The organism is Psychroserpens sp. NJDZ02 (genome assembly GCF_004843725.1).
In the GTDB taxonomy this organism is placed as follows: Bacteria; Bacteroidota; Bacteroidia; order Flavobacteriales; family Flavobacteriaceae; genus Olleya.
Genome location: NZ_CP039451.1, coordinates 1,910,316 through 1,967,986, shown reverse-complemented (window position 1 = coordinate 1,967,986; position 57,671 = coordinate 1,910,316). Strand labels below are relative to the sequence as shown.

Below are 57,671 nucleotides of genomic sequence, written 5' to 3'. Positions count from 1 at the left end.
TCCACCAGAATTATCAATAAAAACATTGTCGGGTGCTGTTCCGTTCCAACCTGCTCCTGGATAATTATTTTCTATATTAAAAATAGCAGGTCCGGCTTCATTAGTTGTTATGGTAAAAACTTGTCCATTATCAGTAAAGGACGCAGAACCACCGGTTTCATCTTCGAATGCCTCTGTAGTTTGGGCCGAAGCTTTTAAGCTAATACAGCTTAAAAAAAGAAATACTACAAAAAATTGTAAAGATTTAAGAGGTAAAGATTGAGTAGTTTTTTGTTTCATTTTTTTTTAGATTTAAGGTTCACTAACAAATATATATTTTTATTTACAATTCAACATCAAATACAGATGTAATCTTTTGAAAAACAGGTACTTATACACGTTCCAAAAACAGGTGTTTATACGTATAGGATAAACCAATATTTATACGTAGTCAATTAACAAATAACCATACCCGTGATGATATTTAAGCAACACTAATTATTAAGACGTATTTTTCTAAAAAATTTATTTAATTTTAATTAAATTACATCTTAAACATCATAAAAAACGATATGTCCTCTGAATTGCATTTAAAAGATATAACGAAACTATTAATTGATTCAAAAACAGAGCAAGAAGAAATTAAGGCTGTTAATTTATTATCAAATTTTTACGCAAAAATTTTAGAAGTCATTTTATTTAAGGATTTTAATGCAACTGGCACAGAAGTTAACGGTGGGCTAGCGCTATCTCCAAAACATGCTAAAGACTGTTTGGAAGATTATGTAAGAACCGCTCGTTTTATTAAAGGATCATACAAAGCAATACAAAAGGCAATACAAATTTTCAAAAATAAAAAAATTGAAATTGTTTATGCAGGAACGGGACCATTAGGAACATTACTAGTCCCATTACTACCTTTATTTAGTAGTGATGATATCACCATTACATTTATAGATATTCATGAAAGTTCTATTTTAAGTTTAAAACAAATAATTAATCACTTGGGATATAAAGCGTATATCAAACAATACTTAGTGGAAGATGCAACCATCTTCAAATTTAAGGAACGAGCGCATTTACATGTGGCTATTACAGAAACAATGGATAAAGGACTTACAAAAGAACCACAAGTTTCAATAACTCAAAACTTGGTATCCCAACTTTCTGACAAAGGAATTTTAGTTCCAGAAGACATAGAAATAAGTTCTAGAAAATCATTTCATGCTAAAGAAAAAGCATTTAAGTCAAACACAAATTATATAGACTATATCAACCCAGAACAAAAAGACGTTTTATTTTCAATCAATAAAAACATGAAGTCTTTAGAAACTAAATTTAGTTTTGAATCTGATAGGAAATTTTTTAATCAAGATTTTGAAGACACTCCTGATATATGTATTTACACAAAAATAAAAGTGTTTGATGATATTTTTATAAATGACGGAGAAGCTTTAATAACCAATCCTTATTGTGTTAAGTCACTATATGCTTTAAAAAAGAACACATACAAGTTACAATACACAACAATAAATACACCTCATTGGTCTATAAATTAAACAATGCTCTATATAGGAATACTTATAGAGCATTGTTTGCAATATTAACTTCTTGAAGGAAAAACGCCTACTAAAGCAATAACAAAATTAATAGCTAAGTAGGGTTGCATGTTGTTGTGAGGTTGATTTCCTCCACTATTTTGTACATGTACAGAATTTGAATTAGCGTTTAAAACAACGTCAGGTGTCGCTTCATTAAACCCTAAATATGCCTCAAAATTTCTACCTACATTTTTCCCTGGAGTTGCAATTGAGGAGTTACTCGTGGCCTGTCCTAAAGTAGCTTCGCCAGAGCTGACCTTTATTTCTCCCTGAGCAGGATGACTGTGCGTAGGCAATTCAACGATACTTAAAGGATGATATTCCTCCCCTTGTCTTTGGCCCAAAGGTCTAGGACTAAGTCCAGGACCTGTACTACCTCCAGAACCGCCCCCAGAGTGAATTGGAGCCCTACCTCTTAAATCTGGTACTGCAAAAGAAGTGACTCCATCACCACCGTAAATGGTTCCTATAAGAGAAAATAATGCTGTGTTTTGTGAAATTGATAATAATTGTCCGTTGCAAAACGCCCATCCTCTTGGAGCAAAATTTCCTGCGAACATACTGATCGATCCTAATAATGGGTCTGCTGATGCCATAATAATAAAATTTAAAAATTAGTTTAAAATAAGTTCTAGATGTAAGAAATATGTATAATAACAATTCCAAAGCTATACCTAACAACCATTTTTAGTAAGCGTATAATCACGGAGTATTAAAACCACGTAAAAACACCCGTTTTTTGCAATACTGTTTTTTATGTGAATTAGTATGACTAGATTTATATATTAATTCAAACCAAAAAACCAAAAACTTATGAGTCAAACTAGAGAAAAATCAAAATGCGAAGGTGAAAGTGAAAATGAAGTAAAATTAGCTTGTGCAAAAACTTGGGCAAAAAAATGGCAAACAGACTTTCCAAATCATTCTAAAGCTTTTTTAATTCCTGCTATAGATTTAATACAAGCCCTTAAAGAGATGGACGTTCTGGTACCGCAAGAAGATGGTAACTATAGTCTTAAAAATATTGAATCAAGTGGTGTTCGTGCCTATATGGCAATAGATGAAGAGATTAAAGATGGTGGCGGAGAAAAGTTGTTAATTGTAGGAACTAAAGTAGACTGTAAAGGTATCCATCGGGATATTATAGAAGACGAAAAACATTCTGGTTGCGACGACTCTGATGTAGATCTGGCTGTAAATAAATTAATTGGAAGTGGTGTTTTTGATTTTACTTCGCCTTGTCCAAGTGATTGCGATATAAATAGTCCTTTATTCAATCCATAAAACTTAATGAAATTAATTAGTTCCCTTTTTGAATACTTAGGAATAGTTATACTTTTTATTAATGCTTTGTTGTTTTTTAAAAGCTATACTTCTAAAAAAAGTATGGCTTTTAAATATTTTACTTTTTATCTAGCAACTTCTTTAATTATTGTAGTCATAACATCTACACTATCGTATTTTGCAGAGGACAATCTTTACTTTTCACACTTTTATTTTATTGGACAATTTATCCTATTATCTTTATTTTATAGAGAATTATTAAATCCGTCTCAAAAAAAAATAGTCAATACTGTTTTAATCCTTGTTTTATTTATTTTATCATTACACTATGCTAATAACCCTAATCTTTTCTTTAAATTTTTTGTTTTTGAAATTTTTATAACCTCTTTTCCTATTGTCATATATTCTATAATTCACCTCTATAATTCGATAAGTAAAAAAGGAGCGTATATTTATATAAATGCGGGTATCCTAATTTATCTAACAACTAGCACTTTAATATTTATTCTAGGAGATTATCTATCTGAATATAATAACACTACGATTAAGAAGATTTGGTTAGTCAATAAGATATTATATCTAATATATTTAATATTAATTTTTATAGAATGGACGAAAACATTATCGATGGACAAGAACAAGTAATAGTAGCCTTAGTCTATGGCCTTATTTTTTTAGTGTTACTTACCATTGGACTGATTTTATTTTTTCATTATTCAAGACGAAAAATTATTCAAAAAGAGCTTGAAAAAGCGGCTTTAAAACTTGAAAATCAGCAAAAAATATTGCAAACCTCTATTGCTATACAAGAGAGAGAACGCAAACGTATTGCTCAAGATTTACACGATGCTATCAGCTCTAAGTTAAACATTGTAAGTCTAACCACTAATGTTTTACTGATAGATCAAACCATTAGCGAGAAACAGAAAACTGCTTTAGAGCAAATATTAAATATTACTACGGGAACTTTAGAAAGCGCACGTAAAATTGCACACGACTTATTACCTCCTATTTTAAATGAATTTGGTCTTAAAGCCGCCTTGCAAGAGTTATTTGAAGACTTTTCTAAACACACTAAAATAGAGATTGAAGATAACGTTGAAGCATTAACTAGACTATCAAAAAACGACCAACTACATGTCTTTAGAATCGTTCAAGAATTAATTAACAACTCGATTAGACATGGTAAAGCTAACGAGTTAGTCGTTTACATGGAACAAAATAAGACCGATTTTGTAATACGCTATCAAGACAATGGACAAGGGTTTGATGTTAAAAAAATACACGAGAAATCAGGAATAGGCCTTCAAAACATAAAAAGTAGAGTTAAGATTTTAAAAGGAACACTAAAAATAGAAAGCACACCCAATAACGGAAGTCAATTTATAATACGTTGTAGTTATGAAAGATAAAATAAAAATTGCATTAGCAGATGACGAACTTTTATTTAGACAAGGTCTAAAGGCTATTTTAGAAACTAATGAAGCTATAGATGTCCTTTTTGACGTTGAAAACGGAGAGTATTTAATACAAGAATTAAGAACTGCTAAAACCTTACCCGAAATAGTAGTGACCGACCTTAAAATGCCAGAACTTAATGGCGTTGAAGTCACTAAGCTTATTAAAAAAGAGTTTCCGGATATTAAAGTTATTGCATTGACTAGCTATTTTAGTAAACCTTTTATTTTAAATATGATTTCTATAGGCGCAGTTGCCTATTTAGCAAAAAACAGTACACCAGCGCTGATGATTAAAACCATAGAAGAAGTGGCAGCTAAAGGCTTTCATTATGACATACAAGTCATGCAATACATTCATGAAAGCATTGTAAATCCAGCAGACAAAAAAGTAAAGTCTAGTTTTGATACTAATTATTTTACTAAACGTGAAATAGAAGTCTTAGAGCTTATTTGTCAACAACAAACTACTTGTGATATTGCCGAGAACTTATTTATAAGTCCTAGAACTGTTGAAGGACACCGTAATAATCTATTACTTAAAACAGAATCCAAAAACGTTGCTGGCCTAGTTATTTATGCTTTAAAAAACAAACTAGTATCCTTAGACAAGGATACTTTTAATTAAAAAGAAGAATCCATTAAAAAAGCTGCTTAGGATGCTGCACCACTTTCTTAATTCTTCATTTTTTCTAACCCATAGGTTAGATTAAAACACCTCAACAAATCTCAAACTAACGTAAAACACCTCAACATAAATAAATGTTGAGGTGTTTTGCGTTAAGGATTGAACGGTCTGTCTGAGCTCCTCGCAGAGAGCGAGTAGTGAAAGCCTGACCTGTTTTATCTATCAAAAGCTAAAATAGGTAACGCCCAAATAGTGTTTAGTCTCTTGACATAAATATTCTAAGTACATACCAGAATAATAACATTAACGAAGCAAACAAACCTAATGCTGCCGGAATGTAATCTTCCGTTGTATACTTGTCTTTTATTTGTGACGTTTGATACAATATTGATCCCGCTGCTAATAAACACATGGCTCCAGAAAACCATAAACCTAAATCAAAACCAAAGATTGTTCCTGCAATAATCAACCCTAAGGCTATAAAAAACCCAATAGTTAATCCCGCTTTTAGGAACGAAAAATCTTTATTTGTTAGCATTACTACTGCCGTTAAGCCTGTAAATAAAGCAAGCGTTACTAATCCTGCTTGTTGCAGTATCTCTCCTCCAGATTCCATATAATAAGCAGCCATATAAATCATAGGGATAAAAATTACGGCTTGCGCCAAAATGTAAATACCATAAGCTAAATATTGCTTGTTTTTATCTGCAGTTTTCATTGCTGTACTTTCGGCGTACGTTGTTACTAACATAAAACCACCTAACAATAATAACCACTTGTAACCTTGTGTCATAGACAACATAAACTGTACAAGTGCATCACTTTGTAATAGTAAATATTCAAATAAAACAAATGCTAAAACCCCTCCAGCCACATGGCCATACGTTTTTTTGTAAAATGCAGTTCTGTCTGCATCAGAAACAAGACTTAAATGTGTGCTTGCCCCTTGATAGTTGTCATGATTATTTTCCATAAAATATTGATTGTTAATTTTAGTTATTCAAATGTAAAAAAAGAAACCGAACTTTAATTATGTTGACGCCTAATTATCTGTTAATCTCGTCTTCCTAAAATTTGCATGGCCCAGTATAATAACGATGCTAATGCACCAATAGCTGCCACTAAATACGTTCTAGCTGCCCATTTAAGCGCATCTTCAGCCCCTTTATACTCTTCTGGTGTTACCATATTTTTAGCTTTTAACCAGGCTAATGCACGGTTACTAGCATCATACTCTACCGGCAGTGTTACAAAACTAAATAGGGTTGCAAAACCCATCATTACTAAACCAGCTATGGCTACATATTGTCCTGCTGCGCCCATAGCTTGACTTGCCATTAACACCAATCCTCCCATAATAACCCATTGGGACATTTTTGAAGTGACTTGTACTATTGGCACTAATTTAGAACGCATGGTTAAATAACTATACGCTGTGGCATGTTGTACCGCATGACCAACCTCGTGAGCTGCTACTGCTGCGGCAGCTGCATTGGCATGACCATAAACGACCTCGCTTAAATTAACGGTTTTATTGGTCGGATTGTAGTGATCTGTTAATTGTCCCTTTACAGAAATAACTTCCACATCTCTAATCCCATTATCTGCTAGCATTTTTCTTGCAATTTCTGCTCCCGTCATTCCGTTACGTAAATGTACTTTAGAGTAGAATGCAAACTTACTTTTTAGCTTCCCAGCTACCAAAGAACTTATTAAGCCTATCGCTCCGATTAATATAAAATATCCTATTTGTCCTGAAAACATATTTTTTAAATTTTAAAGTTGATATCATAAATATAGCAAAAAGTAAGCCAATATAATGGCAAGCAAAATTGTCAGATTACAACTAAAAATGATAGAAGGCGTTTTCTAAATGTTCGATTTTAAATTGGTTGTTTTGTTTTACAATCGCAATAATGTCAAAACGCACCTCGACCTCTAATTCGTTTGAAGTCACATACTTATCTACAGCTTTTACTAAACGTTGGATTTGTTTTGGTTTTACAAAATCTTGAGGATTACCAAAACCCGTTGTGGATCTTGTTTTAACTTCAATTATTGCCAAAACATCTTCTTTTTGTGCGATAATATCAACTTCGGCTTTATCAAAACGGTAGTTACGCTCTATAATGTCGTAATTGTTTTCAACTAAAAAATCGACCGCTAGTTGTTCTCCTTTTTCACCAAGTTCGTTATGACTCGCCATTTATTCGTCAAAGACTAAAGTTGATTTTGACTTTTCTACTTTTAATGACATCTCACGTCCTAAAATTAATGCGCGGTTGTCTTTTTCATGACCTGCTGGCATATTAAAGGCTATCGGAAAATCATATTCTGATAAGGCATCTAAAATTAGCTGCTCTACCGAAGTCCCCCAAAGCGTGGTGTTTTTACGCATCCTACTCATACCTCCCACAACAACTCCTTTGCAGTTATCAAAATAGCCTGCGCGTTTCAAACTTTGTAGCATACGGTCTATATGGTATTTATATTCGCCTATCTCTTCAATAAACAGAATTTTTCCTGACGTATCTAAACTTTCCTTTGAGCCTAACATAGTATGTAATAAGGTTAGATTACCTCCAACCAACGGACCTTTAACCGCTCCTTCTCTATTAAAAGGAGATCCTTTTAAGGTATAACTTAAAGGTTTACCAAAAAGTGTATTTTTAAAAGTTGTAATACTGGCCTCAATATCTGATAAATTTTCAGGTAAACTCACGCCCATTATAGCATGTAACGTTTGCACACCTAGATTATGTATTTGATTGTGTAATGCTGTAATATCACTATAACCAATAACCCACTTAGGATGTTCTAAAAATTTGGTATAATCTAATTTATCCAAAATCCTAACCGTCCCATAACCTCCACGTGCAGACCAAATGGCTTTTATCTTAGGATCATCTAATGCTATCTGAAAATCTTCGCAACGTTCTTGATCTGTTCCTGCAAAATGATCGGCTTGACTGTACACGTTTTTACCAATAACAACATGAAGCTTCCAACTTTCTAATAATTTTTTAGCTCGATTTACTTCTTCTGATCTGTGTCGCAAAACACCAGAAGGCGCTACAATAGCAACAGTATCTCCTGCTTTTAAATAGGCTGGTTGTATCAATTTAGTTTCGGTTTTATCCTGTGCAAACACCGTATTATTTCCGAAGAAAAAAATAGTGCAACACAGCATCAGTAATATTCTCTTTTTTGACATACCGTAAAATTACATTTTTTTTCTCAATCCCTATCAAAAAGCGTATTTTTACGTCTTCAAAAGAAAATAAAGATGTCAAAAAGATATACAATTACTGCAGCACTACCCTACACTAATGGACCAATACACATTGGTCATTTAGCTGGCGTATATGTTCCTGCAGATATTTACGCAAGATATAAACGCTTAACAGGTAATGATGTTGCTTTTATTTGCGGAAGTGATGAGCATGGTGTGCCCATTACTATCAAAGCAAAAAAAGAAGGTGTCACTCCGCAGCAAATTGTGGATAGATATCATAAAATCATCAAAGATTCTTTTGAGGAATTCGGAATTACTTTTGACAATTATTCTCGTACTTCTGCCAAAATACATCACGATACCGCTTCTGAGTTTTTTACAACATTGAATGATAAAAATGAATTTATAGAAGAAGTCTCAGAACAACTATACGACGCGGAAGCTAATCAATTTCTAGCAGACCGTTTTATTATTGGAACTTGTCCCAAATGTGGTAATGAAGAAAGTTATGGTGATCAATGTGAAAAGTGTGGAACGTCCCATAACGCAACAGACTTAATTAATCCAAAATCTGCTATCACAGGAAATGTACCGAGTTTAAAAGAGACAAAACACTGGTTTTTACCTTTAGATAAACATGAAGCGTTTTTAAGAGAGTGGATATTAGAAGACCATAAAAAAGACTGGAAACCTAATGTATACGGACAATGTAAATCTTGGCTAGACGACGGTTTAAGACCAAGAGCAGTAACCAGAGATTTAGATTGGGGAATCCCAGTTCCGGCACCTGGAGGCGAAGGAAAAGTACTTTATGTTTGGTTTGATGCTCCTATTGGTTATATCTCATCTACCAAAGAATGGGCGGCTAGAGAAGGAAAAGATTGGGAGCCATACTGGAAAGATAAAGACACTAAATTAGTACACTTTATTGGTAAGGATAACATCGTTTTTCATTGTATAATTTTCCCTGCAATGCTAAAAGCAGAAGGAAGTTATATCCTACCGGATAATGTCCCTGCTAACGAGTTTTTAAACTTAGAAGGTAACAAGTTATCGACGTCAAAAAACTGGGCGGTTTGGCTACCTGAGTATTTAATAGATTTTCCAAATCAGCAAGATGTATTACGTTATGCTTTAACTGCAAATGCTCCAGAATCTAAAGACAACGATTTTACTTGGAAAGATTTTCAAGCAAGAAATAATAATGAATTGGTAGCTATCTTCGGAAACTTTATCAATCGCGTGGTGGTTTTAACTAATAAATATTATGACGGTGTTGTACCAGCAGCTTCTGAATTTTCTAAAATAGACGAAGACACTTTAGCAACAATTAAAGCTTACCCATCAGTTATAGAAAGCTCTTTAGAACGTTACCGTTTTAGGGAAGCAGGTCAAGAATTAATGAATTTAGCCAGACTTGGAAACAAGTATTTAGCAGATGAAGAACCTTGGAAACTAATAAAAACCGACGAAGTACGTACACAAACCATCATGTATGTTGCCCTTCAAATAGCAAGCGCTTTAGCAACATTATCAGAACCGTTTTTACCGTTTACTTCGACTAAATTAAAAACAATACTTAACACCACCGAAAACTCTTGGAGTGACATCTCTTCTAAAGATGTATTACTTCCTGAAGGACACACGATTGGTAAAGGCGAGTTATTATTTAGCAAAATAGAAGACGAGCAAATACAAATTCAACTTGACAAATTAGAAGCTAGCAAAAAAGCAAATGAAGCTGCTAATAAAGTCGTCGAGCCACAAAAGGAAGAAATTAATTTTGATGACTTTACTAAATTAGACCTTCGCGTTGGAACTATTTTAGAAGCAGAAAAAATGCCGAAAGCTAAAAAGCTTTTGGTATTAAAAGTTGACACAGGTATTGATGTAAGAACTATCGTGTCTGGTATTGCAGAACACTTTACAGCTGAAGAAGTGATAGGTAAAAAAGTAACCGTTTTGGTTAATTTAGCACCAAGAGCACTACGTGGAGTTGAAAGTCAAGGTATGATCTTAATGACTGAGAATGCTGACGGAAAATTAGTATTTGTAAATCCCGATGATGCTACGGTAGGTAATGGACTGCATATTAGTTAACACTTTATAAAATCATTTTTTACAACTTAAAGTTTTAATAAGGACAACAAAACCTATTGACTAGAGCCTCATATCAGACTCAATATCGATAGGTTTTTGTTTTTAGTACTCTTTCCACAGAAAACAATACACTAAACACAAAACACTGCAACAATATATACAAGATCCAAAAATGCACTGAATCTAAAATTTGCAGTTAATTTTTAGCAGAGTACATCGTACAAAATTCGTGTCTCGATTTGTTTTAACAACTACATTAAGAGTAAGTATATACAATAATTTTACTGTAATTAATTTTGGATTAGCTCGAGGTACTACTTTTGACTTTTCAACAAATAGGTTTTATAATTATACGCCAACCAAATCAATAATAAAAAGCTGTATTTTATACAAATCTTTAAACTACAAATGCTACCAAAGCTCGCTAAGCCATTCTAATAAGAATTAAAATCGATGTATCAATAAAACAAACTCTATACCCCTGAAATAACTATAATACAGAAAATCATATCAGTTATTCTAAAAGACAGCAAGAAACATAAAAACCTACTTAAGGTAATATCAATAAATAAAACTAAAACGTTTTAACATGACGGTTACCCTCATTTTATCACAAGTGGTAATTATATAACTGATATTTATAAAAGTATAATAATTGATTGAATTATTATCGCACCTTTGTAAAATAAATTCAAAATTTAATACATATGAAACAAGTCATAACCGTTTTATTTTTAAGTCTACTATTCAGTTGTGGTACTTCAAAGACAGTAAAACAATCTAAGAAAACAATTAAAGGAGAATGGGTGATAAACTCAATAAGTTATAGCGAAGCTGGAACTTATAAAGTATCCCTTTTTAATGATGTCTCAAAAACCTGCTTTGAGCAAAGTACTTGGAAATTTATTCCAAATAATAATTCTGGTGTATACACCATTAATGATTCCAATTGCAATACAGGGGAAAGAAACTTTAATTTCACCATTCAGGAAATAGACCCTAATACAGGATTATATAATTTCCTTTTAAAACCAACAGACGCCAAAGGTAACAGCGAAACAAATCAAGGTTTTAGACTAACATTAGCTCAACTTTCTGAAACTAACATGAAATGGGAACAAACACTAACCGTGGATGAAAAACCTTTTACAATTAACATGAACTTTATAAAATTATAAAAACTATGAAAACTATATTTAATAAAATATCAATCACAGCATTAACACTAATAATAACTATAAGTTTTACAAGTTGTAGCAGTGTAAAAAATGCCAATAACAAACAAAAAGGTGGTGTTATCGGCGCTACAGGAGGCGCTCTTCTAGGTGCTATAATTGGTAACAACATTGGAAAAGGTGGTAACGGAGAACTTGGAGCTGTCATTGGAGGTGTTGTTGGTGGAGGTGCCGGAGTCTTAATTGGAAACAAAATGGACAAGCAAGCACAACAAATTGAGGAAGAAATACCTGGAGCGGTTGTAGAGCGTGTTGACGAAGGTATTGTAATTACTTTTGACGAAAATAGTGGTGTTTATTTTGATACTGCAAAATATGGTGTCAATGCAAAGTCACAAGAATCATTAAATAAACTTGTTGGTGTTTTCAAAGAATACCCAGATACTAACATATTAGTTGTTGGTCATACAGACAGTGTTGGTAGTGAAGAAAACAACCTGGTATTATCTAAAAACAGAGCCAATGCGGTTACTAATTACTTGACCAATCAAGGACTGAGTAGTAGTCGTTTTACAACCAACTGGTTTGGAGAAACACAACCAATGTACGATAACACAACAGCTGAAGGCAGAGCAAAAAACAGACGTGTAAATGTGGCTATTTTACCAAATGAGAAAATGATTAACGATGCTAAAGCACAATCTGGAGAAAACTAGATTTAATTTCAAATTTATTCGGAAAATTACGCAGAGTTAAATATATTACGAGACCTTATTAAAATACTTAATAAGGTCTTTTTTATGCTTATAACTATAGCATTCTTATCACCAATTAAAGACACTGTCAAAACATGTTAAAATACATAATTTCCAAAACCAATCTACCCGAAAAATCAGTAAAAAACACCATTGATTTACTAAATCAAGATGCGACTATTCCGTTTATTTCAAGATATAGAAAAGAGGCAACTGGCAACTTAGATGAAGTTCAAATTGGAGACATTGTAAAATATAAAGACGAATTTGAAGCGTTAGAAAAACGAAAAAAAGCAATATTAAAAGCTCTTGAAGAGCAAGATGTTTTAACCGTAGATTTAAAAACAAAGGTTAATGCATGTAAAGATTTAACGACGCTTGAAGATTTATATTTACCATTTAAGAAAAGCAGAAAAACTAAAGCGGAAACGGCTCGTAAAAATGGATTAGAACCTTTAGCAAAAATCATCATGTCTCAAAATGCAAATGATGTCGAATCTATCGCATTTAAATACGTCAAAAACGACATTAAAACTGTTGATGATGCTTTAGAAGGTGCTAGACATATTATTGCAGAATGGATCAACGAGCGCACAGATATACGGAATAATTTACGTAATCAACTGGAGCGTCATGCTATGATTTCCACGAAAGTGGTAAAAACAAAAAAAGAGGATGAAAATGCTCAAAAATTCAGAGATTATTTTGAATGGGAAGAAGCGTTAAGTCGCATTCCATCTCATAGATTATTAGCCATTTTAAGAGCTGAAAAAGAAGGTTTTATTCGTGTTAAAATTGAAATAGATAAAATAAAGGCGTTAGAAAACATTGATAGACGTATTATTAAAAGCGAAAACGCCTGCGCAGATCAGATTGAGTTAGGCATTAGCGACGCGTACAAACGACTATTATTCCCGTCTTTAAGCAATGAAGCGTTACAAAAAGCGAAAGAGAAGGCTGATACATCTGCTATTTCTGTATTTGCAAAAAACTTAAAACAACTATTATTAGGTTCGCCTTTAGGCGAAAAACGAGTACTTGCAATTGATCCTGGTTTTAGATCAGGTTGTAAAGTGGTTTGCTTAGATGCGCAAGGGGTTTTACTGCATAACGAAAATATCTATCCGCATCCTCCAAAAAGTGATAGTATTGGTGCTATGAACAAACTATCGACTTTAACGGAAACCTACAATATTGAAGCTATCGCCATAGGAAACGGGACAGCATCCAGAGAAACGGAAGCGTTGGTTAAAAAAATTAAATTTAAAAATGACATACAAGTCTTTGTGGTTAGCGAGGCTGGAGCAAGTATTTACTCGGCTTCAAAAATTGCGAGAGACGAATTTCCTAATTACGATGTCACCGTTAGAGGAAGTGTTTCTATTGGACGACGTCTACAAGATCCTTTAGCCGAACTAGTAAAGATTGACGCTAAATCCATCGGTGTTGGACAATACCAACATGATGTGGACCAAGCCAAACTACAGAAAGAACTAGATGTCGTAGTTGAAAATTGTGTAAATAGTGTTGGTGTCAATATTAATACAGCAAGTACATCGTTATTAAGCTATGTCTCTGGAATAGGTCCAAAATTAGCCGAAAACATTTTTAATTACAGAAACGAAAACGGTGTTTTCACTAGTAGAAATGCGATAAAAAAAGTACCCCGTTTAGGCGGAAAAGCTTTTGAACAAGGCGCTGCATTTTTAAGAATTAGAGAGGCTAAAAACCCGTTAGACGACTCGGCAGTACATCCTGAAAGTTATAATATAGTCGAGAAAATGGCTAAAGATTTAAACGTCACTTTAAATGATTTGATTGGTAATCAAGAGTTGCTTAAAAAAATAGATTTAAAAAAATACTGTACGGATACTGTTGGTTTACTAACCTTAGAAGATATTATTAAAGAACTTGAAAAGCCAGGCTTAGATATTAGAGAAGAAGCTAAAGTCTTTACTTTTAATCAAAATATTAAAACAATAAACGACTTGGTTGCGGGGCAATTATTACCCGGTATAGTCAATAACATTACTAATTTTGGATGTTTTGTGGACGTCGGAATTAAAGAAAGTGGCTTAATACACGTCTCTAACTTATCCGATAGTTTTGTAAAAGATGTTAACGAACATGTGCATTTACACCAACAGGTTATTGTTAAGGTTTTAGAAGTTGATGTTCCGCGAAAGCGTATCCAATTAAAACTAAACAAATAAAAAAAAGCATCAATCTAAATAATAGGTTGATGCTTTTTTTACTGTTAATTTTATAAGATTATGATGCCATTTTAGCCTTGATTGTAACATTTAAGTTATTATCAATAATGTCTTTCCAATTTTCTATTCTTCGTGTTTCATAATCTTCTGTAAAGGCTTCATCTGTATCAAAAAAACTGATAACCACCGCCTCTTTATTTGAGGTATGAAAAGAGATTTTTAAATCCAAATGTTTTAATCTAGTCACTTTATCTATGTCTTTTTTATAGTCAGAAATGACTTCGCATGACTTGATTTCAGACAGTTCTAAATTAAACACTTGGTTTTCTTCTTCCTTAAAAGCAATATAGGATAGTACTTTTTTATCTTCGGTTAAACCGATAAATTTATTGTTCCAAACCTCTTTTAGATTGTACTTAAACCCATTAGGCTTTAATAAGCTTTCGGCTTTATGCTTTATTTTTGTAGTGTTATTTAAACCTTTAAAGATGAATATAAAAAAAGGGACGAATACGCTTAATGTTACTAGTATAGCTAGTAGTGTGAATGAAATTTTCATTGTTTTAATATTTTGATTTAATGTATAAGAAATCAACACATTATCTTTACGGAAAAGACATGTATTGCAATAGTTAATAAAAACGTATTGCGCTTATGTAAACCAATGAAAAGGGTAAATAATCTGTGTTTTAGACAATCCAACATCTATAGACGTATTAGTTTTTTGATACACCAAGAAATTTTCTTGTTGCTCTTTACTAACTGCATTTACAAAAGCGAATTGCTTAAAAAAAGTAATACTGCCTTCTGGCTGTACGTTAACTGTAAGATCAATTTGAGAATTTACAATTATACCTTGAGAATGTAAGGCTGCACTAGCTTGTACTGAATGTTGCGGAAAAGCATTTTGCACGACTGAAGCGACCTCAACTTCAGAAGTGAAGCAGGTAGACAACCCTATTAAAAGAGAAATAACTAAAAAGTTAAGTCTTGCCATGTTATACTTTAATTTAAAGTACAAAGGTATATGATAAATTGTTAAGAAGATACTAAATTTTAAAAACGCGCTTAATTTTTTTTTGACCTTACTAAACCTTAAATTTAAGAATTAAACTGTCAATTCACCTATGCTTAAAATAGCTTATCACCCTATTTACTGCCATCCATTACCTGAAGGACATCGTTTTCCGATGTTAAAATACGAATTACTTCCTGCTCAATTAATCCATGAAGGCACTTGTACTGAGGCTAATTTTTTTGAACCTAATAGAATGCTAAACGAAGCGCCAATATTAGCAGTACACGATCCTGAGTATTTTTACGACTTACTTAATATTACATTGGATACGCGTGCTGCACGTAAAATAGGCTTTCCGTTAAGTGAAGTTTTAATTGAACGTGAAATTATTATTGCAGATGGCACCATAAAAGCAAGTGAATTTGCCCTAAAACATGGTATCGCAATGAATATTGCTGGCGGAACACATCATGCGTATACTAATCGTGGCGAAGCCTTTTGCATGTTAAATGACCAAGCAATTGGGGCGCGATTTCTTCAAAAAAAAGGATTAGCAAAACGTATTTTAATAATAGATTTAGACGTACATCAAGGTAACGGGACTGCCGAAATTTTTAAAAATGCCCCAACTGTGTTCACGTTTTCTATGCATGGCAAACATAATTATCCGTTTAAAAAAGAACAAAGCGATTTGGATATTCCTTTAGAAAACAATGTTGGAGACACGGAATACCTTTCTATTTTGCATGACACATTACCCAAACTTATTACAAACTTCCAACCCGACTTTATCTATTATTTATGTGGTGTAGACGTGATTGCTTCAGATAAATTAGGCAAATTAGGACTCACGGTTACAGGCTGCCAAGCACGCGATCAATTTGTTTTAGAAACTTGTAAATCTAACAACATACCAGTTATGTGTAGTATGGGTGGCGGTTACAGTCCAGACATTAAAACCATTGTAGAAGCGCATGCCAATACGTTTAGATTGGCGCAAGAAATTTATTTTTAATGTAATGTAACCCCCGTTTATCAGACTATATACTTATGCTAAAAACATTTACAGAGTTTTCTACCAATGGAACATTAAAAATTTCTGACCAAAGTCTTTTAAAACAGTTTACAACCTCAAAACAAATTGGACTTTACACCTTTATTCTTACTGGTAGTAATACCATTACTGCAGAAGTAGATGGTGTCCCCCTGGTTTTAAAACCGCATCAAATTTTATCCTTAACCCCTATACAGAATTTTAAATTTATCGATGGGGATGATAGCGTAATCTATCAATTCAATCAAGAATTTTATTGCATAAAAGACCACGACAAAGAGGTGGGTTGTGCTGGTGTTTTATTTTTTGGAAATGATACTATTCCCGTGATTTCTTTAAATGAAAATGAACAGCATAAATTTAATGTACTTCATGATATGTTTTTAGATGAAATCGAAACAGAAGATACTATTCAGGCCGAAATGCTTAGAATGTTATTAGCACGCTTTATAATTAAAACGACACGTTTACTAAAAAACGAAACACCTACTTCAATACTTACCAAAGCTACAGACGAAACATTAAGACAGTATAACTTATTAGTAGAAACCCATTTTAAAGAAGCCCATCAAGTTAGTTTTTACGCAGAAAAATTATTTAAGTCTCCAAAAACACTATCTAATAGCTTTGCTAAATCAGGACAAAGCCCTTTAAAAATTATTCATGAACGTTTGGTATTAGAAACCAAACGCCAATTAATGTATACTGATAAAACTGCTAAGCAAATTGCTTACGATATTGGTTTTGAGGATGCTTCACACTTAAGCAGATTATTTAAAAAACAAACTAGCATTACCCTTTCTGATTTTAAAAAGGGTTTATAAGCTCTATTTAAAGGCACAATGTCTTCATAAAAATACAATTTGGGAAAAATCGACAACTACTAAGGTAATATCGTCGTTTTAAAACCCGCTTTCGCGTCGCATCTTTGCACTGTAATATAAAAACAACAGCATTATGAAAACGACCATATCTATATTCAATTTAATTGAAATCTTTACAAAAGCAAAAAGAAAGCTAACCAAATCCATCAACCCACAAGAACATTGTGAGCATAAACAATTACACGATTACTATTGTGACGCAGAAATCGACAAAGGAATTATTGACAATTCAATTATATAAAAACACAACATTAAAAACATAAAATTATGACACCTATTAAAGCACTTAAAAGAGACGAAGTAAACGCAACTAATCAAGCTATTTTTGACCAATTAGAAAAAGCAGTTGGATTTGTACCAAATTTATACGCAACCTATGCAAATAGCGAAACAGCTTTAGAGAATTACTTAAATTTTGCAAATGCAAAAACATCTTTAAAAGCAAAAGAAAAAGAAGTAGTAAATCTTGCTGTAAGCGAAGTAAACAGCTGTATTTACTGTTTATCTGCACACACGGCCATTGGTAAGATGAATGGCTTTACAGACGACCAAATTTTAGAATTAAGAGCAGGAAAAGCCTCTTTTGACACTAAATTTAATGCGTTAGCTGCTTTAGCTAAAAACATTACAGAAACTAGAGGAAAAACAGATGCAACTATCTTAAACAACTTTTTAGACGCTGGTTATAACCACGGAAATTTAATTGATGTTATTGCTTTAGTTGGTGACAAAACAATCTCTAACTACATCCATAATACAACACAAGTCCCTGTAGATTTTCCAGTAGCACAACCATTAGAAACAGTAATATCTTAATTAATTATAACCTTAAAAACAAATAACAATGAAAAAATTAATCGCAACTTTAGTATTGACATTAACACTTTTAGTATCTGTTAATGCACAAGACAAAATGATGAAACATGATGCTGTAAAAACAGTAGCATTAGAGCAAACTACAGGTGAGTTTACTCAAAAAGGAGTAACGATAAGTGAAGGTACTTATATTTTTGAAATAGCAAATAACGCTGTTGGAACAGATGTTGGCTTTGTACTAATCAAAAAAGGTGCTGATGCTTCTAATCCAGAAAATCACATTAAAACAGCTTATGTAACTAGTGTTGTTAAGGATGGAGAAACACAAACATCTAGCGCTACAACATTAGCAAAAGGAGAGTATACCTATTTTTGCCCATTAAACAAAACACCACAGTACACATTAACTGTACAGTAAAACATCAAATTTTAAGTTGATCTAAAAATTCCTGTCTGCGATTACGCCAGACAGGAATTTATGCGTTTTCAAAAAAACCACAATTGCAATGACTAGATAAACAAACTATTAAATTAAAAATTTAACCAAACACAAAAAAAATAGTCTAGCTATATTATTATCTACTAAATTAAAATCAGTAACTACCACTCCTGATGTCTCGTAAAAATCACCTATTGGATATTGTCTTTGTAATTGAATTTTTACAGAATTAACACCAAAACCAATTCCAATCTAATCATAAACGCAAGCCTAAACCTTCTATATAAGCTATATAAAGCATGTTGTTATTATAACTAAAAAGTCATTGTATCACTTTGACTTACAATTATAACAAATACCGAAGCAAACACAAAACAGGAATAATTTCTCATAATTAACAGTCTTATTTTTTAATTATACATGTATAAAAAAGGGGTTACTTTGCTAACCTTTTTCACTAAAAAACTTATAAGTAATTAGAGATTTATTAATACATAACCAAAGATGTATATAACAAATCATTTACTACAGCAATACATAACTACTAGTTTTTATAGAACCAATCAAGATTTAATTAGAGTAAAAAAAAGCCCGCTATAAATAGCAGGCTTTGTAATTGTAATCGTAATAAAATATCTTAAACTATAAACTTCGGAGTATAAAACATGACATTGCAGATGCCTAACTCAAGCCTCCTGCAACCACCTTTAGCCATCCTAACTTAATACTATTAAAGTTGGCAGTTATAAAATTCTACAATTTTAACTTCATTGTTCAAAACTGTTACCGTCTCTGTAATTAATGGTTCGGCGTAAGCAGCTCCAGCTCTAACCTCAATGGTGTAAGTTCCGTCCGCTAAACCAGAAAAGAAAAAATTTCCGTTTATATCTGTAGCTCCACTGCTGATATCTTCACCTAAACTATTAAATAAGTTTATTTTCCAGCTAGCTACAGTATCTTCTCTAGAATTAAACGATCTATCACAGTCACTTTCACTAATCGCTAAAACACTAATAACATTATTATCACAACAGCCTTCTAAATTATTAGTTAAAGCCAAGTCACCATTAGCAATAGTTATATCTCCCAATACTGAAAAACCTAATCTTCCAGTTCTACTATTCTTTATTAATTCTGCACGAACACTATAACTACCAGCAGTCAAAGACAAACCACTCACTAACCAGGTTTGAAAGACCCCCATAGAACCAAATGCCGGACTTGTATCTAAAACACTATTTGTAACATTATCTATTAATTTCAAGCTAACTTCTTGAGTCCCCGTATAAGTTAAAGAAAAATCGACGCTTGCATCTGACGACATACAAAAGGAACGCTCAAAAACATAAGGCACCTTAATTAAATTAGTAATTGGAAGTGAAAAAGGCACATCACAATTATAAGTATCCCCATCAGGACCTAAGTCGAACGGAGCAATAGCAGATGCCCCTTCCAAATCTACCCAACTATCAACACCACCATCATCCAGACTAACGACATAGCCTAAGCCCGAAAAAGAATCAAGTATAGGATCTGAACATGGAAGATTTACTCCACTAGTAATATTTGGTGGATTATTTAATATTCTCCAAAATGGGTCTTGAGCACCATAAGCGGCCTCTATAACATTACCTTCTACATCGACACCTGTAGATAAGTTTAAGACTGATACTGGTGCACAACTAATTACACCAGGTGTTAAAGCGATTTCTCTTTCATCAAACTCACACTCTTCATCATTACATGCTGTATTAAATAGAAAAACAACAGCTAGTATTACTAATTTTGACACTTTAAAAAACTCTAGTTTTAAATTAGTGTTTTTATTGATTTTATATTTTGTATTCATTTTGTTTTTTTATTAAAAATAGATTTATCTGTAAAACTTATACATTTATTCTGAACAGATTACTTTAAATTCTGTTCTACGATTAACTGTATGCTCTTCTTCTGTGCAATCTACACCATCTTTACATCGATTTAACAATTCTGATTCACCTGCTCCACGAACTAATAAACGCTCTCTTGAAATTCCTTTTGTTAGTAAGTAATCAACTGTAGATTGTGCTCGTTTCTGAGACAATACTTGATTAAAATCATCGCGACCTCTCGCATCTGTATGCGATGACATTTCTACTTTAATTGATGGATTATCTTCCATTAACTCTACAACGTAAATTAAATCTTGACTTGCTGCTGCTAAAATATCCCATCTCCCTAAGTCAAAAATAATATTATCTAACTTAATTGACTGACCACATGGATTTACACACATATGAAAGTCCACAAATAATGATTTATTTCTATCATAATCACTTGAAGAAATAGAGACTTCGTTTGAAAAATAACCATCTTTTCGCCCCCTTAAAACAAAACCAGAAGCCTGTTTTAAATAAAACATAAAATCGCCATCAACATCCGATAAAACACTTTTCTCTCCAGGTCTATTTTCATTTCTTAAAATAATTTCAACACCTTGAATACCTATAGCTGTATTACACTCTACAACATCTCCTCTTAGCACAAAGTTCAAATCACTGTACAGAATTTCTTTTTGCATACCACTACCGTCTTTATTACAATCAATAAATTCGTCTTTTAGCACTGCCGTTTCTTCTAGATCTATAGCCTCAAATTTTCCTGCTAATATATAATCGTTTTGGGGCACATTATTAAACACTACAACTCCATAAGAATTAGTTTTACCTGTTTCTACTATCTTCTCATACAAATCTTTTAAAACCACATCCGTATTTGGTAAAACTTCGTGCGAAAATCTATCTTTAGCTGTAACTGTTATATTACATTTATAATTTTTTGTTTTTTCTCTTTTTACAAACTTATAAGTTAATCCTGCAAAAACGCCAACAGAAGAAATATCACAATCACATGGCTCAGCTTTTTTAAATGCACCATCAGAATCTAAACTACTAGAGACTAACGGGTGGTAAAGTGAAGAAGCCGCTAAAGGCGTATCAACTAAATCTTGAGTATCAAAATGACGCATGTAATACGCACCTGTATTAATACCCCAATTAGCATTTAGATAATAAGTAAAACGCAATTGACCTTTAAAGCTAAATACCCCAGAATCCTTATATCCTGAGTGAAAATTTAAAGGAATTGCAGGTGATGTACTTTCTAAATAAGTTCTTCCTCCTTCAATTGACGCTAATCCAAAACGCGTATTCAATTCTGCTGTAAACTTTCTAGAAAAACTTCTATATTGAAAATTTGGTCCAATTCCATAAAACACTCTAGAAATATTATTCTCGGTAAGATTAAAATCACTTAAAAGTGTTCGATCTGTATTATAAATATCTTCCGTTGGATAAGTGCTTTCCGGAGTGTTTTTGATGTAATCAAAATCAAACCCTACTCCAAACCAATTCCAATAATAATCTAAAGACAATCCCAAATCCAAGCCTCCTTTATAATCAATAAATGGTGTATTACTGTTATAACTTGGGAAGTCATAACCTACTCTTGGTGATAATTGAAAATAATTAGAATCATCTTGTTGAGCATTTGCTGTAAACACAAATGGAAACAATCCAATTAATAGCAATTTTAGTACATTTTTCATTAGTTTTCAGTGTTTTACTATGTCACATTAGTTAATTATGACATAAGTTAATTTGTTTAAAAATTATATTATGCTGATAAATAGCCGCTAAATTTAAATATAAAAATCTGGATTAAAAACATATCGCTGAATGATTTGCTATTTTTAAATTATGACTCCTCATTTTATATAAGAAAACCCACTATAATTAGCAGGCTTTGTTATTGTAGTGAAAATTTAAAACTATAAACTTTGAAGTAGAATCAACCCAAGTATTAAACATACAAATGGTAAACTAAACAACATTATTAGGCTATGTTTCTTTGTTTTACTTTTATTAAACTTAGCATTTAAAACCTTCCTAGCTTTCCCATTATAATTTAACCAATTTTTAAAATGAATAGCCATAGCAGAAAGCACAAATAATGTCCAAGCTTTTTCACTTGAGATTGTAGACGCATTCATTTTTGTTAAAAAAGTAGCAATAAACACTCCCAACAAAAAGCACAAGGCTATTTGTAATATAGAAATATAAACTAAAGCTATTGTATTAGCTTTTTGTTTAAACTTTGTTTTAAAAGCTGTAAATACAGTAAAGAAAAACTGATCAAATGTATTATTATTATTCATAAATTATTAGAATGAGTCACCTACGTCCAACCGAGTGACTTACTTTTTAGATTAAAAATTAAAATTATTTTATTGCGCTGTTACAAATACGTTATCCAAATGTACCGTTGAGTTTAAATTATTAGTATCACTTCCTGTGTAAACAAAAGCAATGTAACCCGCTCCAGAATAAGCTGATAAGTCTATATCTCCAGAACTTGTCCAAGTAAACCAGTTATCAAAATTAGCCTCTAAACTTGACGTAAAATCTAACGCTTCCCAAGTCGCATTTAAAATACCTGCTTGTGTCCCATCAAAATTTGTGGAAATATAAACTTTTATTGCGTCATGTCCGGCATCTGGATACGCATGTTCTGTTTGAAAAGTTAACATTTCACCATCCCCTTGATCTAAATCTAGCATTGGAGAAATAAGCCACCCTATATTACTTGCATCCCCTGAAGATAATGCCGAAAATTCAGCGAATCCATTCCCTTGGTAGACTTGTTCTGTCCATGATTCGCTGCCTTCCTGAGTACTATTTAACCATCCTTCAAAATTAAAATTAGTATTATCTGACGCTGCTGTAAAATAAGCGGTTAACAAAGGCTCAGGACAAGGATCCTGATCATTAAATTGTACAGTTTCTGGTGTGTTTACATAGATTGTATAAAAGTCGTCATAGAAGTCTCTAGTCAAAACCCCATCAAGATATCCTCTTCCTTCGGGTAAGGTCACACTTTTAAAATCTGAAAAGGTACTTGTACTTAAAACAAAACTATTCCCTAAACAATTAAACATTAAACGCTCTCCATTAAAACTATCATTAATTTCTGAAGCAAAAGTCTGCCCCACGAGATTATCATCAAATCTCATATTATTTAGTCTAATGTATTGACTTTCTAATCCGTCAGAAAAATCCACAATAGAAACGTTTTTTGGCACAATAGTAGCAACCACATCAGTCCTTTTAATATATTCGGTTACTTGTGTACTTGAAATACGCTCTAACTGATCACCTTCCAATCGACCTAGCTGGATCACTCCATTACTTTCCCCTACGGCTAACCCGTTTAGTCTAACATACACTTTACGTCCAAATTCGTACTGTGTGAACATAGGGTTTTTATCCACTTGAATTATAATGGCTGCTGTCGGATTTTCCCGAGCATCCTGTATCACTAGCTGCTTATAAAAGTTACCACCCTCATCACTCGAGACCACATAGCCTTCTGTATATTTTTCAGAAACCCCTTCTGTTACCTCTTCATAGATTACGGGATCTCCATTACCTGTCCCAAAATTTCCTAAAATGGCGCTAATTGAATTAAATTGAGCGTCTTCATTTGGATACGTTGTAATTCCCGCAAGACTAGTAGGTATATCAAAATCATCATCTTGCACACAACTAAAACCCATAAACAGGCTAGTTATCAATAATGCTATTTGGTATGTTTTCATTGTTCTTAAATTTCTTTTATTTCTAAACATAATTAAAATCTTACATAAACATTTAAATAATAAGTGGTTCCATTTCCAAAAAAATAACGGTTACCAAACACAGGTCCGTTAGCATTGGTTTGTTCCGCTAATTGACTTCTATAATCGACACGCCTAGATTGTTCAAAACCACCCGTTTTATACTCTTGATTAAGCACGTTATTTATAGTAGCAAAAAAACCTAAAAAATAATCGCCTACTCTCCACGATTTACCTCCAATTATATTGACTAACATATAAGAATCAAACTTTTCTTGCTGTAATAATTGTTTAGCAATATCTGGATCTATGTTATTAATCTCACCACCAGTTAAAACATAAACAGCTCCATCCGCAGTACCTTCCTGAAACTGGGTTTCGGAATATAATTCTGGATCTGTTACAAAAGCCGCACTTCTTTTTATTGCACTTGCATCTACATACGCATTAGAGAAGTGATTAGCAGTAACTCCAACATTCCAGTATCCTGGATCACGATACTCAAAACCTAATTGTACTGCCTGTTCTGGTCCTCCAGAAATATGTAAATCCTTAAGATTAGTTGTTCCGTGACCAAAGACTGCACGTCCCACGCCAAATTCTTGGCTATAAAAAGTTAAATTAGGGTTATTATTATAGGTATACTGTCCAACAGAAACAGCGCCTTTTAGCTTTATCGTAGGTGTCACTTGCGCCTCAATACCAAACTCAGCTCCAATACGTTGTGTTTCTATCCCTGTAACCGCTTCTTGGACTAGATTATTCCCTACACCTTCACTATAATAAAATCCTGTTTCTGTCCCATTTTTAAAACTAGAATAAAACCCTGTCAACCTTGTTTTTACAATTGTAGATCTAAAAACATAACTAGCATCTAGACTTGTAATAATTTGACTATCCACATCTTCAATAAGCATATTGGACTGCCTAACATTAGCAAACGTATTTCCAATATTAGGCGCCTTGGTGAAGTATGCCCCATTAAAATCCAATATATGCCTACCAGACAGTTTATAAGTTGCGCCTGCTTTTGTTCCAAAATTTTTAAATTGAACTTTTTCTCCTTTACCAAAAGAATGACCGGTAAAATAGCCGTTTTCAAAAAACCCCTCCCGTTGATAATTTGTTATTGAAACATTACCTGCTAAATAAAAGTCTACTTTACTGTAATTAAATACAGATTGCGCAAAAGCACTAAATACATTAGCATCAATATTATAATTGTATTTATAACGCTCTCCTTCTGTAACTATTCTATTAGGGTTTCTTACATCCGATTGAGCTGTTGTTAATGTTCCATCGGTAGACTCTGTTGTTTCATCAGAGAAAAAATCCACATCTAAATAACCTGTTCCTCCCAACAAATCTGAAACTACCGCAAAATTTTCACTTTTTAAATCCCTATAATTTACTGCTGCGTTTAAACGAATGTTACCACTTAACTGGGTATCAAAAATAATATTAGCCATTAACTGCTTATCGTCTACTCTATCTTCTTGAATAGCATAAATTGAATTAAACCCTTGATTTGCTGCATTTGTATTAGCGATATAAAGATCATTCCAATTAAACTGACCATCATTTTGAAACGTTTGTTGTGCTATATAAGCTTGTTCATAATTATAAGCTGTTGGCCCTCCGTCAACATTCAAAAAATAACTTGGTAAGTTTTGGTAATACGTAGGATCGGTATTACGTGCACCTCCAATGTAACTATCCTGTCCTTGAAAATTTACTAAACGCGTCCCGCCATTATCTACTCTTGTATTTCCAGAGGTCCCGAATTGATATCCAATATTTGTATTTATTGATGCGTTTTCCGAAATACTCCAATAGTGGTTTAACATTATAATTGGTTCTTCTATTTCTCGTATTCTAGAGTTTCTTATTTCTCCATTTTGAATTCCCCAAAAAGGATTATACTGACTTCCTTTTAAATCAAAAATTTCATCCGTTAAAGCGGTTCCTTTACCTCTTCTATTTTGAGCGTAAATAGCTGTAAAATTAAGACTATGCTCGGCATTTATTTGTTTTTCTACTGAAGCCGTAAAGGAATTAGCGTCATACAATGTTCCCTCCACATAACCTCCATTTCCAAACCTTCTGGAAGCTAACACACTATAAGCCCAATTGTTTTTCATCAAACCAGAATTATAACTAAGCATCAAACGACTTTGGTAACTTCTATTGGCTGATGCCATAGACAAACGTCCACCATTACGGTATTTAGAGGCTCTCATAATAATATTATTTGTTCCAGCTAGATCTCCAAAATTATAATCGTTAGAAGACATTCCCATCGAAAAATCTTGGTTACGCTGCACATCATTAATACCACCCCAATTCCCCCATTGTGGTCGACCTGTATTTTGTTTATTTAGTTCAAGACCATTAATTAAAACTTTACCATTAGCATTATCCAAACCTCTTGGCCTAAAAAAAGTTGCACTAAAATCATATGCAGCCGCAGTTAAAAAAGCATCTTTAGAAGCTTGCAATAACCCCGAAACATTACTAGTCAATCCATCATCTTCACTATTTAATTGCTCATCTGAAATGGAAATAATATACATAGCCTTACTATCACCTAATTTGTAAGCTAAAGTCATATCTTGTATATCGATAGTTTTTCCGCTATTTACAATTATAGGGTAACGCTTAGTAGTATAATCTACTTGCTCAATTTTTAAAACCTGTTCTCCAAATGGAATATTTTCACGAAAGATGAATTGACCAAAATCATCTGTTTTAGTTGTTAAACCGGAATCCTCTATGGTTACAATCACTCCTGATATAGGTCGATTAGTTACAGCATCATTAACACTTCCTTTTACTACGGTATCCTGAGCGAAGAGCGTGAATTTTGAAAAAATCAAGAAGACGAATACTAAAAAATTTCTTGTCATATACTGAGATTAGTGTCAAAGCCCTACCATTACGTTAAATATTGATTTTTAAAGACTTAGTATTTTATATTATATTTAATAAATATATACTTTTGAAAATCAATTTGCAAATAACCACCTAAACCATAACACATTAAATAATGAACCACTTAAATTATAGACTTACATTACTATTATTAATAGTTTATATAAATCTTACTGGACAAGAAGAAAAAAATTATCGAATACACACCATAGCATTCTATAATCTAGAGAATTTATTTGACACCATTAATGATCCTACAAAATTTGACGAAGCAAGTCCAATGATGGAAATTAAGGTTAATCGTTCAAAAATCTACAAGAAAAAAGTACACAATATGGCACGTGTAATTTCTGATATTGGAAACGACATTACTAATAATAGCCCAGCATTAATAGGAGTCTGTGAAATTGAAAACATTTCTGTCCTAGAAGATGTCGTAAATGACCCTTTACTATTGAGCAAGGATTATGCTATTGTTCATTTTGATGGCCCAGACAATAGAAGTATAGATGTAGGTCTTTTGTATCAAAAATCACTATTTCAAGTGATTTCCAAAAGCACACATACCCTAAAAATATATGATAGCGACACGCATAAGCGCCAAAACACTAGAGATCAATTATTAGTTACAGGAAAGCTAGAAGAAGAAACAATACATATTATTGTTAACCATTGGCCGTCAAGACGTGGAGGAGAGGCTAAAAGCAGACCTAAACGTGTGGCAGCCGCCAAACTTAATAAACACTTAATGGATAGCTTACAATCCCTGAATCCTTACGCTAAAATAATAACTATGGGCGATTTAAATGACAATCCAACAAACGCCAGTGTAAAAGCCGTTTTAAAGGCTGAAAGAAAAAAAGAAAAAGTGGACTTTAAAGGTATTTACAACCCATTTATAGATATGTTAAAAAAACGTGGCTTAGGAACCACAGCTTATAGAGATGCCTGGAGTTTATTTGATCAGATTATGATGACTCAACCTTTTTTAAATAAAGATTATTCTAATTGGACATACTACAAAGCAGGAATTTTTAACCAAAACTATTTAGTGACAAAAAAGGGACGATTTAAAGGCTATCCTCTTCGCAGTTTTGCAGATGGCGGTTTCACCAATGGGTTTAGTGATCACTTTCCTGTGTATATGTATTTAATCAAAGAAATCGAGACTAAAAAACCTTCCAGTAAATAAAGAAATTCAAACTCTAAAAACGCAAAAAAGCGACCAATTGGTCGCTTTTTGTTTATTATAAATTAAACCATGCCTTCCACGGTAATTTTGCTAAGACTAGAACAAATGCCAAAGTATAAAAGATAGCCAACGGTTTCAATTTTCCTGCAGACGTTAATTTCTTTTTATGTTTCGAATAACCAATAGTAATAAAAGCTACCGCCAAAATCATTGCAACGGGATGTTCCACAGCATTAGAACGTAATGCTGAATTCCCCATAACTTCCTTTATAGAACTCTCTCCAAAATAATCTTGCGAAAACCACAAAACAATACCTAACAATAATTGAATATGAGAAACTATTAAAGTAAATAATGCAATACGAAAATCTAAAGGTTCATATTCTTTTTTACCAAAATACTTTATCAATGCATTTGCTGTGGCAATTATCATCATAAAAAACACTAAATAGGCCCAATACGAGTGCAACATTTTTATCATAATTCTTATTTTAATTAGTTATACCGCAAATGTAGTAATTATTAAGCATAAAAAAACCGCTTCTTTACAGAAGCGGTTTTAAAAAATTTATTTGTTAGATAGTACTAGAAATTGTAACGTAAACTTGCGTTAAACGTTCTTCCAATTCCCAAATAATAACCAAAAGCATCTTTTTGACTAATATAAGATTCATTAAACAAATTATAAATATTACCTCTAAAAGACATTTTATTAGATCCTAAATCGAAGTTATAAGTTATACCAGCATCTGCTAATGAGTATGAATCTATTCCTATAGATTGGTAAGTTCCACCAGCTATAGCCGTTGCAGCAACATCTGCAGGATCAACAAATTCGTATAAATCCGCATATATGTTATAATCAATATCTGCAGATAAGCCGTCTAATAACTTAACTCTAATCCCTACACCAAAAGATGTTTGAGGAGCATTACCTATTTTAACATCTGTTAAATCTACCGTTCCATCAGTTACTATAAAATCACCAGTATCATCATTTTGAAGCGTATAAGGTGTTACTCCATCATACTTCCAATCTCCTACAGAACCGTAACCTTTAAAACTAAAAGAAGCTGCAGTTGGTCTATACTCAAAATCAAATTCTACTCCCTTATGTCTTTGTGTAACATCAGTAAGTCTGTATGTACTAAACTCGTCATCTGCAGTATCTACAACACCATCTGCACCGGGTTGTATTGGACCATTTGTTGATAAAAATCTATTACCCCAATCTGTAGAATATACATCTACATTTATTCTCCATTCTTTACCTTTAAATCTGTATCCTCCTTCAAAACTTGTAATTTCTTCGTTATCTACATCAGGTTCTGCTAGAGTGTTCTCGTATCTAATATTTGAAAAAATATTGTCTAAAAATGGTTGACGTGAAAAGGTACCAGCATTAACAAAAAACGCATGGTTCTCATTTATTTTATAAGCAAAACCACCTTTTAAATTATAACCCCCTTTTTCTATTTTTTCGGACTTCCCTAAACCATTTCCATTACCTATAAAAAATCCTTCTCTTTGATAGGATTGAGTTGAAACGGCAGCTTGAATAAAACCAGAAAAATTATCGTTTTTATATTCGGCTTGACCAAAACTACCAACATAATTAATTACCTCTTCATAGTTGTAATTAAATCTTTGGTCATCATCTGCATAATCAAATAATGCACTCCAAGGATTTGCTTCAAAGGTTTCTGTAATCAAGTAATCACTCGGTCTATTTGTTCCAGAAGCATCATTGTACCCGTCTAATCCTAAAGTGTTTTCTAATTGATAAAAATGTTTACCGTTATAAGTTCTACCATCAACACCAACATTAAAAGACCAGTTATCACCTGCTTCATAGCTTAAATTAGATAGTACCCCATACCAGTCATGTGCATTTACCGATGATCTTCTTAAATAAGAATCACTAGAAGTCCCATATTGCCCACCATTTATTTCTGTTGCAGAACCAATATTATTCTCTACAATTTGATCAAAATCAATTAGTCCTGAAGCATTATCACGTACTCTCCCATTACCAATACCTCCGGTTCCACCACCACGTCCCCAAGATGCATAAAGTACAGTTGATAATTCTAAGTTTTCTTTAATATTAAAATCCCAGTTTAAATTAGCTACTGGTTTGTGATAATAGTTACGTCTTTCTGTAAAACGTGATCCTTCTAAATATCCTGAATTTGCATTATATTTTTCACCATATGTCTCATAATTTTCTAAATCATCAGAAAAATTTTGATCGTGCCATTGCGGCGCACCTGTTAACAAAAAGTTAAGCGTATGCTTCTCATTTGGCTTATACCCAACAGAAAATAAATAATTTTGACCTTGTCCAGCAGTACCTTCTGAGTACTTTCTGTATGCTTGCCAATGATCTATCAATACAGTGTAAGCCCATCCACTTTCTTTTAACCCTGAACTGTATGACGCTGTTGCTTTAGCATAGCTATCGTTACCACCCAAAAACCTTACAAAACCACCTTCTTGATTTTCTGTAGTTTTAGAAACAATGTTTACTGTCCCTCCTACTGAAGATATAGCTAACTTTGAAGCACCTAATCCACGTTGAATCTGTACGGCATTAGCAACATCACTCATACCAGACCAATTTGACCAGTACATATTCCCATCTTCCATCCCATTAATTGGTTGTCCATTTAATAAGTAAGCCGTATTAGTTTGATCAAAACCTCTTAAAAAGATCTGACTATCACCAAATCCTCCGGCTTGACTTGATACGTAAACCGATGGTGTATTTTTTAAAGCTTCACCAAACTCAGCGTTACCTGCTGCTTTTAACTGAATGTCTTTACCTCTAATTGTAGAAACTGCAATTGGAGTTTCTCTTCCTCCTGCTAAATCTATAACTCCTGTTCCAACAACAACAACCTCATCTAAAGAATTGTCTGATGTTAAAAGTACTTCACCAAGATTAATACTATCACTGAAAGAGATTGTTTTTTTACCATAACCTACATATGAGATTACAAGAACACCTGAACTTGCCTGTGTTTCAAAAGTAAACGTCCCATCAAAATCACTAATTGTACCATTACTTGTACCTTGCTCAACAATACTTGCACTTGGCAGTGCTGAGTTAAATTCGCCGTCAATTACTGTTCCTGTAACAGTACTTTGAGCCATTGTAAATGCAGAAAACATTAGTGTCACTGCAAAAAACATAACTTTAATTGTGTTTTTCATTGTCTTAAATAAAGATTTGTTAATTTCAAATTCCGTGCAAAAGTACGACTATTTATTATTCCAATATTAACTTAACGTTAAGAAATGTTCTAAATAAAATCACAAAATAAATAATAGAAGAATCGTTTGAAGCCTACCCATTGCGTCGTATGGTTAAGAAAGGTTTTATTGATCACTTGCTTATATATATTTAATTAAAGAAATAGAAACTAAATAAACTTTAGAAAAAAAATAAGACAAGTTTGTTGTAAAAGCATGAAAAGATGACTACTAAAATAATTACAATAGGGTGTTCCGCTGCGTTAGAAGCTGAGACTGAATTTCTCATCACTTCTTTAATAAAGCTCTCTCGAAGATAATTTTGACTAAACTACTAAACAATACCTCCTTTTTTTTAAAACTCTTTATTAATGTATTGACAGTTGTAATTATCGTCAGAAAAAAACACTAGAGAGGTCCTACAACATTTTCACCTTAATGCTTCTTTTTAACTAGTTATGACAAAAACGCTGTAATTATTAAGCATAAAAAAACCGCTTCTTGACAGAAGCGGTTTTTAATTACTTTAATATTTTAAAACTATAAGACTATTGGTATACCCAATTTCCAGCAGTTTTAATAACTAAGAAATCTTCAGTAGTATTACTACCATTATAAACCTCAATAGTAACAGTATACTTTTGACCCTCTTCAGCAGAAGGGGCTAATACATCTAAAACAACAGCTACTGCTTCCAACACCATAGAGTTGGTCCATTCATTAGGATTCCCAGCTCTTCTATCCATATTACCATAACTAATCATACTACTTGTTGCAGTTGGATAATCACCAGCTAAAGATGTAGATATTAATGTGTAATCATCAGCGGTTAAAGTGTACCTAATTGTATTATCAGGAACCCAAAGACCTTCATCAAAACCAAACTGAAGTGTTGTAGAAATTGTGGATTCATAAGCTACCCAAGCCCCCTCTACAAATGTATATAAATTACCTCTTGCACCTGAGCCACTAGAACTTGACTCATAATTATATGCTATATTTATAGCATCCTCCTCTTGAGCATATGGATATTTTGAACTTAAAAAAGTAACTAAATAATCATTTGCAGAGATTGAACTTCCAAAACTCTCAATACCCATAGAGTCAAAATCAGCATCAGTGATCGCATAAAAACCATCAGAAGGTAGAGCCCATTCTGAACCTGTGTATTCAAAATACGTTTCGTAAGCTATTTTATCTCCTACTATTTCATCTTCTAGTACATCATTACTCATAATAGCAGACCATGTGTTTGCAACACGTATACCATCTAAAGCCCCTGTTGGTCCACCAAACCCTTGGCGCACTGCAATACCAGAAACAGCTACACCTGCATTTCCTGTATTTGTTGCTTCTGGAGTCGTCGGCTCTTCAGCTGTGACAGCAGATAGTACATATAAATTAGACACACCTGTAGTTATATTGTATGAAGATACAAGAAGATACGTTGTATTTAAATCAAAACTTGTAGTACTGTAAGTTAAATCACTAGAACTAGCACCAACACCAAATAAGATATTCCCAGCACCGTCATCCTTTGCTCCTACTCTAGCTACAAAACCAAAATCAGAATCTCTAAGATGAAACATATAAGTTCCGTCTCCCACTGTACTTAAGTTTATCAAAGTACTTGCGTACACAGTTCCTGTAGCTATTTCTGCAAAATAACTTGAAACATCTTCAGATGCTCCTGAATCAATTGTCATAGAACCTGCAATATCAGACGAAGGATAATCAGTCATTGACAAACTAGAAACATCATATCCTATTGGACCTGAACCTTCTCCAGAATGCGCTTCCCAATTAGCAACACCTGTTGTTGTTAAGTCACCAGAAACAGCACCATAATCAAAATTATCATCTAAAGAAACTGTTGGTGTAACAACACCAAAAGCTCCAGTATATTGATAATATCTTGCTCTACGATAATCTCCTACTGAAGGATCAGTAACATTAGCTGCAAGAATATCTGCTAAAAAATCTTCAGGTGTTGCTCCTGCATCAAAACCTAACCCATCACTTCCAGTAAAAGTATAATCAGCTTGGTTAAAATTATAGTCTCTAACATCAAAAGCATTACCCACGTATAAATCATATCCAACTAAGACAGATGATCCTTGCCCCCAAAAAGGGTATCTATTAGATAAAAAACCTGGTATAAGTGACTGAGCATCTTCTACAGAACTAAAACTACCAAAATTTAATTCTAATTCGGCATAATCGTCACCTGTAAGTATATAAGACTCAGAACCAACAATAGGATCTGCTGTTGCATCTAAATCGTTATAAACGTCTTCAAGAGGGTTACAACCAACTAAGGTCATCCCTAAAACAGCTAAACAATAAATTATTTTTTTCATTTTAATATTTTTTTAAAAATTAACTTTTAATGCTACGCTATATGTTCGTCCTGCACCATAATAAACTAATGCTGCTGTTGAAGTACCATCTAAATCATTAGCATCTGAAATATACTCTGTATTAAAAACATTATTAACCTTACCTATTAAAGTAGCATCAAATGATCCCACTGCAAAACCATGCCTCATACCAACATCAAATAATCCAAAATCCGGCACTTCCCAAACATCAGGAAGATCAGCACTAGATCTATTTGTTACATCATAAGACGCATAGTTATCACCTGCAAAATTATAATCTAAATAAATATTAGATTTTTGTCCTAACTTATAATCTAAACCTAAAGCAAATGTTGTTTGAGCCGCATCTCCTACTTTTATGCCATCAGCAATAACATCTACAACGTCTACTTCATCTCCTGCTTGATTTCTAATAATTGATGACACATTACTTTTCCATTGCCAATCCCCTAAAGAAGCCATACCTGTTAAGGTAATATTATCGTTTGCTTTATATTTAAAGTCAAGTTCTACACCTTGATGTAGTGCATCTACCCCTTGTAAGTTATAAAATAATGGATCATCATTATTTCCTACTTGTCCACTAGTTGATTTATCTAGCCATTGTGTATAATAAACATTTATGTTAGCGCTAAATTTTTCTCCACGGAAACCATATCCTAATTCTGCACTAAATACTTTTTCGTTTACTGCATCCTCATTAGCTGCAAGTGTGTCTTCATCTAAAAACACATTAGTTAAAAATGGTGCTTTTGAAAAATACCCTACGTTAACAAACACATTGTTATTTGAATCTAAATTATAGTTACCACCACCTTTAGTTCCATAACCAATAAAGTTAACAGATTCAGATTCTCTGCTTCCAATTATGGTATTATTCATGTATTCTCTTTTCTTATAATTACTATTAGAAACATCTGTAGCAATAAATAAGTTTAATTTTTCAGTAACTTGGTATTCAGCTTGTGCAAATAATCCGTATCTCTGAACAAGACCATCATAGTCTTTATTGTACCTATCTCCAACTTTTAAAGCTTGTCCATAAGCAAAAGTATCCGTTTCATTATCTAAGAAAAATTGACCTCCTAATAAGTCATCTACTTGATACCAATGTGACCCAACATAAGAACGCGCATCTAAACCACCAGAAATTGTAAGTTCATCATTAATTACCTTCTTGTAAGTTGATAATAAACCATACCATTCATGCGAGTTTCTAGACGATGAAATAATATCAGTAGAACCATAAGCTCCAGTTGACTGATTCTCCGCAACTACTTTATCAAAATCTATAGGTTGTAAACCTGCACTTCCAATTCTGTAATCGTCAGACCCTATCTTAGAACCTTCATCTCTTCGTCCTCCTCCAGAACCGAAAGAAGCGTAAACTGCTGTTGATAATGCAGAATCATCATCTATAGTCCATAAATGATTAATAGACATTTGTGGCTTATGATAAAAGTTATAAGATTGGTGGTACACTTCACCATTTTTATAACCCCAATCTCTATTCGCCTTTTGAGGTCCTGAATCTGTATCTTGAAGCTCACCAATAGTAGAACGGTTATATCTTTGACCATGTTCTTGTTGAGAACCAAAGGCTGTAAATGATAATCTATGTGCGTCATTTAATTGTTGTGATAAATTAAGAAAATAATTGTATCCTGAAAATTCTGTCCCGTCTACATAACCATCTCCTGTAATTTTTGAAGCACTTACTGTTGCGGCAAAACCTTTATCGTTTAACCCAGTAGAATATGTCATCCCATATTTAAAATAACCATCATTAGCAATACTAGCTCCAAAGCTACCTCCTTCTTCTGCATCTGTTGTTTTGGTTAAAATATTTATTGTTCCTCCTACTGAAGCTACTGCTACTTTTGAAGCCCCTAGACCTCTTTGAACCTGCATGCTAGACGTTACATCACCTAAACCAGCCCAGTTACTCCAATAAACAGCTCCGTTTTCCATATCGTTCACGGGAACACCATTAATCATTACGGCAACATTTTCAGAATTAAACCCTCTAAGGTTTATTCTACTATCACCGTAACCCCCACCTTGTTTTGTTACGTAGACACCTGGAGTAGATTTTAAAATTTCCGGAAATTCTTGAGTCCCTAATTTTAATTCAATATCCTTTGCTCTAATTGTAGAGACCGCAACTGGTGTCTTTCTATCAACAGCGACAGAAGCAATAATCATTATTTCATCTAAACCAACTTGGTTAGACAGTAATACGACCTCTCCTAAATCTTTATTTCCACTTATTTCCACCGTTTGGTCTATGAAACCAACATAAGACAAAACAACTGTAGTTGTACTTGACTTAGTTGTTAGCGAAAACTGTCCGTCAAAATCGGAAGATGTTCCATTAGAAGTCCCTGATTCAATAATGTTAACTCCTAATAAAGGCATTTTTGTGTCAGAGTCCACCACTGTTCCAGTAATAGTACTTTGAGCCATTGTAAATGCAGAAAACATTAATGTCACTGCAAAAAACATAACTTTAATTGTGTTTTTCATTGTAAATAATTAAGATTAGTTAGTTTCAAATTTGTGCAAAAATACGACTAAATACAGATGTAATATTAACTTAATGTTAACATATGCACAAAAACGAAAGTAAAAAAAATAAATATAAAATTACAATAATATACTAAAAATAAAAATATTATGCAGAATTAGCATAAGTTACCTTAATTTTTTATATAATTCTAACAAATTTAAAGTGGAAGCATCATGATTAGTAAAGTCGGGCGCATCAAATTCTTTTAAGATTTTATTGGCTAATTGCTTACCCAATTCGACTCCAAATTGATCATAACTGTAGATATTCCAAATAACACCTTGTACAAATATTTTATGTTCGTACATGGCTATTAATTTTCCTAAACTTTCTGGAGTTAGTTTTTTTATGAAGATTGTATTTGTCGGTTTATTACCTTCAAAAACCTTAAACGGTGTTAGATCTTTTATTTTTTCTTCTGAAACCTTTTGACCACGAAATTCTGCCTCAACCTCTTCTTTTGTTTTTCCGTTTAACAAAGCTTCCGTCTGGGCAAAATAATTGGACATCAATTTATCTTGGTGATCATGATCACCATACAATGATTGTGCGAAACCTATAAAATCTGCAGGAATCAACTTAGTTCCTTGATGTATTAACTGAAAAAAAGCATGTTGCGAATTTGAACCTGGCTCTCCCCAGATTAATGTTCCTGTCTGATAATTTACGGGCACTCCATTACGATCCACACTTTTACCATTACTCTCCATTATCCCTTGTTGCAAATATGTTGCAAACTGCGTTAAATATTGGGTATAAGGTATTACTGCCTCACTTTCTGCCTTGAAAAAATTATTATACCAAACACTTAATAATGCCAAAACAACTGGAATATTTTGATCAAAATCTGCTGTTTTAAAATGGGTATCCATTTTATTGGCCCCTTCTAAAAGCGAATCGAAATTTTCGTAACCTACAGATAAACTAATAGTCAATCCTACAGCACTCCAAAGTGAAAAACGGCCACCAACCCAATTCCACATCGGAAAGATGTTATTTTCATTTATTCCAAAGTCCTTTACTTTTTCTTCATTAGTAGATACAGCGACAAAATGCTTTGCCACATCTTCCTGATTAGCATGCTTTAAAAACCAGGTTCTAATAGTATTAGCATTAGATAATGTCTCTTGTGTTGTAAATGTTTTTGAAACGATCACAAACAACGTTGTTTCAGGATTTAGTTTTTTTAAAACCTCGTTAACATGATCCCCATCAATATTACTTACAAAATGAGTTGTTAGGTGATTTTTATAAAACTGAAGCGACTCCACTACCATCGCTGGTCCTAAATCACTACCTCCAATACCTATATTTACAACATCAGTAAAGACTTTATTTGTATATCCTTTTAAATGTCCTGAAATGACTTGGTTAGAAAAATCTTCAATTTTTTGTTTCACCTCAAAAATCTCAGGCATTACATTTTTTCCATCTACTACAATAACATCTGTTGCTTTAGCACGTAAAGCCGTATGTAACACCTCTCTACCTTCTGTTTTATTGATAACTTGTCCAGAAAATTGTGCCTGAATAGCTTCTTTCAACTTAGTCTCTTCTGCTAACTCTAAAAGCAATGTAATAGTTTCTGAGGTTATTCTGTTTTTTGAATAATCAACATAAAAATCTTCCCACTTAATAGTCATTTGATTTGCTCTTTCAGTATTCTGAGCAAATAAATCTTTCATTTTTAAACCTTTTGCAATTTCAAAATGTGCTTCTAATTTTTTCCAAGCTTTTGTACTTGTTGGGTTGATTGATGGTAATGCCATTATTTAGTATATGTAATTGAGTTTTCTGTGATGGTTTGAACATCTAAAATCTGCTCCTCTTCTATCGGTAATATAAAATCAATAGCGTCTAATTGTGTTTTCAACGGTTTTATAAACTCCAAATACTTTGTTTTTAAACTATCAGAAATAGGCTCTGCTTCTGGCAATTTTTGCTTAAAAGGATCCACTTCTTTTCCATTTTTCCAAAAACGATAACACACATGAGGACCAGAAGTATTACCTGTCATCCCCACATAACCAATTATATCGCCTTGTCTTACAAAGTCTCCAACTTTGGCGTTTCTTTTTTGCATATGAAAATATTTAGTAGTGTAAATACTGTTATGCTTTACCGCTACAAAATTACCCGCAGACTTACTGTAACGAGACTGAATAACTGTTCCGTTTGCAGTGGCTCTAATTGGTGTTCCTATACCGGCTGCAAAATCCGTCCCTTTGTGAGGACGCACACGATTACCATATAAAGCAATCCGACGATTTAAATTATATCTAGATGAAATACGTTTATATTCTACTGGCGCTTTTAAAAAGGCACGACGCAGATTTTTGGCATCTTCCGTAAAATAATCTTTTAACCCATTTACAGTATCTGTCTCAAATTCGAAAGCATAAAAATCTTCTCCACTATGCTGAAAATAGGCTGCTTTTATATTATCAATCCCCGCATAGATACTATCATCAATATATTTTTCGGTGTAAACCACCTTAAAGTTATCCTTTTTTTGAAGTCGAGAAAAATCTATAGTCCAAGCGTAAATATCTGACATTTTATAAGCTAACAATACACTTTTACCTTGTTTTGCAAATGCTTCTGATATATTAGACTCGATAACACCAGACACTTCTTTTTCTACAAACTTTATTGGTTTTGAATCAGAATAAGCATGAATAGAATCTTGAAAATTTATAACAACGTAGTCTGTTTTAGACGGTTGATATATAAAACATTTTGGCTGTTGCAGAGAATCATTAGAACACAACAACGTATAAGGTTTACCTACTTGTAAACGCCTAATATCAAAACTATCTTTAGTTTGTTCTGCTATTTGATATATTTTAGAATAATCTATTTGATTGCGTTGCAAAATCTCTCCAAAACTATCTCCTTTTCTGATAGTATCCCGTTTTACAACATAATCGTCCAACTTAAAACCAAATTCATAAAGCTCCACAGGCTCTATTACCGAAACGATTTCTAATGGTTCTTTTTTTTCCTCTTTACAACTAACAATCGTTAATGTTGAAACTAGTACTATTAGACATCTTTTCCCCAATCTTGCAATTCTTGCTTGCTCCATAGGTCTGGAAAAAATATTCGTCTTTGATACTTTGGATGCATGTATTTTACCCATTCACTTCCTCCTGTTGCTTCAGCTGTTTTACCACCAATATTTAAATAGTGATTCGCTGTGTTATAATGTGCCATTACCCAAGTAATATTTACTGTGTAATCGTAATGACGCATTGCTTTGATTAAATCTTTGTCTTCTCTAACCTCTTGTGGCAAACTTTTAAAGATAGTCCACAAATTATGTGTGTTATAGAATTCTACAAATCTAATAAATTCGTCTTTGTATTTAGCTTCAAAAACTGTTAATGTATAGCTTTTTTTACCTGTTTTGTAGTCCTTTCCTGCCGCTTGCCAGTATAAATGTTCAAAAGCGTGCTCCAAAGATGTGTTGCGATCTATGGTTTCTCTAAATCGGTTATCGATAAGATTAATCAACTCGGTAGATGCAAATTCGATTTTACGGTATTGCGCCGATTGAAACCCACTTGCAGGTGTTAGTGTATTTCTAAATTCATTATACTGCTGGACATCCATACCATCTTTCATTACAGTAAAAGAAGACGTTAACACATCAAAATAACGGCTAATCCGCATGATCTTAGTTTCAAAAAAAGAAGCTGTTATTTTATCTTGTTTTGCGACCTGCTCTATTTCCCATAAAATCATTTTAAACAGCAGTTCGTTAACTTGATGATACATTAAAAAGACCATTTCGTCAGGTAACGTTGTACGTTGCACTTGCAGGTTTAAAAGCGCATCAGTCTGAATATAGTCCCAATAATCAATAGGCTTACTATGCAATAAACCTTCTAAATGCGTATTAACATTCTGGTCTAATGCGTTATATTTTTCTTCTAACTGCTTGATTAATTTTTGATCTACACTCATTATATTTAGTCTACTATAATTTTAAAACTATGTTTTAATCCTGCATAAGCAACTAAATCTGCTCTTAAAGATCCTACTGCTAAATCAGCCTTGACACGTAAAGGTATTTTATTTTTATCGTTAGACACCCAAAGCGTCAAGCTTTCTTCTTCTTTAAAAACACGTCCCGCCATTACATACGGTCTAAACATTAAAGTTTCAACCGTTCCAAAATCAGTATCCAAATTTTCTTTTCCTAAATATTTTAACTTAAAACCATAACTTTCTTCGTCAAAAAACATGTCTAGCTTAACTTCATCTCCTTCTTTAAGTGTTTTGGTATCTAACTTGTTCCTCAAATAATAAAAAGTAGACACCATATCTTGAACATTAGGCTTGGTATCCAATGTTTTTTTTGTGTCATGCTTTTTGTTATATATCAGCGCTTTCCTTTTAGCTTGATCAAACTCTATTTCAATATTTTTTTTATGACCACCTTCATCTATTTTTCTAATAAATTTATATGGTAAAATGGTATTTTTGTCAAAATAACTCTCGTAACGATCTTCTACTTTAAAAAACCATTTGATCATACCTGTTGTCCAACCTTTTCCAACCACGTGAAACACAGGCTTACCGTTTAAAGTTGTCTCCTTGACTTGAAGTGTTGCGTTACCTGCTTTCATCCAACCACTATAGCTCATTTTAAATTTAAACCATTCGCCTCCTTTAAATGCAGGGTCTTGGTCTAATGCGAAAGAAAAACTAGCAGTAAATATTGCTAAGATTATAAGAATTTGTTTTTTCATAATTAAAGTGATTATAGGGCTTAATTGATTAAGCTATAGGTTATTTATAACTTAGAATACAATTACTATTCCAAAAGTATAAAACAAAAAAATGCCATCAGTATTTTTGATGGCATTTTTTTGTTATTAAATTATAAAGCTGAATTAAAGCGTTCCTCTTTTTGCTTGTTCTCTTTCGATAGATTCAAACAATGCTTTAAAGTTACCTGCTCCAAAACCTTGCGCTCCCATACGTTGTATGATTTCAAAAAACAAGGTTGGTCTATCTTCTACTGGTTTTGTAAAAATTTGAAGCAAATAGCCTTCTTCATCAGCATCAATCATAATTGATAACTTTTGAAGCTCGTTAATATCCTCCTTCATCATTTCCATGTGCACACCTAAACGGTTTGGAATATCATCATAATACGCTTGCGGTGGTGGTGGTAAAAATTCGATACCTCTAGCTTTAAGCTGAGACACCGTTTTAATAATATCATCTGTTGCTACTGCAATATGCTGCACACCTGAACCTTCATAAAAATCTAAATACTCTTCAATTTGAGATCTTTTAGCTGCTTTTGCAGGCTCATTAATCGGGAATTTAATACGTCCATTACCATTACTCATTACTTTAGACATTAAAGCCGAGTATTCTGTATGGATTTGCTTGTCGTCAAAAGACAAGAAATTAACAAATCCCATAACATCTTCATACCATTTTACCCAAGTATTCATTTCTCCCCAACCTACATTACCAACCATGTGGTCAATATATTTTAATCCTACTGGCTCTGGATTATAGTCGCTTTTCCACTCTACAAATCCTGGCAAAAATTGTCCGTTGTAATTTTTACGCTCGACAAACATGTGTACTGTTTCTCCGTAAGTATAAATCCCAGCTCTTACTACTTCACCAAATTCGTCTTTTTCTACGACTGGCTCCATGTATGACTTAGCACCACGCTTTGTAGTCTCTTCATAAGCTTTTTTAGCATCTTCCACCCATAACGCCACAATTTTAACTCCGTCACCATGTTTTACTATATGATCGTTAATTGGCGACTTACTGTTTAAAGGTGTTGTTAATACTAAACGGATTTTGTCTTGCTTTAACACATAACTAACAGAGTCTTTTGATCCTGTTTCTAATCCTTTGTAAGCATGAGATTGAAATCCGAATGCTGTTTTATAAAAATGAGCTGCTTGTTTTGCATTACCCACATAAAACTCCACATAATCTGTTCCTAAAAGTGGCAAGAAATCTTGCGCACCTTCAAATATTTTTTCTAAACCGTAGTCTACTGATTTTACTTCTTTTTTACTCATAATACTGTATATAGAAGAAAGAATAAAGTAACAAGAACAAAGACTTTAGAGCTTAATAAATAACTCCAAATCAATTTTTAAAATTCTTGAATTTCTATTTCAATCTTAATTAATTATTGTTTTTAAATCTATTTAACACTAATGTTCTAGCCACGATTTATAGTAGTCTTCGTCTGCTATTTTAAGCGCTTCCTCAGTCACCATTAACGGCTTAAACGTATCTACCATTACTGCTAGCTCATCTGTTTTTACTTTCCCGATGCTACGCTCTGTTGCTCCTGGGTGCGGACCATGTGGTATTCCTGCGGGATGCAAGGATATGTGACCAGCATCTATATCGTTTCTAGACATAAAATCGCCATCCACGTAATACAATACCTCATCACTATCAATATTACTATGATTGTAAGGTGCTGGAATACTATCTGGATGATAATCATACAGTCTTGGCACAAAACTACAAACTACAAATGCGTCTGTTTCAAAAGTTTGATGTACTGGTGGCGGTTGATGAATGCGTCCTGTTATCGGTTCAAAATCATGAATTGAGAAGGCATATGGATAATTGTAACCATCATAACCTACAACATCAAAAGGATGTGTTGCATAAACCATTTCGAAAATATCGTCTTGCTTTTTAACTTTCATTAAAAAGTCCCCTTTCTCGTTATGTGTTTCTAACTCTTGTGGTTGTCTTAAATCACGCTCACAAAAAGGAGAATGCTCTAATAATTGTCCAAAATAATTACGGTAACGTTTAGGTGTATAAATTGGTCTTTTAGACTCGACAATAAATAAACGATTGTCTTCTGTATCAAAATCCATTTTATAAATCACACCTCTTGGCACTAATAAATAGTCACCATACTTAAAATCTAGGTTACCTAAGTGTGTGCGCAGCTTTCCGGTTCCTTTATGGATAAAGATAAGCTCATCCGCGTCTGTGTTTTTATAAAAATAGTCAGTTGTTGAATGTTTTGGCGCTGCCAAAATAATACTACAATCACTATTTATAAGTACTGTTTTACGAGACTCTAAATAATCGTTTTCTGGCTTAACCTGAAACCCTCTTAAACGGTAAGATTGTATGTGGTTTTTTTTAGCGATTTTAGGAGCAACACTGTATTGTTTTCTAATTTCCTTTACTTGTGTTGGTCTATGCTCGTGATAGGAATTTGTTGACATACCGTCAAAACCTATGGTACCAAATAACTGTTCTGCATACAAGCTACCGTCTGCTTTTCTGAACTGGGTATGTCTTTTTGGTGGTATTTTTCCTAGTTTATGATAAAATGGCATTTTTTTAGTTTTTAAATTGAAAAAAAAATAACGTCTAAGAAATATGTGACGCCCTACTAAATGCTTAACAAGGAAGGAAGACTACTCTGGATTACGTTTAATCAAGAATTTTAAATGTGATAATAAACCGCCCCAAATTGTCGTCATAATGTAACAAATATCGTAAATAATTATGGGTTTAGAAAGTGTTTTTATATTGAAAACAAACAAAACCACTGTGCTTTGCGTTAAGGGTAGTAATGGCATCCTTTTTTTTGCTGCCACCTATGGCAAAAAAAAGATATAATGGATGACCTGATTGTATTTAAGCCCTTAAAGGATTAAATACAAAACGCCCTATTAAAACCAATACCCTAAATTAAAAAACCAGTAACTATCTTTTGTTTCTGGAGAGTAACTATACTTAGCCTCTATTGGCCCTAAAAAAGACTCAAAAGAATAGCCTAAAGCATAACCCGAATATTCTGGTAAAGACAACCACTCTGTACCATCAAACAATCTATCTGCTACATTTGCATAGTTTGCAGTAGCCATTATATGGTTTTTAGGTAAGAATTGATAGTCCAAATTTATACTTCCTTTGATATAAGAATCTGCTGCTATTGTTAAAAAATCGTATCCATAAAACGGTTTAAAATTATTTATAAAGTTATTACCATAACCCCCTAAAACAAAATCTAAAAACTGATTCGCTTTTGGATTTATTTTAAAACCTGCATCTGTAACTAAATTAAAAGAAAGTTTATCGGTCGCTTTAAAAGCATAACCTAACTCTGCCTTAAATATTGAAAACGGAGAGAACTCAGCTGAATAATCTGACGAGTATACATAGTAATTAGCTTCTCCTAAAAAAGAAACCCCCTCTGTCGGGTAATATTTACTATCATAAGTATCAAATTGTAGTTTCCCGAAAAGACTAACATAATTACTGTTTTCAAAAACCGTTTCGTTTGGATTGTCTGATGACAAAATAGTTTCTGTCGTTACTTTAAGTTTTTTGTGTTCCACACCTAAGGATAACGCTAAATCGTTTCTGAATAACGTTTGCAAGTAAAACTGATTACTAAAATCGCTCAGCTCTGTATTTATTTTATTAAGACCTATGACTGACGCTTCCGATTGTGACAAAAAGGCGTCAGCTACAACACTTTGCTCAAACTCGTTATATCTAGATTTTAAACCGACACTCCAATAAATACCTTTATCTATAAAATAGTCAAAATTATACCTGACGTGATCTCCAATTATTAAATCCAGAGAAGCAACATCATTTTTTAGTAAAAATTGATTTTTAGTGATGTTGGCTAAAATGGCACTTTTGTATAAATCGTCATAATGTAATCCTAGCTTCAAAAATGTTGTTTTTTTTGTTTCATTAACAGTAGTCACTACTCGGTACGCGTCATCATCTTCTTTTTTTAACTCGTAAAAAAAACTATCAAAATTATTAGTTGCGACTACATTATTAGCCCCTTCAGCCATTTCCTCATACGTAACCATAGTATATGGCCTCATTTTTAATTTCCCTAAAACATAAGACCTTGTGTATCTATTGATTCCGTTAGTTTCGATATAATTAACCTGCAAACTATCTGGAGATCTTATAACACCCCTAACTATTGGTTTTTTTAATTGATTCTCTTTTAACTGCTGCAAAATTTTAAGTTTATCTAAAGCAGCAATCTCTCCATTTTTAATAATCTGGTTTCCATCGTCAAAAGACACCACATTAAACTTTGTAATATCTGGCTTTATATAAATATCAGTCACTTTAGACTTGCTTTTCATGTCAGTTATCGTCCTGAAATTATTAATCTGAAACAATATTTGTGGCGCAGAAGATAGGTCTGTACGATTTGCTAAACCATCCTGCACATCAACCCCAATAATAACATCCATCCCTTTAGCTTTAAGCTCATTGATGGGATAATTATTAACGACGCCGCCATCAATTAATAATTGCCCGTTAATCTCCACAGGCTGAAACAATGATGGAAAAGCACCACTAGCCCTAACAGATTGTGGTAAATTACCTTTATCCAAGACCACTTGTTGTCCTGTTTCTACATCAGTCCCAATACAGAAAAATGGTATGGGTAATTTTGAAAAATCGTCTTCATCACTAACATGTAGCATTAGCTTGGTTAATAAATTGAACACATTTTGACCTCTAGATAGTGCGGATGGCAACTTTACTTTTAAATGATCAAAAGGTAGCGTTACAGCGTAACGTTCTGATATTTCTCTCTCGTACGTTGACTTTGCAGACCTTGGTATATTATCACTTATTAGGTCATCAAAATTAACCCCTTTAAAAATAGAATCTAATTGTTTACCTGAATAACCAGAAGCATATAATGATCCGATAATTGCACCCATACTAGTTCCAGCAACATAATCCACTCTAATACCTAAACTATCTATAACTTTTAAAACACCAATATGCGCAAACCCTTTTGCGCCACCACCACTTAAAACTAAACCAACTTTAGGTTCTTTAGATTCGACTTCCTGTTCTTGCGCGTTAAGACTACTACAAAAAGTCAATATTAATAGTATAGCGATGCTAATTTGCTTCATTCTTTATGGTAATAATTATATATTTTTGCTGCTCTAGAAACTCCTACAACCTCTTCCAACTCGTCTAATTTAGCGTTTGAAATTCGTTTTGCAGATTTAAATTTCTTCAATAATTCTACTATCGTTTTTTCTCCTATCCCAGGAATAGTTTCCATTTCGGTATTTAACGCCTGCTTACTTCTTTTATTTCGATGATGCTCTATTCCAAAACGGTGCGCCTCATTACGCAACTGTTGAATTATTTTTAATGTTTCTGATTTTTTATCTAAATATAATGGAATTGGATCGTCTGGATAAAACAATTCTTCTAAACGTTTTGCAATCCCTATTATAGCGATTCTACCTCTTAATCCTAAAAGATCTAAACTTTTTAATGCTGAAGATAATTGCCCTTTTCCTCCATCAATAATTATTAATTGTGGCAAAGGTTGTTCCTCCTCAAGTAAGCGTTTATACCGTCTAAACACAACCTCTTCCATAGATGCAAAATCATCTGGACCTTCAACCGTTTTTATGTTAAAATGGCGATAATCCTTTTTACTTGGTTTACCGTTTTTAAACACAACACAAGCTGCTACGGGATTAGTCCCTTGTATGTTTGAGTTATCAAAACACTCGATATGTCGTGGCTCTTCCCCTAAACGCAAATCCTGTTTCATTTGCACCATAATACGATTAGCATGACGGTCTGGATCTGTTATTTTAACTTGTTTGAAACGCTCCATCCTATAATACTTAGCATTTCTAATAGACAAATCTAAAATATGCTTTTTATCTCCTAATTGCGGAACGGTAACCTTAAGTTCCTCACCAATATTCACAGAAAAAGGTACGTATATTTCTTTAGAGTTAGAGTTAAAACGTGCTCTTATTTCAATAATAGCCAATTCTAAAAGTTCTTTATCACTTTCATCCAGCTTCTTTTTGATTTCCAACGTATGTGATCTTATAATTGATCCATAGGACAATTGTAAAAAATTAATATAACCATGTCCAGCATCACTAATTATGGAAAACACATCGACATTGCTAATCTTAGGATTAACGATCGTTGACTTCGCTTGGTAATTTTCTAAAACTTCAATTTTCTCTTTAATACGTTGAGCTGCTTCAAACTCCATGTCTTCGGCAAATTGCCTCATCTGCACTTTAAAACTACCTAGAGAATCCTTGAAATTTCCTTTTAAAATCTCCCTAATAGCATCAATATTTTCATGATAACTTGCTTCTGTCTCTCTTCCTTCGCACGCTCCTTTACAATTTCCTAAATGGTATTCCAAACACACTTTGTATTTACCTTCGCTTACTTTGTCTTGCGCTAAATTATAATTACAAGTTCTTAATTTATACAACCCATTTATCAAACCCAATAACGTTTTAACCGTTTTCATACTTGTATAAGGGCCAAAATAATCACTGCCATCCTTAATAACGCGACGGGTAGGAAACACTCTTGGAAAACGTTCTTTTTTTATACAAATCCAAGGATATGTTTTATCGTCTTTTAATAAAACATTATAACGTGGCTTATGCTTTTTTATAAGGTTATTCTCTAATAATAAAGCATCCGTTTCCGTCTCCACAACAATATGCTTAATACTTGCAATACGCTTGACTAAAACCCTAGTCTTACCATTTTCATGTGTTTTGGTAAAATAAGAACTAACTCGTTTTTTAAGATTTTTAGCTTTACCAACATATATAATGGTGCCCTCCGCATCAAAATACTGGTAGACTCCAGGAGAATCCGGTAAGGTTTTAAGCTGAATATCTAAAGCGGTTTGACTCATTTTTACTCTAAAAAATTGAACGGTTTTTATTAACAATCAAAGGTAATTATTTAAAAATAACTTATCGTTTGTAGCTCAAATTTTAACCTGAAAATAAAAATAATACTATTTACTTATTTATTACCTTGCACCTCTTTTTAAACATTAAAAATGACAAAAAAAACCATTGGTAGAACCGATAAAATTGACTTTCCGAAGTTGGATTTATTTGAAATAGACTGCAAAATTGATACCGGCGCCTATACCTCTGCAATCCACTGCTCTAACGTCGTGGTTAAAGATGACGGGCTACATTGTACTTTTTACAGTAAGGGCCACCCAAACTTTAATAGTGAAACTAAAATATTTAAAGAGTACACCTTTACAGATGTAAAAAGCAGTAACGGTTGTGTTGAAAACCGCTACAAAATAAAAACAGACGTGATTTTTTTTGGAAAATCATACAAGATTAACTTAACTTTAAGCACAAGAGACGACATGAGATTTCCCGTTTTAATTGGTAGACAATTTTTAAAACGCAAATTTTTAGTAGACGTTGATATCCTAAACCAATCCTTTAATCATAACAAATAAAATGAACATTGTAATTTTATCTAGAAACGCTAATTTATACTCAACAGACCGTTTAGTAGAAGAAGGTGAAAAAAGAGGTCATAAAATAGAAATAATAGATCCATTAAAATGTGATATTATTATTGAAACAGAAAAACCTACCATCTTTTATAAAGACCGTTATTTAGATTACGTCGATGCTATCATACCTCGTATTGGAGCCTCTGTAACGTTTTATGGGTGTGCTGTTGTTAGACAATTTGAAATGATGAATGTTTTTACAACTGCCTCTTCTGAAGCTATTTTAAGATCTAGAGATAAATTAAAAAGTTTACAACGCTTAAGTAAAGCTGGTATCGGAATGCCAAAAACAGTTTTTACAAACTATTCTAGAGATGTTGAAGAAGTTATCCAACATGTTGGTGGTGTACCAGTAATTATAAAATTACTAGAAGGGACTCAAGGACTAGGTGTTGTTTTAGCTGAAAGTAAAAATGCTGCCGAATCTGTTTTAGAAGCCTTTAATGGTCTAGAAGCTAGAGTTATTGTGCAAGAATTTATTAAAGAAGCTAAAGGTGCTGATTTACGTGCTTTAGTTGTTAATGGAGAAGTTGTTGGCGCAATGAAACGTCAAGGAAAGGAAGGCGAATTTAGATCTAATTTACATAGAGGTGGAAGTGCAAATATTATTAAATTAAGTGAAGCAGAACTACAAGTTGCGAGAAAAGCGTCCTTAGCTTTAAAATTACCTGTGTGTGGTGTAGACATGCTACAATCTGAGAGAGGTCCTTTATTATTAGAGGTTAACTCTAGTCCTGGATTGGAAGGTATAGAAAATGCAACAGGTAAAAATATTGCCAAAAACATTATCAATTATATAGAAAACAACACTCAAAAATAGACGATGTACACAAACGACGTTTTAGAAATTTTAGGAGAGACTATAAAGCCTGGGCAAAGCGCAGAAGTTAGTTTTAATGTTGCAAAATTACACACTAGAACACCAGTTGATGTTCCTATTATCATAGAACGTTCTAAAAAACCAGGACCAACCGTACTATTTACGGCAGGAATCCATGGTGACGAAATAAACGGAGTAGAAATTGTCCGACAATTAATATCCAAGGGTATTAACAAACCCAAAATAGGAACAACCATTTGTATTCCTGTACTTAACATTTTCGGTTTTATAAATATGGAACGTGCCTTTCCTGATGGTCGTGATTTAAATCGTGTCTTTCCAGGAACAAAAAACGGATCTTTAGCCAGTCGCGTGGCTTACGAGTTAATACAAGAAGTTGTGCCTCATGCTGATTTTATAATTGATTTTCATACAGGAGGCGCATTTCGTTTTAACGCCCCGCAAATACGTATAGAACAAGGTAGCGAAGACGATGATGTTATGGCCGAAATTTTTGGCGCGCCATTTATATTATATTCTCAAAACTTAAATAAATCGTTTAGAAATGCCTGTAACAAATTAGGAAAACCGATCTTATTATATGAAGGAGGAAAATCTTTTGACCTAGACAACGCCGTAACCAACACAGGCGTGAATGGCGCAAAACGTATTATGAATCACTTCGGCATGTTACGTAGACAATTTAAAGTCTCAGAACCTAAAAAAGAATGTGTTAAAATAACAGAAAGTTCTTGGCTTAGAGCAAAGCATTCTGGTATGTTTAAAGCCACGGTTAAACTTGGTATAGAAGTTAAAGTTGGTGATGACATTGGAAACATTACAGATCCTTACGGAAAATTCAACCATTTTGTCAAGTCTAAACACGCTGGTTATATTATAAACATCAATCAATCTCCTATTGTTTATCAAGGAGATGCTTTGTTTCATGTATCCACAGAAGTTTTAAAATAAATTTAAGATGAAAAAGGCTGAATTAAGACGAAAATATAAAGCTTTGCGAGGCTCGCTTTCTGAAGCTAATATTGATGATAAAAGCATTGCTATTGCCAATCGACTACTAACGTTATCCATTTGGGATTATAGTTTTTACCACTTGTTTTTAACTATTGAAACACATCAAGAAGTTAATACCGATTTTATACTAAATATCCTTTCGGGGAAAGATAAAAACATTGTCATTTCTAAAAGCGATTTTAAAACGAATACGCTAAGTAATTACTTATTAACTGACGCCACAACCCTTAAACTAAGCGCTTATAACATTCCAGAACCTGTAGACGGCATAGACATCTCCAATAACAAAATTGACGTTGTTTTTGTTCCGCTTTTAGCATTTGACACCAAAGGACATCGCGTAGGTTACGGTAAGGGATTCTACGATAACTTTTTAGCATCCTGCAAGCCAAATACTATAAAAATAGGGGTATCCTTTTTTGAAGCTGAAGCTGAAATTGAAGATGTTTTTGAAAATGATGTTACACTTGATTACTGTGTTACTCCAGAGAAAATTTATACCTTTTAATCTTCTTCACGCTTAGGAAACGCCTTTTTATTGAAGAAAATCAAAATACAGAACCCGATACTAATAGCAACATCTGCTATATTAAAAACGGGTTCAAAAAACGTAAAATAGTCACCTCCAATGCCTGGAACCCATTCTGGTAAATAGCCTTTCCATATTGGTAAATATAACATGTCAACAACCTTACCATGCAACAAGCTATCGTAACCTTCCGTAGGTAAAAAAGAAGCGACTTGACTAACACTACCATCAAATAAAACGCCATAAAACACTGAATCTAAGATATTACCCAATGCCCCTGCAAAAATAAATACTAATGCCAAAACTAACGTTTTAGACTCTTGCTTTTTTATAGTATTTACCAACCAGTATCCAATACCAAAAATTGCAAAAACTCTAAACACAGTCAAACACACCTTAGCCGTCCTATCCGTCATAAACGGAAGAATATCACTTAATTTAGTTCCCCAAGCCATACCACTATTTTCAATAAAATAGATCTTAAACCAATTAAAAACAGTCACATCTTCTCCTAAAACAAAATGCGTTTTGACATAGACTTTACTTATTTGATCAATAAGTAAAATAACAATAATTAGTAAGGATGCTTTTTTTATATTCATAGGTTTAAAAGACACTTAGACAATTACTTAGTGCTATAATTTATTTAAGGACCAATGCTAAACTTAGGCTTATTTTTCTATTTTAGTCACGTTGATATCCCCGTTAATTGTATGGCAACTTATATTGTATTTACCATACTTAAACTGTTTGTTTTGTATTGTTCCAGTTTTAGAAAATGCTTCTACTTTAGCGTTATTAGTTTGAATAGCAATATTTCCATCAATCGTATTTACAGTGGCATCTCCCAAAAAATCCTTTAAATTGCAATTCCCTTGATGTAACTCGATAAAAACAGAATGATACGCTCCAATAACCTTCACCGATGCTATATCACTTTTAATATCCAAAGCCATCCGTTTTGGAACAGTTAATTCGTATTCTACAGAAAGTACTTTATGTGCACTTAATTTATCATTATCATCTTTAAATAAAGGTTGGAATGATGCTGAAATGGACAGGGTTTCATTAGAAAAACTATCAAGAATCACCACATGTTTTGCGTATTCGCCTTCAATTTTCACTTTTAATTCTACCGTATTAGAACGTGTATTTGAAACCTTAATTTTAAACACATTTTGTCCTGCAATCGCTACTGTCTTTATCCCGTTAGCCTCCCACGTTTTTTCCGTCCCTATTTGGGCAAAAAAAACCTGAGTGATTAAAACAAATACAACAGTGAATTTAAATTTCAATATAACGATGTATTACAAATACAAAACGCTTCAATTTAAAATGAAGCGCTTTGGGTTATTCTATTTTGACATTACTATAATGTAATAGTGTCGATTTTAAAACTTCTCTTTTAGTAGAAATTTATTTTTGCATATTTTTTGCTTCGATACTTAACGTTGCGTGAGGCACTAACTCTAATCGCTTAGGATTAATCAATTTCCCTGTGACACGACACACACCATACGTTTTACTTTCAATTCTAATTAAAGCATTTTTAAGGTCACGAATAAACTTTTCTTGTCTAATAGCAAGTTCCGAGTTAGACTCTTTACTCATTGTTTCACTACCTTCATCAAACGCCTTAAAGGTTGGAGACGTATCGTCTGTACCGTTATTATGATCGTTCATATAAGCACTTTTAATTAACTTTAAATCGTGCTTAGCTTTTTCTATTTTATCAAGAATTAACACTTTAAATCGTGCTAATTCTTTATCTGAATGCCTTACGTTTATATCTGATGCCATAATTTTAGTTTTTTTGAATAAATAGTTTAGTACTTATATCATCAAAAGCAATATCTATACCACTATCTAATTGATTAATAATTTTAAGATCGTCCGTTAAGGTTTCAGCCTTAATGTAATCTAAATTAGCTTTAACTGCTTGCACAATGTTTACATCTTCTTGAAGTTGTACAGAAATCCTATCTGTTACTTCAAATCCTGAATCTTTACGCAAGTTTTGAATACGGTTTACTAACTCTCTAGCAATACCTTCTTCTTTTAATTCTGGCGATATTGTAACGTCTAGAGCAACTGTAATATTGCCTTCGTTAGCTACTAACCAGCCTTCAATATCTTGTGATGTAATCTCTACATCACCACGTTGTAATGTAATACTTTTTCCATTACACTCGACATCGATCTCTCCTTTTTGTTCAATAACTTTAATATCGTCTGCAGTCATTTTAGTAATGATTCCAGCAATGGTTTTCATATCTTTTCCAAAACGTGGTCCTAACGCTTTAAAATTAGGCTTAATCTGCTTAACTAATATGTCTGAAGCATCTTCTAAAATCTCTATTTGCTTGATATTAACTTCATGCTTGATCAAGTTTGCAACCGCTAAAATCTCTTCTTTCTGTTGTTCTGAATCTACAGGAATCATGATTTTTTGTAATGGTTGACGCACTTTTATTTTTTCTTTAGCTCTTAATGATAAGACTAAAGACGAAATAGTTTGCGCATTTTCCATTTTACGCTCTAAAGATTTATCTATAAAACTTGGATCAAATTTTGGAAATTCAGCCAAATGTACACTCTCAAACGCTTCCGTTTGTGTTGTTTTTGTTAAATCGATGTAAAGCTTATCCATAAAAAACGGAGCAATTGGTGCACCTAATTTTGCTATGGTTAATAAACACGTATATAATGTCTGGTAAGCAGAAATTTTATCTGTTTGGTAATCTCCTTTCCAGAAACGTCTTCTACTTAAACGCACAAACCAGTTACTAACATAGTCCTGTGTAAAATCGGAAATAGCTCGTGCTGCTTTTGTTGGTTCGTATTCCGCATAATACGCATCCACTTTTTGGATAAGTGTATGTAACTCTGATAAAATCCAACGGTCTAATTCTGGTCTATCTGCCAATGGAATTTCCGCTTCAGTGTAACTAAACTTATCTAAATTGGTATATAAACTGAAGAATGAATACGTGTTATATAATGTTCCGAAAAACTTACGCTTTACTTCTTCAATACCGTCTAAATCAAATTTTAAGTTATCCCATGGATTTGCATTAGAAATCATATACCAACGTGTTGCATCCGCACCATAAGTATCCAAAGTTGTAAATGGATCTGTTGCATTACCTAAACGTTTGGACATTTTCTGTCCGTTTTTATCCAACACTAATCCGTTAGATACGACATTTTTATAGGCAACCGAATCAAATACCATTGTTGCAATAGCATGCAATGTATAAAACCAACCTCTAGTTTGATCTACACCTTCTGCTATAAAATCTGCAGGAAAGGCTTCGTTATTATCAATTTTCTCTTTGTTTTCAAATGGGTAATGCCATTGCGCATAAGGCATTGAGCCTGAATCAAACCAAACGTCAATTAAGTCGCTTTCGCGTTGCATTGGTTGCCCACTTGGAGACACTAATACAATACCATCTACAATATTTTTATGTAGATCTAACTTTGCATAATTTTCTTCAGAATTGTTTCCAACCTCAAAATCTTCAAAGATATCTTTAGCTAAAACACCCGCGGATACTGCTTTTTGCATTTCGGCTTTAAGCTCTTCCACAGATCCAATACAGATTTCTTCCTTACCATCTTCTGTTCTCCAGATTGGCAATGGAATCCCCCAATAACGTGATCTAGATAAATTCCAATCGTTTGCATTAGCTAACCAATTACCAAAACGTCCTGTACCAGTAGATTTTGGCTTCCAGTTAATGGTATTATTATTAGCTACCATTTTTTCTTTAACATCAGTCACTTTAATAAACCAAGAGTCTAATGGATAGTATAAGATTGGTTTATCTGTACGCCAGCAATGTGGGTAACTGTGCTTATATTTTTCAACCTTAAAGGCTTTATTTTCTTCTTTTAATTTGATTGCTAATTCAACGTCTATTGAGCGCTCTGGAGCTTCGCCATCATTATAATATTCATTCTTAACATATTTACCACCAAACTCTCCCATTTCTGGTCTAAAACGCCCTTGTAAATCGACAAGAGGCACTAAGTTTTCATTATCGTCTTTAACCAATAATGGCGGTATTTCTGGAGAAGCTAGTTTCGCAACTAAAGCATCATCTGCTCCAAATGTTGGCGCTGTATGTACGATACCTGTACCATCTTCAGTCGTTACAAAATCTCCAGCAATAACTCTAAAAGCATCTTGTGGATTGTCATTTGGTAATGCATATTGTAATAGTTGTTCGTATTTAATACCAACAAGGTCATTTCCTATAAATTCTTTTACAATAAAATACGGTATAACTTTATCACCACCATTATATTCTGAAAGGTCCGCTTTAGCTTCTACTTGATTGAATAATTTTCCTGCAAATTGTTTTCCAACTAAAGCCTTAGCCATAATCACATTAATAGGCAAAAAGGTATATTGGTTAAAAGTTTGCACCAAAACATAATCTATTTTTGGTCCAACCGTTAATGCCGTATTACTTGGCAATGTCCAAGGTGTTGTTGTCCATGCTGTAAAATGGATATCGCCTTCGTTTTGTAAAAAATCTGGTAATGTACTTTCAACAGCTTTAAACTGAGCAACAATAGTTGTATCTGTTACATCTTGATATGCTCCAGGTTGATTAACCTCGTGAGAGCTTAATCCTGTTCCTGCTTTTGGAGAATATGGTTGAATAGTATACCCTTTATACATTAACTTTTTAGAGTAAATCTCTTTTAAAAGCCACCAAACGGTTTCCATATACTTAGGCTCATAAGTAATATACGGATCGTCCATATCTACCCAATACCCCATTTTTTGAGTCAGGTTATTCCAAACATCTGTGTATCGCATGACTGCTTTACGACAAGCCGCATTATAATCTTCTACAGAAATAGTTTTACCAATATCTTCTTTAGTAATCCCTAGTTCTTTTTCCACACCCAATTCAATAGGTAAACCATGCGTATCCCAACCAGCTTTACGCTTAACTTGAAACCCTTTCATGGTTTTATATCTTGGAAAAATATCTTTTATAGCACGTGCTAAAACATGATGAACACCAGGCAAACCGTTAGCTGAAGGTGGTCCTTCAAAAAACACGTAAGGCTCTGCGTTTTCACGAGTCGTTACACTTTTTTCAAATATATTATTGTCTTGCCAATACTTAAGAATTTCTTCTGCGACGTTTGGTAAGTTAAGGCCTTTATATTCAGGGAATCCTGTGCTCATTTTTTCTAATTTCGTTATAGAGTTGCGAAATTAAGGAATTCTGTTTAAAACTCTGATTTTTGAGCATAAAAAAAGCGCCACTACAAATTGTAATGGCGCTTTAGGATTAATCCTTTTTTATTTTAAGATTATCTTTTTTTCTAAAGTTTGATTATTTTCCATCGTAATACTAACCACATACAACCCTGTACTTAAGTTTGTCAAGCTTAAGCCATTTTCTAATTGTTGATTAGTAACTGAAGCAGTACTGTAAACTTGTTGCCCTAATGTATTATAAAGCTTCAATCCTTTAGCATTAGTTTTTAATCCTTTTACAAATAACAACTCTTGATTATCAATATAAAAAACTGAAACGTTTTTAATTTCGGCCTCAAAATCATCAGTACTTAAAGTTTCTGCAGATTGAAACACGACATCAAATCTATCAGCAAAAACACCTGCTTCTGAAGCAAAACTATACGCTTCCTCTGAAGTTAAATCGTAATAAATATTATTAAAATTATCTCTTAAAAACACCTCTTGATCTGCAGGAAAATCAACAAATTGCGTCGCTTGAATACTGTACATACCGTTACCATCTGCCTCAAAATTTAAATCCACAACCTTGTCTGCTGCAATATCTGCATAAGACTGAATAACCATTGCCTGATCATCTAAAGTCATTGTCAAATCGTTTGGATAGGTCTGAAATGCCTTAGCGTCATATCCATAATCAAAGCCATCATTTGTAGCAGTATTGAATCCCATAACGATTTCTCGACCTAAATTACTTGCGGTAGTCAATTGTAACCTGATTTTCTTTATTGGATTATCATCTGTAGCACTTGCAATTTCACTTACATCTTGAGCTTGTCTAAAAAACACAGACCCTCCTAAAGCTTCTGTTTTAAATATTCTTTGCGCATTATTAAATACAATGTTTCCATCATTTTCAATTTCTACTACAAAACCTTGAGCAACAGAAACGAAAGGCTTAGGCGTTTTCACCCCTACTATTACTCCTGTATCATCACCATTTAACCCAACAAATTGATAAGCTCTAGTACCATCCAAAATATTTCTAATAGCATAACCTCCTTGATACTGATT

47 protein-coding genes and 1 pseudogene (2 of these 48 cut by a window edge) are annotated in these 57,671 nt (G+C 33.2%); 18 read left to right on the top strand and 30 right to left on the bottom strand.

The window, feature by feature from the left end; genetic code table 11:
- Positions 1-279, bottom strand: the start of a protein-coding gene (locus tag E9099_RS08545; RefSeq protein ID WP_136583237.1) for a T9SS type A sorting domain-containing protein. The gene continues 4,026 nt to the left of window position 1, outside the view; the window shows 279 of its 4,305 coding nt (coding positions 1-279); its start codon is at positions 277-279; its stop codon lies beyond the left edge, outside the window.
- A gap of 272 nt (positions 280-551) precedes the next feature.
- Between E9099_RS08545 and E9099_RS08540 the strand changes: the two genes are divergently transcribed.
- A complete protein-coding gene (locus E9099_RS08540) occupies positions 552-1,538 on the top strand; it encodes a hypothetical protein (protein WP_136583236.1) in 987 nt (328 codons plus the stop codon).
- A 44-nt stretch (positions 1,539-1,582) separates the two neighbouring features.
- Here E9099_RS08540 and E9099_RS08535 read toward each other — a convergent pair whose 3' ends face one another.
- Complete coding sequence (locus E9099_RS08535; RefSeq protein WP_136583235.1) at positions 1,583-2,176, bottom strand: phage tail protein; 594 nt, start codon at positions 2,174-2,176, stop codon at positions 1,583-1,585.
- A 217-nt stretch (positions 2,177-2,393) separates the two neighbouring features.
- Here E9099_RS08535 and E9099_RS08530 point away from each other — a divergent pair, with 217 nt between their 5' ends.
- The 3 genes from E9099_RS08530 (at position 2,394) to E9099_RS08520 (ending at position 4,949) form a co-directional block, all read left to right on the top strand.
- Entirely contained in the window at positions 2,394-2,864 is a 471-nt protein-coding gene (locus tag E9099_RS08530) for a hypothetical protein (protein WP_136583234.1), read from the top strand.
- Between the two features lie 608 nt (positions 2,865-3,472).
- Positions 3,473-4,276: a sensor histidine kinase gene (locus E9099_RS08525; protein WP_240788978.1), complete on the top strand. Its 804-nt coding sequence runs from the start codon at positions 3,473-3,475 to the stop codon at positions 4,274-4,276.
- Positions 4,266-4,949 carry a response regulator transcription factor gene (locus tag E9099_RS08520; protein ID WP_136583233.1) on the top strand — a complete coding sequence of 228 codons (684 nt, stop codon included), beginning with the start codon at positions 4,266-4,268 and terminating at the stop codon, positions 4,947-4,949. Before E9099_RS08525 ends, E9099_RS08520 begins: the two co-directional genes overlap by 11 nt.
- A 256-nt stretch (positions 4,950-5,205) precedes the next feature.
- On the opposite strand, the gene E9099_RS08515 is transcribed toward E9099_RS08520, so the two are convergent.
- The 4 genes from E9099_RS08515 to E9099_RS08500 form a co-directional block, all read right to left on the bottom strand.
- Positions 5,206-5,922 carry a Bax inhibitor-1 family protein gene (locus E9099_RS08515; protein WP_136583232.1) on the bottom strand — a complete coding sequence of 239 codons (717 nt, stop codon included), beginning with the start codon at positions 5,920-5,922 and terminating at the stop codon, positions 5,206-5,208.
- 80 nt (positions 5,923-6,002) lie between these two features.
- On the bottom strand, positions 6,003-6,713 hold the full coding sequence (locus tag E9099_RS08510; protein WP_136583231.1) for a zinc metallopeptidase: 711 nt from the start codon (positions 6,711-6,713) through the stop codon (positions 6,003-6,005).
- A gap of 82 nt (positions 6,714-6,795) precedes the next feature.
- Positions 6,796-7,155 carry a YraN family protein gene (locus tag E9099_RS08505; protein WP_136583230.1) on the bottom strand — a complete coding sequence of 120 codons (360 nt, stop codon included), beginning with the start codon at positions 7,153-7,155 and terminating at the stop codon, positions 6,796-6,798.
- Positions 7,156-8,163, bottom strand: a complete 1,008-nt coding sequence (locus E9099_RS08500; RefSeq protein ID WP_136583229.1) for an LD-carboxypeptidase — start codon at positions 8,161-8,163, stop codon at positions 7,156-7,158. It abuts the gene before it with no gap.
- 54 nt (positions 8,164-8,217) lie between these two features.
- On the opposite strand from E9099_RS08500, the pseudogene metG reads away from it, so the two are divergent.
- The 4 genes and pseudogenes from metG to E9099_RS08480 form a co-directional block, all read left to right on the top strand.
- A pseudogene (gene metG / locus E9099_RS08495) lies at positions 8,218-10,284 on the top strand (methionine--tRNA ligase); the annotation flags it as partial.
- Between the two features lie 707 nt (positions 10,285-10,991).
- Positions 10,992-11,462 carry a lipocalin family protein gene (locus E9099_RS08490; protein ID WP_136583227.1) on the top strand — a complete coding sequence of 157 codons (471 nt, stop codon included), beginning with the start codon at positions 10,992-10,994 and terminating at the stop codon, positions 11,460-11,462.
- 5 nt (positions 11,463-11,467) lie between these two features.
- A complete protein-coding gene (locus E9099_RS08485; protein ID WP_136583226.1) occupies positions 11,468-12,175 on the top strand; it encodes an OmpA family protein in 708 nt (235 codons plus the stop codon).
- Between the two features lie 134 nt (positions 12,176-12,309).
- On the top strand, positions 12,310-14,427 hold the full coding sequence (locus E9099_RS08480; protein ID WP_136583225.1) for a Tex family protein: 2,118 nt from the start codon (positions 12,310-12,312) through the stop codon (positions 14,425-14,427).
- A gap of 58 nt (positions 14,428-14,485) precedes the next feature.
- Here the strand turns inward: E9099_RS08480 and E9099_RS08475 are convergent, their stop codons facing one another.
- Positions 14,486-14,986 carry a hypothetical protein gene (locus E9099_RS08475; protein WP_136583224.1) on the bottom strand — a complete coding sequence of 167 codons (501 nt, stop codon included), beginning with the start codon at positions 14,984-14,986 and terminating at the stop codon, positions 14,486-14,488.
- A 93-nt stretch (positions 14,987-15,079) separates the two neighbouring features.
- Positions 15,080-15,424, bottom strand: a complete 345-nt coding sequence (locus tag E9099_RS08470) for a hypothetical protein (RefSeq protein WP_136583223.1) — start codon at positions 15,422-15,424, stop codon at positions 15,080-15,082.
- A 130-nt stretch (positions 15,425-15,554) separates the two neighbouring features.
- Between E9099_RS08470 and E9099_RS08465 the strand changes: the two genes are divergently transcribed.
- From E9099_RS08465 to E9099_RS08450, 5 genes are all read left to right on the top strand, one after another.
- Positions 15,555-16,460 (top strand): histone deacetylase, encoded by a 906-nt coding sequence (locus E9099_RS08465; RefSeq protein WP_136583222.1) that lies wholly within the window; start codon positions 15,555-15,557, stop codon positions 16,458-16,460.
- A gap of 35 nt (positions 16,461-16,495) precedes the next feature.
- On the top strand, positions 16,496-17,323 hold the full coding sequence (locus E9099_RS08460) for a helix-turn-helix domain-containing protein (protein ID WP_136583221.1): 828 nt from the start codon (positions 16,496-16,498) through the stop codon (positions 17,321-17,323).
- 133 nt (positions 17,324-17,456) lie between these two features.
- Positions 17,457-17,624 (top strand): hypothetical protein, encoded by a 168-nt coding sequence (locus tag E9099_RS19180; RefSeq protein ID WP_168800730.1) that lies wholly within the window; start codon positions 17,457-17,459, stop codon positions 17,622-17,624.
- 26 nt (positions 17,625-17,650) lie between these two features.
- Positions 17,651-18,199 (top strand): carboxymuconolactone decarboxylase family protein, encoded by a 549-nt coding sequence (locus E9099_RS08455; RefSeq protein ID WP_101202064.1) that lies wholly within the window; start codon positions 17,651-17,653, stop codon positions 18,197-18,199.
- A gap of 28 nt (positions 18,200-18,227) precedes the next feature.
- On the top strand, positions 18,228-18,617 hold the full coding sequence (locus E9099_RS08450) for a plastocyanin/azurin family copper-binding protein (RefSeq protein WP_136583220.1): 390 nt from the start codon (positions 18,228-18,230) through the stop codon (positions 18,615-18,617).
- Between the two features lie 751 nt (positions 18,618-19,368).
- Here the strand turns inward: E9099_RS08450 and E9099_RS08445 are convergent.
- From E9099_RS08445 to E9099_RS08425, 5 genes are all read right to left on the bottom strand, one after another.
- Complete coding sequence (locus E9099_RS08445; RefSeq protein ID WP_136583219.1) at positions 19,369-20,487, bottom strand: hypothetical protein; 1,119 nt, start codon at positions 20,485-20,487, stop codon at positions 19,369-19,371.
- 45 nt (positions 20,488-20,532) lie between these two features.
- On the bottom strand, positions 20,533-22,224 hold the full coding sequence (locus E9099_RS08440; RefSeq protein ID WP_136583218.1) for an OmpA family protein: 1,692 nt from the start codon (positions 22,222-22,224) through the stop codon (positions 20,533-20,535).
- 222 nt (positions 22,225-22,446) lie between these two features.
- A complete protein-coding gene (locus E9099_RS08435) occupies positions 22,447-22,833 on the bottom strand; it encodes a hypothetical protein (RefSeq protein WP_136583217.1) in 387 nt (128 codons plus the stop codon).
- Between the two features lie 69 nt (positions 22,834-22,902).
- Positions 22,903-24,273, bottom strand: coding sequence for a DUF5689 domain-containing protein (locus E9099_RS08430; RefSeq protein WP_136583216.1), 1,371 nt, complete (start codon positions 24,271-24,273; stop codon positions 22,903-22,905).
- 32 nt (positions 24,274-24,305) lie between these two features.
- Positions 24,306-27,197 carry a carboxypeptidase-like regulatory domain-containing protein gene (locus E9099_RS08425; protein WP_136583215.1) on the bottom strand — a complete coding sequence of 964 codons (2,892 nt, stop codon included), beginning with the start codon at positions 27,195-27,197 and terminating at the stop codon, positions 24,306-24,308.
- 140 nt (positions 27,198-27,337) lie between these two features.
- Here E9099_RS08425 and E9099_RS08420 point away from each other — a divergent pair, with 140 nt between their 5' ends.
- Complete coding sequence (locus tag E9099_RS08420) at positions 27,338-28,414, top strand: endonuclease/exonuclease/phosphatase family protein (RefSeq protein ID WP_136583214.1); 1,077 nt, start codon at positions 27,338-27,340, stop codon at positions 28,412-28,414.
- Positions 28,415-28,469: 55 nt separating this feature from the next.
- Here E9099_RS08420 and E9099_RS08415 read toward each other — a convergent pair whose 3' ends face one another.
- The 12 genes from E9099_RS08415 to uvrC form a co-directional block, all read right to left on the bottom strand.
- Positions 28,470-28,895, bottom strand: coding sequence for a hypothetical protein (locus E9099_RS08415; RefSeq protein WP_410523976.1), 426 nt, complete (start codon positions 28,893-28,895; stop codon positions 28,470-28,472).
- A gap of 104 nt (positions 28,896-28,999) precedes the next feature.
- Complete coding sequence (locus E9099_RS08410; protein WP_136583212.1) at positions 29,000-31,630, bottom strand: TonB-dependent receptor; 2,631 nt, start codon at positions 31,628-31,630, stop codon at positions 29,000-29,002.
- 587 nt (positions 31,631-32,217) lie between these two features.
- Positions 32,218-34,029, bottom strand: a complete 1,812-nt coding sequence (locus E9099_RS08405; RefSeq protein WP_136583211.1) for a hypothetical protein — start codon at positions 34,027-34,029, stop codon at positions 32,218-32,220.
- A 12-nt stretch (positions 34,030-34,041) separates the two neighbouring features.
- A complete protein-coding gene (locus E9099_RS08400) occupies positions 34,042-36,576 on the bottom strand; it encodes a TonB-dependent receptor (protein ID WP_136583210.1) in 2,535 nt (844 codons plus the stop codon).
- 168 nt (positions 36,577-36,744) lie between these two features.
- Positions 36,745-38,388 carry a glucose-6-phosphate isomerase gene (gene pgi / locus E9099_RS08395; protein ID WP_136583209.1) on the bottom strand — a complete coding sequence of 548 codons (1,644 nt, stop codon included), beginning with the start codon at positions 38,386-38,388 and terminating at the stop codon, positions 36,745-36,747.
- A complete protein-coding gene (locus tag E9099_RS08390; RefSeq protein WP_136583208.1) occupies positions 38,388-39,707 on the bottom strand; it encodes a peptidoglycan DD-metalloendopeptidase family protein in 1,320 nt (439 codons plus the stop codon). The genes pgi and E9099_RS08390 overlap by 1 nt, the downstream gene beginning before the upstream one ends.
- Complete coding sequence (locus tag E9099_RS08385) at positions 39,665-40,588, bottom strand: tryptophan 2,3-dioxygenase family protein (protein WP_136583207.1); 924 nt, start codon at positions 40,586-40,588, stop codon at positions 39,665-39,667. Before E9099_RS08385 ends, E9099_RS08390 begins: the two co-directional genes overlap by 43 nt.
- A 5-nt stretch (positions 40,589-40,593) precedes the next feature.
- Positions 40,594-41,376, bottom strand: coding sequence for a DUF3108 domain-containing protein (locus E9099_RS08380; protein WP_136583206.1), 783 nt, complete (start codon positions 41,374-41,376; stop codon positions 40,594-40,596).
- A 144-nt stretch (positions 41,377-41,520) separates the two neighbouring features.
- Complete coding sequence (gene hppD, locus E9099_RS08375; protein WP_101202080.1) at positions 41,521-42,684, bottom strand: 4-hydroxyphenylpyruvate dioxygenase; 1,164 nt, start codon at positions 42,682-42,684, stop codon at positions 41,521-41,523.
- A gap of 138 nt (positions 42,685-42,822) precedes the next feature.
- A complete protein-coding gene (locus tag E9099_RS08370; RefSeq protein ID WP_136583205.1) occupies positions 42,823-43,983 on the bottom strand; it encodes a homogentisate 1,2-dioxygenase in 1,161 nt (386 codons plus the stop codon).
- 339 nt (positions 43,984-44,322) lie between these two features.
- Positions 44,323-46,563, bottom strand: a complete 2,241-nt coding sequence (locus tag E9099_RS08365; RefSeq protein ID WP_136583204.1) for a patatin-like phospholipase family protein — start codon at positions 46,561-46,563, stop codon at positions 44,323-44,325.
- Positions 46,560-48,353, bottom strand: a complete 1,794-nt coding sequence (gene uvrC, locus E9099_RS08360) for an excinuclease ABC subunit UvrC (protein ID WP_136583203.1) — start codon at positions 48,351-48,353, stop codon at positions 46,560-46,562. Before uvrC ends, E9099_RS08365 begins: the two co-directional genes overlap by 4 nt.
- Positions 48,354-48,503: 150 nt before the next feature.
- Here uvrC and E9099_RS08355 point away from each other — a divergent pair, with 150 nt between their 5' ends.
- Genes E9099_RS08355 through E9099_RS08340 form a run of 4 tightly spaced genes read left to right on the top strand, consistent with a single transcriptional unit; the run spans position 48,504 to position 51,349 of the window.
- The gene (locus tag E9099_RS08355; protein ID WP_136583202.1) at positions 48,504-48,926 is read left to right on the top strand and encodes an ATP-dependent zinc protease; all 423 of its coding nucleotides are present in this window, start codon (positions 48,504-48,506) and stop codon (positions 48,924-48,926) included.
- A 1-nt stretch (position 48,927) separates the two neighbouring features.
- Complete coding sequence (gene rimK / locus E9099_RS08350; protein WP_136583201.1) at positions 48,928-49,806, top strand: 30S ribosomal protein S6--L-glutamate ligase; 879 nt, start codon at positions 48,928-48,930, stop codon at positions 49,804-49,806.
- 3 nt (positions 49,807-49,809) lie between these two features.
- Positions 49,810-50,778: a succinylglutamate desuccinylase/aspartoacylase family protein gene (locus tag E9099_RS08345; RefSeq protein ID WP_136583200.1), complete on the top strand. Its 969-nt coding sequence runs from the start codon at positions 49,810-49,812 to the stop codon at positions 50,776-50,778.
- A gap of 7 nt (positions 50,779-50,785) precedes the next feature.
- A complete protein-coding gene (locus E9099_RS08340) occupies positions 50,786-51,349 on the top strand; it encodes a 5-formyltetrahydrofolate cyclo-ligase (protein WP_136583199.1) in 564 nt (187 codons plus the stop codon).
- On the opposite strand, the gene E9099_RS08335 is transcribed toward E9099_RS08340, so the two are convergent.
- The 5 genes from E9099_RS08335 to E9099_RS08315 form a co-directional block, all read right to left on the bottom strand.
- On the bottom strand, positions 51,346-51,972 hold the full coding sequence (locus tag E9099_RS08335) for a lipoprotein signal peptidase (protein WP_136583198.1): 627 nt from the start codon (positions 51,970-51,972) through the stop codon (positions 51,346-51,348). The genes E9099_RS08340 and E9099_RS08335 overlap by 4 nt on opposite strands.
- A gap of 69 nt (positions 51,973-52,041) precedes the next feature.
- Positions 52,042-52,665, bottom strand: a complete 624-nt coding sequence (locus E9099_RS08330) for a hypothetical protein (RefSeq protein ID WP_136583197.1) — start codon at positions 52,663-52,665, stop codon at positions 52,042-52,044.
- A gap of 121 nt (positions 52,666-52,786) precedes the next feature.
- Positions 52,787-53,170, bottom strand: a complete 384-nt coding sequence (locus tag E9099_RS08325; protein ID WP_136583196.1) for a TraR/DksA family transcriptional regulator — start codon at positions 53,168-53,170, stop codon at positions 52,787-52,789.
- 4 nt (positions 53,171-53,174) lie between these two features.
- Complete coding sequence (gene ileS, locus E9099_RS08320) at positions 53,175-56,582, bottom strand: isoleucine--tRNA ligase (protein ID WP_136583195.1); 3,408 nt, start codon at positions 56,580-56,582, stop codon at positions 53,175-53,177.
- Positions 56,583-56,699: 117 nt separating this feature from the next.
- Positions 56,700-57,671, bottom strand: the 3' portion of a protein-coding gene (locus tag E9099_RS08315) for a LamG-like jellyroll fold domain-containing protein (protein WP_168800729.1). Its footprint extends 5,304 nt past the window's final position; 972 of the gene's 6,276 nt are visible here — the last part of the coding sequence; its start codon lies off the right edge, out of view; the stop codon is at positions 56,700-56,702.

Coding starts and splice junctions, on each gene's coding strand:
- E9099_RS08390 (WP_136583208.1), bottom strand. CDS start 39,707: ATGGAGCAAGCAAGAATTGCAAGATTGGGGAAAAGATGTCTAATAGTA.
- E9099_RS08480 (WP_136583225.1), top strand. CDS start 12,310: ATGTTAAAATACATAATTTCCAAAACCAATCTACCCGAAAAATCAGTA.
- E9099_RS08440 (WP_136583218.1), bottom strand. CDS start 22,224: ATGAAAAATGTACTAAAATTGCTATTAATTGGATTGTTTCCATTTGTG.
- E9099_RS08340 (WP_136583199.1), top strand. CDS start 50,786: ATGAAAAAGGCTGAATTAAGACGAAAATATAAAGCTTTGCGAGGCTCG.
- E9099_RS08505 (WP_136583230.1), bottom strand. CDS start 7,155: ATGGCGAGTCATAACGAACTTGGTGAAAAAGGAGAACAACTAGCGGTC.
- E9099_RS08455 (WP_101202064.1), top strand. CDS start 17,651: ATGACACCTATTAAAGCACTTAAAAGAGACGAAGTAAACGCAACTAAT.
- E9099_RS08420 (WP_136583214.1), top strand. CDS start 27,338: ATGAACCACTTAAATTATAGACTTACATTACTATTATTAATAGTTTAT.
- E9099_RS08535 (WP_136583235.1), bottom strand. CDS start 2,176: ATGGCATCAGCAGACCCATTATTAGGATCGATCAGTATGTTCGCAGGA.
- pgi (WP_136583209.1), bottom strand. CDS start 38,388: ATGGCATTACCATCAATCAACCCAACAAGTACAAAAGCTTGGAAAAAA.
- E9099_RS08510 (WP_136583231.1), bottom strand. CDS start 6,713: ATGTTTTCAGGACAAATAGGATATTTTATATTAATCGGAGCGATAGGC.
- E9099_RS08485 (WP_136583226.1), top strand. CDS start 11,468: ATGAAAACTATATTTAATAAAATATCAATCACAGCATTAACACTAATA.
- uvrC (WP_136583203.1), bottom strand. CDS start 48,353: ATGAGTCAAACCGCTTTAGATATTCAGCTTAAAACCTTACCGGATTCT.
- E9099_RS08520 (WP_136583233.1), top strand. CDS start 4,266: ATGAAAGATAAAATAAAAATTGCATTAGCAGATGACGAACTTTTATTT.
- E9099_RS08380 (WP_136583206.1), bottom strand. CDS start 41,376: ATGAAAAAACAAATTCTTATAATCTTAGCAATATTTACTGCTAGTTTT.
- E9099_RS08525 (WP_240788978.1), top strand. CDS start 3,473: ATGGACGAAAACATTATCGATGGACAAGAACAAGTAATAGTAGCCTTA.
- E9099_RS08400 (WP_136583210.1), bottom strand. CDS start 36,576: ATGAAAAACACAATTAAAGTTATGTTTTTTGCAGTGACATTAATGTTT.
- hppD (WP_101202080.1), bottom strand. CDS start 42,684: ATGAGTAAAAAAGAAGTAAAATCAGTAGACTACGGTTTAGAAAAAATA.
- E9099_RS08415 (WP_410523976.1), bottom strand. CDS start 28,895: ATGATAAAAATGTTGCACTCGTATTGGGCCTATTTAGTGTTTTTTATG.
- ileS (WP_136583195.1), bottom strand. CDS start 56,582: ATGAGCACAGGATTCCCTGAATATAAAGGCCTTAACTTACCAAACGTC.
- E9099_RS08345 (WP_136583200.1), top strand. CDS start 49,810: ATGTACACAAACGACGTTTTAGAAATTTTAGGAGAGACTATAAAGCCT.
- rimK (WP_136583201.1), top strand. CDS start 48,928: ATGAACATTGTAATTTTATCTAGAAACGCTAATTTATACTCAACAGAC.
- E9099_RS08540 (WP_136583236.1), top strand. CDS start 552: ATGTCCTCTGAATTGCATTTAAAAGATATAACGAAACTATTAATTGAT.
- E9099_RS08475 (WP_136583224.1), bottom strand. CDS start 14,986: ATGAAAATTTCATTCACACTACTAGCTATACTAGTAACATTAAGCGTA.
- E9099_RS08325 (WP_136583196.1), bottom strand. CDS start 53,170: ATGGCATCAGATATAAACGTAAGGCATTCAGATAAAGAATTAGCACGA.
- E9099_RS08490 (WP_136583227.1), top strand. CDS start 10,992: ATGAAACAAGTCATAACCGTTTTATTTTTAAGTCTACTATTCAGTTGT.
- E9099_RS08335 (WP_136583198.1), bottom strand. CDS start 51,972: ATGAATATAAAAAAAGCATCCTTACTAATTATTGTTATTTTACTTATT.
- E9099_RS08515 (WP_136583232.1), bottom strand. CDS start 5,922: ATGGAAAATAATCATGACAACTATCAAGGGGCAAGCACACATTTAAGT.
- E9099_RS08435 (WP_136583217.1), bottom strand. CDS start 22,833: ATGAATAATAATAATACATTTGATCAGTTTTTCTTTACTGTATTTACA.
- E9099_RS08430 (WP_136583216.1), bottom strand. CDS start 24,273: ATGAAAACATACCAAATAGCATTATTGATAACTAGCCTGTTTATGGGT.
- E9099_RS08470 (WP_136583223.1), bottom strand. CDS start 15,424: ATGGCAAGACTTAACTTTTTAGTTATTTCTCTTTTAATAGGGTTGTCT.
- E9099_RS08500 (WP_136583229.1), bottom strand. CDS start 8,163: ATGTCAAAAAAGAGAATATTACTGATGCTGTGTTGCACTATTTTTTTC.
- E9099_RS08460 (WP_136583221.1), top strand. CDS start 16,496: ATGCTAAAAACATTTACAGAGTTTTCTACCAATGGAACATTAAAAATT.
- E9099_RS08465 (WP_136583222.1), top strand. CDS start 15,555: ATGCTTAAAATAGCTTATCACCCTATTTACTGCCATCCATTACCTGAA.
- E9099_RS08450 (WP_136583220.1), top strand. CDS start 18,228: ATGAAAAAATTAATCGCAACTTTAGTATTGACATTAACACTTTTAGTA.
- E9099_RS08530 (WP_136583234.1), top strand. CDS start 2,394: ATGAGTCAAACTAGAGAAAAATCAAAATGCGAAGGTGAAAGTGAAAAT.
- E9099_RS08385 (WP_136583207.1), bottom strand. CDS start 40,588: ATGAGTGTAGATCAAAAATTAATCAAGCAGTTAGAAGAAAAATATAAC.
- E9099_RS19180 (WP_168800730.1), top strand. CDS start 17,457: ATGAAAACGACCATATCTATATTCAATTTAATTGAAATCTTTACAAAA.
- E9099_RS08410 (WP_136583212.1), bottom strand. CDS start 31,630: ATGAAAAACACAATTAAAGTTATGTTTTTTGCAGTGACACTAATGTTT.
- E9099_RS08425 (WP_136583215.1), bottom strand. CDS start 27,197: ATGACAAGAAATTTTTTAGTATTCGTCTTCTTGATTTTTTCAAAATTC.
- E9099_RS08370 (WP_136583205.1), bottom strand. CDS start 43,983: ATGCCATTTTATCATAAACTAGGAAAAATACCACCAAAAAGACATACC.
- E9099_RS08445 (WP_136583219.1), bottom strand. CDS start 20,487: ATGAATACAAAATATAAAATCAATAAAAACACTAATTTAAAACTAGAG.
- E9099_RS08355 (WP_136583202.1), top strand. CDS start 48,504: ATGACAAAAAAAACCATTGGTAGAACCGATAAAATTGACTTTCCGAAG.
- E9099_RS08405 (WP_136583211.1), bottom strand. CDS start 34,029: ATGAAAAAAATAATTTATTGTTTAGCTGTTTTAGGGATGACCTTAGTT.
- E9099_RS08365 (WP_136583204.1), bottom strand. CDS start 46,563: ATGAAGCAAATTAGCATCGCTATACTATTAATATTGACTTTTTGTAGT.